Annotated in this window: 45 protein-coding genes and 1 riboswitch (1 of these 46 running past the window's edge); of the genes, 25 read left to right on the top strand and 20 right to left on the bottom strand. The window is 63.1% G+C overall.

Translation table 11 applies throughout. The annotated features are described in order from the left end of the window. Positions 1-20 precede the first annotated feature (20 nt). On the bottom strand, positions 21-782 hold the full coding sequence (locus BLJAPNOD_RS30130; RefSeq protein ID WP_077501353.1) for a FadR/GntR family transcriptional regulator: 762 nt from the start codon (positions 780-782) through the stop codon (positions 21-23). A 197-nt stretch (positions 783-979) separates the two neighbouring features. On the opposite strand from BLJAPNOD_RS30130, the gene BLJAPNOD_RS30125 reads away from it, so the two are divergent. The 4 genes from BLJAPNOD_RS30125 (at position 980) to BLJAPNOD_RS30110 (ending at position 5,404) form a co-directional block, all read left to right on the top strand. Then, entirely contained in the window at positions 980-1,963 is a 984-nt protein-coding gene (locus BLJAPNOD_RS30125) for an arabinose ABC transporter substrate-binding protein (protein WP_077501352.1), read from the top strand. 69 nt (positions 1,964-2,032) lie between these two features. Then, positions 2,033-3,559 carry an L-arabinose ABC transporter ATP-binding protein AraG gene (gene araG / locus BLJAPNOD_RS30120; protein ID WP_077501351.1) on the top strand — a complete coding sequence of 509 codons (1,527 nt, stop codon included), beginning with the start codon at positions 2,033-2,035 and terminating at the stop codon, positions 3,557-3,559. Between the two features lie 2 nt (positions 3,560-3,561). Beyond that, on the top strand, positions 3,562-4,512 hold the full coding sequence (araH, locus tag BLJAPNOD_RS30115; protein ID WP_077501411.1) for an L-arabinose ABC transporter permease AraH: 951 nt from the start codon (positions 3,562-3,564) through the stop codon (positions 4,510-4,512). A gap of 7 nt (positions 4,513-4,519) precedes the next feature. Continuing rightward, entirely contained in the window at positions 4,520-5,404 is an 885-nt protein-coding gene (locus tag BLJAPNOD_RS30110) for an aldose 1-epimerase (protein WP_115422473.1), read from the top strand. Positions 5,405-5,517: 113 nt separating this feature from the next. On the opposite strand, the gene BLJAPNOD_RS30105 is transcribed toward BLJAPNOD_RS30110, so the two are convergent. Next, the gene (locus tag BLJAPNOD_RS30105; RefSeq protein WP_115422472.1) at positions 5,518-6,129 is read right to left on the bottom strand and encodes a glutathione S-transferase family protein; all 612 of its coding nucleotides are present in this window, start codon (positions 6,127-6,129) and stop codon (positions 5,518-5,520) included. A gap of 76 nt (positions 6,130-6,205) precedes the next feature. On the opposite strand from BLJAPNOD_RS30105, the gene BLJAPNOD_RS30100 reads away from it, so the two are divergent. Further along, positions 6,206-6,925 carry a YafY family protein gene (locus BLJAPNOD_RS30100; RefSeq protein ID WP_115422742.1) on the top strand — a complete coding sequence of 240 codons (720 nt, stop codon included), beginning with the start codon at positions 6,206-6,208 and terminating at the stop codon, positions 6,923-6,925. 139 nt (positions 6,926-7,064) lie between these two features. Here the strand turns inward: BLJAPNOD_RS30100 and BLJAPNOD_RS30095 are convergent, their stop codons facing one another. Continuing rightward, a complete protein-coding gene (locus BLJAPNOD_RS30095) occupies positions 7,065-8,390 on the bottom strand; it encodes a dicarboxylate/amino acid:cation symporter (RefSeq protein ID WP_115422741.1) in 1,326 nt (441 codons plus the stop codon). A gap of 230 nt (positions 8,391-8,620) precedes the next feature. Here BLJAPNOD_RS30095 and BLJAPNOD_RS30090 point away from each other — a divergent pair, with 230 nt between their 5' ends. The 3 genes from BLJAPNOD_RS30090 (at position 8,621) to thiC (ending at position 14,055) form a co-directional block, all read left to right on the top strand. Beyond that, entirely contained in the window at positions 8,621-10,489 is a 1,869-nt protein-coding gene (locus tag BLJAPNOD_RS30090) for a sensor histidine kinase (protein WP_115422471.1), read from the top strand. Positions 10,490-10,492: 3 nt separating this feature from the next. Beyond that, the gene (locus tag BLJAPNOD_RS30085; protein ID WP_077501344.1) at positions 10,493-11,857 is read left to right on the top strand and encodes a sigma-54 dependent transcriptional regulator; all 1,365 of its coding nucleotides are present in this window, start codon (positions 10,493-10,495) and stop codon (positions 11,855-11,857) included. 151 nt (positions 11,858-12,008) lie between these two features. Continuing rightward, positions 12,009-12,140: riboswitch (TPP riboswitch) on the top strand. A 94-nt stretch (positions 12,141-12,234) separates the two neighbouring features. Next, on the top strand, positions 12,235-14,055 hold the full coding sequence (gene thiC / locus BLJAPNOD_RS30080; protein WP_115422470.1) for a phosphomethylpyrimidine synthase ThiC: 1,821 nt from the start codon (positions 12,235-12,237) through the stop codon (positions 14,053-14,055). A gap of 130 nt (positions 14,056-14,185) precedes the next feature. On the opposite strand, the gene BLJAPNOD_RS30075 is transcribed toward thiC, so the two are convergent. From BLJAPNOD_RS30075 to BLJAPNOD_RS30065, 3 genes are read right to left on the bottom strand one after another with little or no spacing between them, the layout of a single operon-like run. Further along, positions 14,186-15,424 (bottom strand): Zn-dependent hydrolase, encoded by a 1,239-nt coding sequence (locus BLJAPNOD_RS30075; protein ID WP_115422740.1) that lies wholly within the window; start codon positions 15,422-15,424, stop codon positions 14,186-14,188. 44 nt (positions 15,425-15,468) lie between these two features. Beyond that, the gene (locus BLJAPNOD_RS30070; RefSeq protein WP_115422739.1) at positions 15,469-16,641 is read right to left on the bottom strand and encodes a M20 aminoacylase family protein; all 1,173 of its coding nucleotides are present in this window, start codon (positions 16,639-16,641) and stop codon (positions 15,469-15,471) included. Between the two features lie 5 nt (positions 16,642-16,646). Then, complete coding sequence (locus BLJAPNOD_RS30065) at positions 16,647-17,855, bottom strand: diaminopropionate ammonia-lyase (protein ID WP_115422469.1); 1,209 nt, start codon at positions 17,853-17,855, stop codon at positions 16,647-16,649. Between the two features lie 105 nt (positions 17,856-17,960). Between BLJAPNOD_RS30065 and BLJAPNOD_RS30060 the strand changes: the two genes are divergently transcribed. Beyond that, on the top strand, positions 17,961-18,455 hold the full coding sequence (locus BLJAPNOD_RS30060; RefSeq protein ID WP_077501339.1) for an Lrp/AsnC family transcriptional regulator: 495 nt from the start codon (positions 17,961-17,963) through the stop codon (positions 18,453-18,455). Positions 18,456-18,458: 3 nt separating this feature from the next. On the opposite strand, the gene BLJAPNOD_RS30055 is transcribed toward BLJAPNOD_RS30060, so the two are convergent. Together BLJAPNOD_RS30055 and BLJAPNOD_RS30050 are read right to left on the bottom strand one after the other, a co-directional pair. Beyond that, positions 18,459-19,265 (bottom strand): anti-sigma factor, encoded by an 807-nt coding sequence (locus BLJAPNOD_RS30055; RefSeq protein ID WP_115422468.1) that lies wholly within the window; start codon positions 19,263-19,265, stop codon positions 18,459-18,461. Then, positions 19,262-19,804 carry an RNA polymerase sigma factor gene (locus tag BLJAPNOD_RS30050; protein ID WP_115422467.1) on the bottom strand — a complete coding sequence of 181 codons (543 nt, stop codon included), beginning with the start codon at positions 19,802-19,804 and terminating at the stop codon, positions 19,262-19,264. The genes BLJAPNOD_RS30055 and BLJAPNOD_RS30050 overlap by 4 nt, the downstream gene beginning before the upstream one ends. A gap of 157 nt (positions 19,805-19,961) precedes the next feature. Between BLJAPNOD_RS30050 and BLJAPNOD_RS30045 the strand changes: the two genes are divergently transcribed. Continuing rightward, positions 19,962-21,371, top strand: coding sequence for a S8 family serine peptidase (locus BLJAPNOD_RS30045; RefSeq protein WP_115422466.1), 1,410 nt, complete (start codon positions 19,962-19,964; stop codon positions 21,369-21,371). Positions 21,372-21,507: 136 nt separating this feature from the next. Here BLJAPNOD_RS30045 and BLJAPNOD_RS30040 read toward each other — a convergent pair whose 3' ends face one another. Together BLJAPNOD_RS30040 and BLJAPNOD_RS30035 are read right to left on the bottom strand one after the other, a co-directional pair. After that, entirely contained in the window at positions 21,508-22,680 is a 1,173-nt protein-coding gene (locus tag BLJAPNOD_RS30040) for a glycerate kinase (RefSeq protein WP_115422465.1), read from the bottom strand. Positions 22,681-22,851: 171 nt separating this feature from the next. Next, the gene (locus tag BLJAPNOD_RS30035) at positions 22,852-24,327 is read right to left on the bottom strand and encodes an SLC13 family permease (RefSeq protein ID WP_244611152.1); all 1,476 of its coding nucleotides are present in this window, start codon (positions 24,325-24,327) and stop codon (positions 22,852-22,854) included. Positions 24,328-24,625: 298 nt separating this feature from the next. On the opposite strand from BLJAPNOD_RS30035, the gene BLJAPNOD_RS30030 reads away from it, so the two are divergent. After that, a complete protein-coding gene (locus BLJAPNOD_RS30030; protein ID WP_077501331.1) occupies positions 24,626-25,096 on the top strand; it encodes a pyridoxamine 5'-phosphate oxidase family protein in 471 nt (156 codons plus the stop codon). 78 nt (positions 25,097-25,174) lie between these two features. On the opposite strand, the gene BLJAPNOD_RS30025 is transcribed toward BLJAPNOD_RS30030, so the two are convergent. From BLJAPNOD_RS30025 to BLJAPNOD_RS30000, 6 genes are all read right to left on the bottom strand, one after another. Next, the gene (locus BLJAPNOD_RS30025) at positions 25,175-26,419 is read right to left on the bottom strand and encodes a Gfo/Idh/MocA family oxidoreductase (protein ID WP_115422464.1); all 1,245 of its coding nucleotides are present in this window, start codon (positions 26,417-26,419) and stop codon (positions 25,175-25,177) included. A 22-nt stretch (positions 26,420-26,441) separates the two neighbouring features. Then, complete coding sequence (locus BLJAPNOD_RS30020; RefSeq protein ID WP_115422463.1) at positions 26,442-27,464, bottom strand: LacI family DNA-binding transcriptional regulator; 1,023 nt, start codon at positions 27,462-27,464, stop codon at positions 26,442-26,444. Further along, on the bottom strand, positions 27,461-28,417 hold the full coding sequence (locus BLJAPNOD_RS30015) for an ABC transporter permease (RefSeq protein ID WP_115422462.1): 957 nt from the start codon (positions 28,415-28,417) through the stop codon (positions 27,461-27,463). Before BLJAPNOD_RS30015 ends, BLJAPNOD_RS30020 begins: the two co-directional genes overlap by 4 nt. Next, the gene (locus tag BLJAPNOD_RS30010) at positions 28,414-29,406 is read right to left on the bottom strand and encodes an ABC transporter permease (RefSeq protein WP_115422461.1); all 993 of its coding nucleotides are present in this window, start codon (positions 29,404-29,406) and stop codon (positions 28,414-28,416) included. The genes BLJAPNOD_RS30015 and BLJAPNOD_RS30010 overlap by 4 nt, the downstream gene beginning before the upstream one ends. Continuing rightward, the gene (locus BLJAPNOD_RS30005) at positions 29,406-30,911 is read right to left on the bottom strand and encodes a sugar ABC transporter ATP-binding protein (RefSeq protein ID WP_115422460.1); all 1,506 of its coding nucleotides are present in this window, start codon (positions 30,909-30,911) and stop codon (positions 29,406-29,408) included. Before BLJAPNOD_RS30005 ends, BLJAPNOD_RS30010 begins: the two co-directional genes overlap by 1 nt. Positions 30,912-30,979: 68 nt before the next feature. Then, positions 30,980-32,005, bottom strand: coding sequence for an ABC transporter substrate-binding protein (locus tag BLJAPNOD_RS30000; RefSeq protein ID WP_077501321.1), 1,026 nt, complete (start codon positions 32,003-32,005; stop codon positions 30,980-30,982). A 464-nt stretch (positions 32,006-32,469) separates the two neighbouring features. On the opposite strand from BLJAPNOD_RS30000, the gene BLJAPNOD_RS29995 reads away from it, so the two are divergent. From BLJAPNOD_RS29995 to BLJAPNOD_RS29980, 4 genes are all read left to right on the top strand, one after another. After that, positions 32,470-33,285 (top strand): DUF3100 domain-containing protein, encoded by an 816-nt coding sequence (locus BLJAPNOD_RS29995; RefSeq protein ID WP_077501319.1) that lies wholly within the window; start codon positions 32,470-32,472, stop codon positions 33,283-33,285. 17 nt (positions 33,286-33,302) lie between these two features. Further along, on the top strand, positions 33,303-33,818 hold the full coding sequence (locus BLJAPNOD_RS29990) for a hypothetical protein (protein WP_077501317.1): 516 nt from the start codon (positions 33,303-33,305) through the stop codon (positions 33,816-33,818). 64 nt (positions 33,819-33,882) lie between these two features. Continuing rightward, a complete protein-coding gene (locus BLJAPNOD_RS29985; protein WP_115422737.1) occupies positions 33,883-35,040 on the top strand; it encodes a M20 aminoacylase family protein in 1,158 nt (385 codons plus the stop codon). Between the two features lie 24 nt (positions 35,041-35,064). Further along, positions 35,065-35,982 (top strand): LysR family transcriptional regulator, encoded by a 918-nt coding sequence (locus tag BLJAPNOD_RS29980; RefSeq protein WP_244611151.1) that lies wholly within the window; start codon positions 35,065-35,067, stop codon positions 35,980-35,982. A gap of 63 nt (positions 35,983-36,045) precedes the next feature. Here BLJAPNOD_RS29980 and BLJAPNOD_RS29975 read toward each other — a convergent pair whose 3' ends face one another. Then, positions 36,046-36,945, bottom strand: coding sequence for a LysR family transcriptional regulator (locus BLJAPNOD_RS29975; RefSeq protein ID WP_115422459.1), 900 nt, complete (start codon positions 36,943-36,945; stop codon positions 36,046-36,048). Between the two features lie 103 nt (positions 36,946-37,048). Between BLJAPNOD_RS29975 and BLJAPNOD_RS29970 the strand changes: the two genes are divergently transcribed. The 3 genes from BLJAPNOD_RS29970 to BLJAPNOD_RS29960 all read left to right on the top strand — a co-directional run bounded on the left by BLJAPNOD_RS29970 (position 37,049) and on the right by BLJAPNOD_RS29960 (position 40,641). Further along, entirely contained in the window at positions 37,049-38,038 is a 990-nt protein-coding gene (locus tag BLJAPNOD_RS29970) for a zinc-dependent alcohol dehydrogenase family protein (protein ID WP_077501309.1), read from the top strand. Positions 38,039-38,193: 155 nt separating this feature from the next. Then, complete coding sequence (locus BLJAPNOD_RS29965; RefSeq protein ID WP_115422458.1) at positions 38,194-39,081, top strand: NAD(P)-dependent oxidoreductase; 888 nt, start codon at positions 38,194-38,196, stop codon at positions 39,079-39,081. 24 nt (positions 39,082-39,105) lie between these two features. Next, positions 39,106-40,641: an aldehyde dehydrogenase family protein gene (locus BLJAPNOD_RS29960; protein WP_115422736.1), complete on the top strand. Its 1,536-nt coding sequence runs from the start codon at positions 39,106-39,108 to the stop codon at positions 40,639-40,641. Positions 40,642-40,715: 74 nt separating this feature from the next. Here BLJAPNOD_RS29960 and BLJAPNOD_RS29955 read toward each other — a convergent pair whose 3' ends face one another. From BLJAPNOD_RS29955 to BLJAPNOD_RS29945, 3 genes are all read right to left on the bottom strand, one after another. Next, positions 40,716-42,917: a TonB-dependent siderophore receptor gene (locus BLJAPNOD_RS29955; RefSeq protein ID WP_115422735.1), complete on the bottom strand. Its 2,202-nt coding sequence runs from the start codon at positions 42,915-42,917 to the stop codon at positions 40,716-40,718. Positions 42,918-43,729: 812 nt separating this feature from the next. After that, positions 43,730-45,631, bottom strand: a complete 1,902-nt coding sequence (locus BLJAPNOD_RS29950; RefSeq protein WP_115422457.1) for a methyl-accepting chemotaxis protein — start codon at positions 45,629-45,631, stop codon at positions 43,730-43,732. A gap of 281 nt (positions 45,632-45,912) precedes the next feature. Continuing rightward, positions 45,913-49,533, bottom strand: coding sequence for a hydantoinase B/oxoprolinase family protein (locus BLJAPNOD_RS29945; protein ID WP_115422456.1), 3,621 nt, complete (start codon positions 49,531-49,533; stop codon positions 45,913-45,915). 121 nt (positions 49,534-49,654) lie between these two features. On the opposite strand from BLJAPNOD_RS29945, the gene BLJAPNOD_RS29940 reads away from it, so the two are divergent. From BLJAPNOD_RS29940 to BLJAPNOD_RS29910, 7 genes are all read left to right on the top strand, one after another. Continuing rightward, complete coding sequence (locus BLJAPNOD_RS29940; RefSeq protein ID WP_077501300.1) at positions 49,655-50,239, top strand: winged helix DNA-binding protein; 585 nt, start codon at positions 49,655-49,657, stop codon at positions 50,237-50,239. Between the two features lie 13 nt (positions 50,240-50,252). After that, complete coding sequence (locus BLJAPNOD_RS29935) at positions 50,253-52,085, top strand: dipeptide ABC transporter ATP-binding protein (protein WP_244611150.1); 1,833 nt, start codon at positions 50,253-50,255, stop codon at positions 52,083-52,085. 50 nt (positions 52,086-52,135) lie between these two features. After that, complete coding sequence (locus tag BLJAPNOD_RS29930) at positions 52,136-53,668, top strand: ABC transporter substrate-binding protein (protein WP_115422454.1); 1,533 nt, start codon at positions 52,136-52,138, stop codon at positions 53,666-53,668. Between the two features lie 61 nt (positions 53,669-53,729). Then, positions 53,730-54,653 carry an ABC transporter permease gene (locus BLJAPNOD_RS29925; RefSeq protein ID WP_077501295.1) on the top strand — a complete coding sequence of 308 codons (924 nt, stop codon included), beginning with the start codon at positions 53,730-53,732 and terminating at the stop codon, positions 54,651-54,653. Between the two features lie 4 nt (positions 54,654-54,657). Continuing rightward, positions 54,658-55,512: an ABC transporter permease gene (locus BLJAPNOD_RS29920; RefSeq protein WP_077501293.1), complete on the top strand. Its 855-nt coding sequence runs from the start codon at positions 54,658-54,660 to the stop codon at positions 55,510-55,512. Continuing rightward, the gene (locus tag BLJAPNOD_RS29915) at positions 55,509-57,248 is read left to right on the top strand and encodes a M14 family metallopeptidase (RefSeq protein ID WP_115422453.1); all 1,740 of its coding nucleotides are present in this window, start codon (positions 55,509-55,511) and stop codon (positions 57,246-57,248) included. Before BLJAPNOD_RS29920 ends, BLJAPNOD_RS29915 begins: the two co-directional genes overlap by 4 nt. A 304-nt stretch (positions 57,249-57,552) precedes the next feature. After that, a protein-coding gene (locus BLJAPNOD_RS29910) for a hypothetical protein (protein ID WP_115422452.1) crosses the window boundary here: on the top strand, positions 57,553-57,671 show its 5' end (the start). Its footprint extends 148 nt past the window's final position; 119 of the gene's 267 nt are visible here — the first part of the coding sequence; its start codon is at positions 57,553-57,555; the stop codon falls past the right edge of the window.

Genomic DNA, 57,671 nt, shown 5'->3' with positions numbered 1-57,671 from the left:
GGCGCACAGCTGCGGGATTTTCAGAGAACGGGTTTGGCGGGGCTGTGCTGCTTGACCGCCGTCGCCAGGTCGCGCGCGGCAAGATCGAGCATGCGGATCGAGCAATCGCGCGCAGCCGCCTTGTCGCGCATGCGCAGCGCCTCGACCAGCTCGCGATGGACGTCGATCGCTTCGTCGCGCCGCTCGGCAGCTTCGTTCGAGGCATGCAACGAAAACTTGAGCGCCGCCTGGATGATGCCGACCAACTGCAGGAAAACCTGGTTGTGACTGGCCTTGAGCAGGCAGGTGTGGAAAGCGACGTCGGCGTCGGTGAAGCCGGCGACATCGCCCTCGCCGTCGCGCATCGCCTGCCAGGCCCGTTCGAGATCGGCGATTTCCTGCACGGTCGCACGCTCGGCGGCAAATTCTGCAGCAACCGGCTCGATCGCCCTGCGCGCTTCCAGAATGCAGTTCAACAGGTCGAATTCGAAAATGCGCTCGCCGATCCATTCGAGCACCTGGGCATCGAGGATGTTCCATTCATCCTTGCCGCAAACGACGGTGCCGACCCGCGAGCGGCCACGCACCATGCCCTTCGATTCCAGGATTTTCAGCGATTCGCGGATGACGGTCCGGCTGACGCCATAGCGTTCGCAGAGATCATTTTCGCGCGGCAGATAGGAGCCGACGGGAAAGATATCGGCACAGATGTCGGAGGCGATGGTCCTTGTCACATTCTTCTGGACGCGCGGCCGGCGCTGTACCTGCTCTCCTGCCACGCCCTGCGGCTCCTGACCTTCCATCTGCATCTCCACCCATCCTTCAGTTCCGCCGATGCTTTTACCCCAGATCATCGTCCCTCGCGACAGGGATCAGGGACGCGCTTCGGTAATAGTTATACATCACTATCTCAATCATCATACAAAGGCAATTGACGGATATGATGATTCATCATACACAAATGGCAACTGCAGGAGGCAGTTCACCAGGGAGAGAAATCATGCGCTTCTTCAAAGCCGCCATTCTGGCTGGCACCGTCGCCGTATTCGCCGCAACGTCGGCTTTCGCCGCCGACGTCAAGATCGGCTTCATCGTCAAGCAGCCCGAGGAACCTTGGTTCCAGGACGAATGGAAATTCGCCGACGTCGCTGCCAAGGAAAAAGGCTTCACGCTGGTCAAGATCGGCGCGGAAGATGGCGAAAAGGTTCAGTCGGCGATCGACAACCTCGGCGCCCAGGGCGCTCAGGGCTTCATCATCTGCACGCCCGACGTCAAGCTCGGCCCGGGCATCATCGCCAAGGCTGCCGCCAACGATCTCAAAATGATGACGGTCGACGACCGCCTGGTCAACGCTGATGGCAGCCCGATCGAAGACGTGCCGCACATGGGCATCTCGGCCACCAAGATCGGCGAAGCCGTCGGCCAGTCGATCGTCGACGAGATCAAGAAGCGCGGGTGGGACATGAAGGACGTCGGCGCGATCCGCGTCTCCTACGACCAGCTGCCGACCGCCGTCGACCGCGTCGAAGGCGCGCTCTCCGTACTGAAGGCAAACGGCTTCCCCGAAGCCAACATCTTCGACGCGCCGCAGGCCAAGACCGATACCGAAGCTGCCCTCAACGCCTCGACCGTCGTTCTCAACAAGAATGCCGGCATCAAGAAGTGGGTCGCCGTCGGCCTTAATGACGAAGCGGTCCTCGGTGCGGTACGCGCCACCGAAACCGTCGGCATCGCCCCCGACAGCATGATCGGCGTTGGCATCGGCGGCGCGGACTCGGCCATCAACGAGTTCAAAAAGCCCACGGCTACAGGCTTCTACGGCACCGTGATCATCTCGCCGAAGCGCCATGGCTATGAGACCGCGCTCAACATGTATGAGTGGGTCGCCAACGGCAAGGAGCCGGAAAAGCTGACGCTGACCGCCGGCCAGATCGCGCTTCGCGACACCTATGAAGCGGTTCGCAAGGACCTCGGCATCGAATAATCGTCGTCTTCGATGACCTTGAGCCCGGCGGTTTATCATCGCCGGGCGTCCCTTTACGGAGCGTCGCAGATGCAAGACTTCCTCGAATTCCGATCCATCTCCAAGGGCTATCCCGGCGTTCAGGCGCTGTCGAACGTCTCCTTTTCAGTGAAAAAGGGTGCGGTTCACGGGCTGATGGGCGAAAACGGCGCCGGCAAGTCGACGCTCATCCGCGTGCTCTCGGGTGACCAGTCGGCCGATACCGGCGAAATCCTGATCGACGGCGAACAGCAACACTACCGCTCGGTGCGCGACGCCTTTCATGCCGGCGTCATCGTCATTCACCAGGAACTGCAACTCGTTCCGGAACTGACGGTTGCCGAAAACCTCTGGCTTGGGCGGTTTCCGGGCAAGGCCGGCGTCATCGACCGCCAGCAACTGACCGGAGTCGTTTCACAAAAGCTTGCCGAGATCGGCATCGATGTCGATCCGACCGTCAAGGTCGCCTCGCTTTCGATCGGCGAGCGGCAGATGGTCGAGATCGCCAAGGCCGTCATGCTCGATGCGCGCGTCATCGCGCTCGACGAGCCGACCTCATCGCTATCCTCCAGAGAGAGCGAGATCCTGTTTGCCCTGATCGATCGGCTGCGCGCCAACGGCACGGTCATCCTCTACGTTTCCCACCGCCTCGACGAGATCTTCCGCCTCTGCGACAGCCTGACGGTGCTGCGCGACGGAAAGCTCGCTGCCCATCATCCCGACATTTCGAAGGTGACACGCGACCAGATCATTTCGGAGATGGTCGGCCGCGAGATCGCCAATATCTGGGGCTGGCGCGAGCGCAGCCTCGGTGAAGAGCGGCTGCGCGTCGAGAACATTTCGGGACCGAAACTGCGCCAACCTTTAAGCTTCTCCGTCAGACGCGGCGAGATCCTCGGCTTCTTCGGCCTTATCGGCGCCGGCCGCAGCGAAATGGCCCGCCTCGTCTATGGCGCCGATGCTCGCACCGGCGGCTCGGTATCGGTCGACGGCGTCACCATCACGGCCGACAGCCCGCCGCATTCCATCCGCTCCGGCATCGTGCTCTGCCCGGAAGACCGCAAGTTCGACGGCATCGTCCAGGGACGTTCGATCGAGGAGAACATGACGATCTCCTCGCGCCGCCATTTTTCGCCCTTCGGCCTTATCAATCCGAAGAAAGAGGGTGCGCTTGCCGACAAGTTCATCGCCAAGCTGCGCGTGCGCACGCCGTCACGCCGCCAGGACATCATCAATCTCTCAGGCGGCAATCAGCAGAAGGTCATTCTCGGCCGGTGGCTGTCCGAAGAAGGCGTCAAGGTGCTTGTTATCGACGAGCCGACACGCGGCATCGATGTCGGCGCAAAGTCGGAAATCTACGAAATCCTCTATGAACTGGCCGCGGATGGCATGGCGATCGTGGTGATCTCCAGCGAGCTGCCCGAAGTCATGGGCATCGCCGACCGCATCATGGTCATGTGCGAAGGCCGCGTCGCTGCCGATATTCCGAGAGCCGAGTTCGACGAGCGGCGCATTCTCGCCGCCGCCCTGCCGGACGTTCAAAACCTAAACACTCTTCCTCACGCACAGGTACGGTGACGATGACCTCCTTGAAAAAACTCCTTCTCGGCGAACAGGGCCTCGTCGTCATCTTCGCGCTGGCATTTCTCGTCGTGTCGCTGACGGTGCCCAACTTCCTGACCGAGCGCAACATGCTCGGCCTGCTGCAGTCCGTCGTCACCATCGGCATCGTCGCCTGCACCATGATGTTCTGCCTCGCCTCGCGCGATTTCGACCTTTCCGTCGGCTCGACCGTTGCCTTTTCCGGCATGGTCGCGGTCATGGCATCGAATGCCACCGGATCGATCCTGCTCGGCCTCGTCGCGGCGCTCATCTGCGGCGGCCTCGTCGGCACGGTCAACGGCGTCGTCATCGCCCGCTTCCGCATCAACGCGCTGATCACCACGCTTGCGACGATGCAGATCGTGCGTGGTCTGGCGCTGATTGCATCGGACGGCCGCGCCGTCGGCATCAACGACCCGAGCTTCTACCAGCTGGCGCTGTCGCGCTTCCTCGGCATCCCGACGCCGATCTGGGTCATGGCGCTGTTCTTCGTCGCCTTCGGCTTCCTGTTGAACCGCACCGTCTTCGGCAAGAACACGCTGGCAATCGGCGGCAATCCGGAGGCCTCGCGCCTTGCCGGCGTCGATGTCGCGCGCATGCGCATCTGGATCTTCGCACTGCAGGGTCTCGTCTGCGCCGTCGCCGGTGTGTTGCTGGCCTCGCGCATCACCTCGGGCCAGCCGAACGCGGCAACGGGCCTTGAGCTCTCCGTTATCTCTGCCTGCGTGCTTGGCGGCGTCTCGCTTGCCGGTGGCCGTGCGGCGATGACCGGCGTGATCGTCGGCGTGCTGATCATGGGCATTGCCGAGAACGTCATGAACCTGCTCAACATCCAGGCCTTCTACCAGTATGTCGTGCGCGGCCTGATCCTGCTGCTCGCAGTCTTGCTCGACAACCTGCGTTCATCGGCTGCCGGGCGCAGGGCCTAGCAGCCCTATGTCCGGGGACATTCTGTGGCTCGACAATGGTGCGCTTTCGATCGAATTGAGCCGCTTCGGCAGCTCGATCCTCTCCGGCTCATATCACGGTGTGCCGATCTTGCGCCCTACACGCACCGAAGGTCTCGCGTCTCAGCGCCACGGCACTGAGGCAAGCTTTCCGTTCGTTCCCTTCGGCAACCGGCTCGAGGGCAACGCGTTCACGCTCTCCGACCATCGCTTCGCGCTCGCACCCAATGCCGGCGATCCGTGTTACCTGCATGGCGACGGCTGGCTGGCGGCATGGGAGGTCATCTCGCATAGCGAAACTGCGGCATGCCTGCGCTATCAACATGGCTCGGTCGGGCCGAGCCCCTATGCCTATGACGCCCTTCAGCATTTCAGCATTATCGGCGACCGCGTGACTGTCACGCTTTCCGTGACCAATAGGTCGGCATTCGCGTTGCCGATGGGCCTTGGGCACCATCCTTTCTTCCCGAAAACCGCAGGCACTCGGCTGACGGCGAAGGCCGATCGTAACTGGACCGAGAGAGCCCACCACCTGCCCGATCAACCCGGCCCGATCCCGGGCGAGCTCGATTTCGAGGGAGGCAATCGGATCCCGTTCCAGTGGCTGAACAACGCCTATGAGGGCTGGGACGGCAAGGCTGTCATCGAGTGGCCGGAGCTCGATCTCTGCCTGGAGATCGCAGCGCCAGCGCCTTTCCGTCACTTCATGCTCTACGCGCCTCAAGACGCCGATTTCTTCTGTTTCGAGCCGATGACGCATCTACCGAATGGGCATCATCTTCCCCACCTCGGGGGTCTCTCCGTTCTCGATAACGGTCAAGGCCTTGTCGCTACGATGACGCTGTCACCGCGCCTAATCTCGCAAGAGCGTTGAAGGCTAACGGAACGAAGCAAGGAGACCGACCAACCGGCGCGTACAACAGAGCACCGCGCGCCCAATCGGACGCGCGGTGCTTCAATGGACTGTGGCTTGGAACGATCTGGCGGTTACGCGGCAACCTGCTGCGCCGCATCGTACTCCGCCGCCCATTGTACCGATGGGCGCGCAGCGCAGCGCTCGATCCAGGCCTTGACGGCAGGAACATCCGGCGTCGCTTCCGGGAACCATGCAAATGGCGAATAGAGCAGCAAATCGGCAGCGGAGAATTCATCGCCCATCAGATAGGGGCTTGCCGTCAGCGCCGTCTCCAACTGTTGCGCCATCTCCTTGGGTCCGCGGAACGTGGCCTGCAGATAGGGATGCGAAATCCCGGCCGCTTCGACGATCAGCACCGGTTCGACCACGCCGGCATACCAGGCAAGCCAGCTCAGATAGCGGCCGCGCTTGAGGTCGCCTGCAACCGGCGCCAGCTTCTTTTCCGGGAACAGATCGGTCAGATACTGGATGATGGCGATGCTTTCCCAGATGACCACGCCATCATGCACGAGCAGCGGCACCTTGCCATCCGGGTGCGGGTTCTTGGGATCCCTGGCGCCACTACCGTCGCCGCGGGTGATGTCGACGATGACGATGTTCACCTTGTCGAGCGCATCCAGTTCGCGAAGCAAAGTGATGATGCGCGAAGAGCGAGAGCGCGGGGCGTGATAGAGCGTCAGCATGGAAAGGTCCTCGATTGCGGTTTCTGTCTGGGCTCTTTATAAATCGACCCAACTGTCAATTTCCGTCAGTAGGTTCATGGCGCGCAGCGATCGTTTGTTTCGTCTTCTCCAGGCGCTTCGCAGCCTGCCGCAGCCCGTCACCGCAGCACGACTGGCGGAGGAAACCTGCGTGTCGCTGCGCTCGCTCTACCGCGACATCGACAGCCTGCGCGCCGCGGGTGCCGTCATCGATGGCGAGCGCGGTTTTGGCTACCGCCTGACAGAAGACATCGCCCTTCCACCCCAGACCTTCACCCGGCTCGAAATCGAAGCCCTGGTGCTGGGGCTCGGCGAAGTTCGCCACATGGGAGAGCCCGAGCTTGCGCAAGCCGCAGAAGCCGTGCTTTCGAAGATAACGGCCACCCTACCCGATCGGTTGCAGCAGCAGACGATCCATGCGGTCTCGCAGGTCCATCGTTTCGAGCAGAGGTCCGCGCCCGATATAGACGTTGGCTTGCTGCGCGAGGCCTGCTGGCAGGAGCGCGCCATCGTCATCGACTATGTCGACGCCGATGGCCGGCACTCGGAGAGGCGCGTTCTGCCGCTCGGCATCGTCTACCTCGAGCGTGTGCTCGTGCTTTTGGCCTGGTGCAGCCTGAGGCAGGGATATCGCAAATTCAGGATCGATCGCATCACCAGCCTCGAACTGATCGAGGAGAGCTTCCGTCCACGTCGCGTTCCCATGCTTCGGGAATATATCGCCCAGTTGAACGCAGGAAAAGAGAACGCAACGACGCAAAATGTTTTGCGGCGGTAGAAGCTCGTCTCAACCGTTCAACGAAACAATCGGAGCGAGCCTGAACGAAACCTGCAGCCAGTCGTGAAAGGGCGCGGCCCACCGCTAAGTGGACCACGCCTTGCCGCACCGAGATGCGGTCTTGCCCTGGGAGGCAGCTCTATTCGGCGGGCTGCAGGCCCTGAACCGGGCTCTCTGGCAGAGCGTCCCCGCCAAGGGTTGCAGCAAGCTGGGCTTCGTCCAGTTCGCCTTCCCATTTCGCCACGACGATGGTCGCAACGGCATTGCCGACAAAATTGGTCAGCGCCCGGCATTCGGACATGAAGCGGTCGATGCCGAGGATCAGCGCCATGCCGGCGACCGGCACGGCCGGAACGACCGAAAGCGTGGCGGCGAGCGTGATGAAGCCGGCACCGGTGATGCCGGCCGCACCCTTGGAGCTCAGCATCGCCACGAGCAGCAGTAGTACCTGATCGCCGAGCGACAGCGGAATGTCGGTCGCCTGGGCGATGAAGAGAGCGGCAAGTGTCATGTAGATGTTGGTGCCGTCGAGGTTGAAGGAATAGCCGGTCGGGATCACCAGCCCGACGACCGAGCGCTTGCAACCTGCCTTCTCCATCTTGTTCATCAGGCCAGGAAGCGCTGCTTCCGACGAAGACGTGCCGAGAACGAGCAGCAGTTCTTCCTTGATGTAGCGAATGAGCGCGACGATCGAGAAGCCGTTGTAGCGGGCAACCGCGCCGAGCACGACGAAGACGAAGAGCAACGAGGTGACATAGAAGGTGCCGATCAGCATCGCTAGGTTGGCGATCGATCCGACGCCGTATTTGCCGATGGTGAACGCCATGGCGCCGAACGCGCCGATGGGTGCTGCCTTCATCAGGATCGCGACCAGCTTGAAGATCGGCAGCGTCAGCGCATGCAGGAAGTCGACGACGGGCTCGGCCTTCTTGCCGACCATGGCAAGGGAAAGACCGAACAGGACGGAGATGAACAGCACCTGCAGGATATCGCCGTCGGCGAATGCGCCAACGAGCGTCGTCGGGATGATGTTCATCAGGAAACCGGTGATCGACTGCTCGTGCGCCTTTTCAGTAAAGGAGCTGACCGCCTTGACGTCGAGCGATGCCGGATCGATGTGCATGCCGGCGCCCGGCTGCACCACATTGGCGACGATCAGGCCGATGATTAGCGCCAGCGTCGAGAACGTCAGGAAGTAGATCATCGCCTTGCCGGCGACCCGCCCGACCTTGGCAAGGTCGGTCATGCCGGCAATGCCGGTGGCGACAGTCAGGAAGATCACCGGCGCGATGATCATCTTGACGAGCCGGATGAAGGCATCGCCAAGCGGTTTCAGCTGCGTTCCGATCTCAGGATAGAAATGGCCGAGCAGAATGCCCGCGGCGATGGCCGCCAGGACCTGGACATAGAGATGGCGATAGAAAGGTGTCTTGCCGCGCGGTTCCGCGGATTGGTCGATAATCATGATATCCTCCACTGAGACCCAGTCCGGCGTCATGCCGGGCCTCCCGGGCCCTATTTCCGAAGCGCGACAGCTCGGGCTGTCATGAGGATGTCATTTGCAATGGGCGTGCCAGATCGCGTCGCGGCCAATCAAGCCATTGAAATTCCGATAAATTTCAGGAGATTGCCCACCGGGCACACAAAGATTTGAGCGAATATCCGCACAGACACTCTGGAACTTTGGGCGGAATAATGCACAATTCCGCCATGCCCATACCCGCCTCGCCCACCATAAAACCAGCCGATCCAGACCGGCACATGCGCCGTGCCTGGCTGATTTTTGCAGCGGTCGCTTTGGCTCTGCTGGCAGCGGGCCTTTTTGTCGCCGGCGAATATGGGCGAAAGAAGGCGCTTGAAACCGTCGACATCCAGAGCCGCATCGATGCCAATCTGAAGGCTTCGCTGCTGCGCGCCGTGCTCGAACGCCAGCGCGCATTGCCCCTGGTGTTGGCCGATGACGTCGAGGTGAAGGCCGCCCTCGAAAAGCGTGGCGAGCAGCCCTTGCAACGGCTCGACCAAAAGCTCGAGGCGCTGGCCGCCAATACGGATGCGGCGGTGATCTACGCGATCGGCCTCGACGGCGTGGCGGTCGCGGCAAGCAACTGGCGCGAGCCGACCAGCTTCGTCGGCAACGACTACGCTTTTCGCGAATACTTCCGGATGGCGATGCGCGACGGCAAGGCCGAGCATTTCGCCATGGGCAACGTCAGCAAGCGGCCGGGCCTTTATATTTCGAGACGTGTCGACGGGCCTGGCGGCCCGATCGGCGTCATCGTCGCCAAGCTCGAATTCGACGGGGTCGAGGCCGATTGGCTCGCCTCCGGCAAGCCGGTCTATGTCACCGACCGGCGGGGCATCGTGCTGATCACAAGCTTCCCGTCGTGGCGTTTCATGACCACCCGCAACATCCCCCCGGATCGGGTTGCAACCCTCCGCGACAGCCTGCAGTTCGGCGATGCCTCGCTGCTGCCCCTGCCGTTTCGACGGATCGAGCCGACAAGCGATGGATCGAGCATCCTGAGCGCACTTCTGCCCGGCAGCAGCGAGAATCAATATCTCAGGGTCGAGACGATGGTTCCCTCGACCAGTTGGCGGCTGGAGCAACTGGCGCCGCTGGATGCTGCTTTGAGCGCGGCGAGCCGCGAGGCGCGACTGCTGGCGCTCGCCCTGTTGCTGCCGCTGATTGCGCTTGCCGCCTTCCTGCTTCGTCGGCGCCAATCGTTGACGCAGGTTGCAGCCAGCGAACGGGCCGCACGCGACGAACTGGAACGCCGGGTGACCGAACGGACGCGGGACCTCAGCCTCGCCCGCGATCACCTGGAAAACGAGATCGCCGACCATCGGCGCACCGGCGAAAAGCTGCAAGCGGTACAGCAGGAACTCGTCCAGGCCAACCGGCTGGCGATCCTCGGCCAGGTGGCCGCAGGCGTCGCCCACGAGATCAACCAGCCGGTCGCAACCATCCGCGCCTATGCCGACAACGCCCGCACCTTCCTCGACCGCGGACAGAAGGAAACTGCGATCGAAAATCTCGAAAGCATCGCCACGCTGACAGAGCGGGTCGGCACGATCACAGACGAGCTGCGCAGCTTCGCGCGAAAGGGCCGCTTCGTCGCGGAGCCGACGGCGATGCGCGAAGTGATCGAAGGCGCACGCATGCTGCTGCGCAGCCGTTTTGCCGGCCGCATGGACGCGATCGTCATCGACCTGCCTGACAATGGGCTCAACGTGCTTGGCAATCGCATCCGTCTTGAACAGGTCTTGATCAACCTCCTGCAGAATGCCCTTGAAGCCCTCGGCGACCGGACGGACGCGGAGATCCGCGTGAGCTGCGCGTTGGGTCCGTCAGACACGGTTCTTCTTGTTGTCGCCGACAACGGCCCGGGCATAAGACCGGATATCCTTGAAGACCTGTTCACCCCGTTCAACACCTCCAAGGATGAGGGTCTCGGTCTCGGCCTCGCCATCTCCAAGGAGATCGTCGTCGACTATGGCGGCGATATCGACGTCAAGACCGGCCCCGATGGCACCGTCTTCACCGTACGCCTGAAGAGGGCCTGAGCAATGCAGCAATCCGTATGCCTCGTCGACGACGACAGCGACCTCAGGAAGGCGATGACGCAGACGCTGGAGCTTGCCGGTTTGACCGTCATGGCCTTTCCCGGCGCTGCGGAAGCGCTCGCCGTGCTCGGCCCAGACTTTGCCGGTATCGTCATTAGCGATATCCGCATGCCGGGGATCGACGGCCTGACGCTGTTTCGCCGCATCGCCGGCTTCGATCCCGACCTTCCCGTCATTTTGGTCACCGGCCACGGCGACATCCCCATGGCCGTCCAGGCCCTGCAGGACGGCGTCTACGATTTCATCCCCAAACCCTTTGCCGCCGAACGCCTGGTGCAGAGCGCGCGTCGCGCCTTGGAAAAACGCCGACTGGTGATGGAGAACCGTGCACTGAAACGCGCTGCCGAAACAGCAGGCGAAAGCCTGCCGCTGATTGGCCAGACCCCTGTCATGGAACGCTTGCGCCAGACGTTGCGACATATCGCCGACACCGACGTCGACGTGCTTGTTGCCGGCGAGACCGGCAGCGGCAAGGAAGTGGTCGCGACACTGCTGCACAAATGGAGCCGGCGCCGCGACGGGAATTTCGTGGCGCTCAACTGCGGCGCGCTGCCGGAAACGGTGATCGAAAGCGAACTCTTCGGCCACGAACAAGGTGCTTTTACCGGCGCGCTTAAGAAACGCATCGGCCGTATCGAGCATGCGAGCGGCGGCACGCTTTTCCTCGACGAAATCGAAGCCATGCCACCGGCGACGCAGGTGAAGATGCTGCGCGTGCTCGAAGCCCGCGAAATCACCCCGCTCGGCACCAATCTCGTCCGCCCCGTTGATATCCGCGTGATCGCCGCGGCCAAGATCGATCTCGGCGATCCAGCCCAACGGGGCGATTTCCGCGAGGATCTCTATTTCCGGCTGAATGTCGTCACGCTTTCGATCCCGCCATTGCGCGAGCGCCGGGACGATATCCCGCTTCTCTTTTCGCATTTCCTGACGCGGGCGGCGGAACGCTTCAAGCGCGACGTGGCGGATATCTCGCCAGCCGTGCGCCACCACCTGATGTCCCATTCCTGGCCGGGCAATGTGCGCGAGCTCTCGCATTTCGCCGAACGCGTCGCCCTTGGCGTCGAAGGTGCGCTCGGACAAGCGACCGCCAGCGCGTCCTTACCCGGCAGCGCCCTGCCCGAACGACTCGAGCGCTATGAGGCGGAAATCCTGAAAGAGGTGCTGCGGGCGCAGCGCGGCGACGTCAAGGCGACGATCGAGGCGCTCGGCATTCCGCGCAAGACCTTCTACGACAAGCTGCAGCGGCACGGCATCAACCGGGCGGACTATGCCGAGCGCCCGGCATCCGAAAAGCCTGTTCGCTAAAACATTTCCTAAGAGCGCGAAGCGGCATTTTGCCAGAAAACGCGCCAAGAGAGCATCCAAACCGGACACAGCCTGCCGCACGATCAACAGGCGAAGGCCACAACCTTCGGATTAGCGCTTGACGGCGCATCCGGATCGATGGCTATCTCACGACATTCACCAGGGGGGTCCCGTCAAGGGGCTGAGATTCTGCTGGTCGGACCGGCTTTGCCGACCGAGGCGCAGTGACCCGTTGAACCTGATCCAGTTCATACTGGCGTAGGGACGGTGCAGACATCGACGCCACGATTCCGCCATTCCCGCGGAATTTCGGGCGGACGTGTCTTTTCCTTCCGGCTTCAGAACTGGGTCTCCAACCGCAAACTTGGAGCCTCATCATGAATATTGCCACCAACCCCGCAGACCTCTCCGTCACCAAAGGCCCTCTTCCCGCCTCGAAAAAGGTCTATAAGTCAGGGACGATCCATCCCGAGATCCGCGTGCCGATGCGCGAGATTGCCCTGCACCCGACGTCGGGCGAGCCGCCGGTCACGGTCTATGATGCCTCCGGCCCCTACACCGTCGAAGACGCAAACATCCGCATCGAGGACGGCCTGCCACGACCGCGCCGCAACTGGATCATTGCGCGCGGCGATGTCGAAGCCTACGACGGACGCAGCGTTCGACCGGAGGATAACGGCTTTGCGACCGGCGAGCGGCTGACGCCGACCTTTCCCTTCCGTCACCCGCCGCTGCGCGCAACCGGCCGGCGCGCGGTGACACAGCTTGCCTATGCACGTGCCGGCATCATCACGCCGGAGATGGAGTTCGTCGCCATCCGCGAAAATATCGGTCGCGACGCCGCACGCCCCACATCGCGCGACGGCGAAAGCTTCGGCGCCCATATCCCCGATCACGTCACGGCCGAGTTCGTCCGTCAGGAGATTGCCAGCGGCCGCGCCGTGCTGCCGGCCAACATCAACCACCCGGAATCGGAACCGATGATCATCGGCCGGAACTTCCTGGTGAAGATCAACGCCAATATCGGCAATTCGGCCGTCACATCCTCAATGGCCGAGGAAGTGGAGAAGATGGTCTGGGCAACGCGCTGGGGCGCCGATACGGTCATGGACCTTTCGACCGGGCGCAACATCCACAACATCCGCGAATGGATCATCCGCAACTCGCCCGTGCCGATCGGCACCGTGCCGCTCTACCAGGCATTGGAAAAGGTCAACGGCATCGCCGAGGATCTCACATGGGAGGTCTATCGCGACACGCTGATCGAGCAGGCGGAACAGGGCGTCGACTACTTCACCATCCATGCCGGTGTCAGGCTTCATTATATTCCGCTCACCGTCGACCGCGTCACCGGCATTGTCTCGCGCGGCGGTTCGATCATGGCCAAATGGTGCCTGCACCACCACAAGGAGAGCTTTCTCTACGAGCACTTCGAAGAGATCTGCGACATCTGCCGCGCCTATGACGTCTCATTCTCGCTCGGTGACGGCCTGCGCCCCGGCTCGATTGCGGACGCCAACGACGCGGCACAATTTGCCGAGCTGGAAACGCTGGGCGAGCTGACGAAGATCGCCTGGGCCAAAGACTGCCAGGTGATGATCGAGGGACCCGGCCACGTGCCGATGCACAAGATCAAGGAAAACATGGACAAGCAGCTCGCGGTCTGCGGCGAGGCGCCGTTCTACACGCTCGGACCGCTGACGACCGACATCGCGCCCGGCTACGACCACATCACCTCAGGGATCGGTGCGGCGATGATCGGCTGGTTCGGCACCGCCATGCTCTGCTACGTGACGCCGAAGGAACATCTGGGTCTGCCCGACCGCAATGACGTGAAGACCGGGGTGATCACCTACAAGATCGCCGCTCACGCCGCAGACCTCGCCAAAGGGCACCCGGCCGCCCGCACCCGTGACGACGCCCTCTCGCGCGCCCGTTTCGAGTTCCGCTGGGAGGACCAGTTCAATCTGTCGCTCGACCCTGAAACGGCACGCTCCTTCCACGACGAGACCCTACCGAAGGAGGCGCACAAGGTCGCGCATTTCTGCTCCATGTGTGGGCCGAAATTCTGCTCCATGCGGATCTCGCACGACATCCGCGCCGAGGCGCAGAAGGAAGGTTTTCAGGCGATGGCGGCAAAGTTTCGCGAGGGGGGCGACCTCTATATGCCGGTAAAGGAAGCTGCGGCCAAAGGATAGCGACGACGGCAGAAGGGTCGGCAACGGCCCTTCTCACTTTTGTCGGGCTTCGCTGCTGTTTGCCACTCATGCGCCACCCCTCCCACCTGATCACCAATCCACAGGACACCCACGAATGCGGTTGCCCTATCTATCGGCCGCCAGCGATCCTCCTGACCACATCGAGCAGAACATTGGCGCCGGCGACGAGCTCGGTCGCATCCGTGTGCTCGCGCGGATTGTGGCTGATGCCGTCGCGGCTCGGAACGAAGATCATCGCCGCCGGTGCGATGCGCGCAATCATCTGGGCGTCGTGGCCGGCGCCGGAGGTCATCCGCCGGTTCTTCAGCCCACGGGTGATCGCCGACGCCTCAATCATTTCGACGATGCCAGGATCGAATGTGACCGGCTCGAAGCGCGCTAGCCGCTCGACCGTAACCGTCACGCCTTCCTCTGCCGTGATCACCCGCAATTCTGAGGCAAGCGCATTTTCTAGCGCCTGCAGACGATCCTCGTCCGGGTCGCGCAGGTCGACGGTAAAGATTGCCCGCGAGGGAATGACGTTGATCGCGTCCGGCTCGAAGCGCATGGTTCCGATCGTTGCTACGCTCGGCGCGTTCGATCGCGCGATATGATCGCGCAGGAACAGGCCGACACGCGCGGCGGCAAGGCCCGCATCGCAACGCATCGCCATCGGCGTCGTGCCAGCATGGTTTGCGACACCGTCAATGGTGATGCGCTGCCAGGAAATCCCTTGCAGGTTTTCGACCGCACCGATCGTCATCGCTTCGCGCTCCAGCACCGGCCCCTGCTCGATATGCAGCTCGACATAGGCATGGGGTTTCAGAGAGCCTGGCTCGACAGTGCCGGCATAGCCGATACGCGCCAGTTCCGACCCGAGCACCGTGCCATCGGTTCCGACTGTCGCTAGCGCTTCTTCGACGCCAAGACCTCCGACATGGACCAGCGACCCCAGCATATCGGGCGCGTAGCGCACGCCCTCTTCGTTGGTGAAGGCGGCAACGACGATTGGACGGGCAGGCTCAAAACCCTGCTCTTTCAGCGTCTCGATTACTTCGAGCCCGGCCAGCACGCCGTAGCAGCCGTCATAGATGCCGGCATTGATGACCGTGTCGATATGCGAGCCCAGCATCAACGGCAGTTGCCCGGCATTTTCCTGGCTCTGCCAGATGCCGAAGATATTGCCGATCCGGTCGAAGGCGACGTCGAGACCTGCGGCTTCCAGCCAGCCGACAAGACGATCCCGCCCCTGCTTCTCAGTGTCAGACGCTGCCAGCCGGGTGAGCTGGCCCCGATCGTCGCGCCCGATTGCGCCGAGGTCCTGGATGCGTGCCAGCAGACGCTCGGCATTGATGGAAGGATGAAGCATATGGGTATCGCTTTCGACAGTACTGATATTGGGCATGAAGATCGTCATTGCCCGGTATCCGGCGCGGCCAGTCGCTGCCGGGTAATTTCGGCATGGAACCGGGCGCCGTAGATCAAGGCATCATCATTGAAGTCGTAATGCGGATTGTGCAGCGGCGCGGATTGCCGGCCGTTGCCGATGAAGACGAAGCAGCCCGGCACATGTTCGAGAAACCGCGCAAAATCCTCCGATCCGGTCATGGGCTCGGCGGCAACCGCGACATTCTCCGCCCCGAACACTACACCGGCTGCAGCGAACGCATGATCGACAAGCGAGGGATCGTTGAGCAGCGGCACGAACTCGCGCGTATAGGTCACCTCGACCTCGCAGCCATAGGCATCCGCAGTTCCCTTGGCGATCGTGCGCATCTGCTGCTCGATCTTGGCACTGACCTCGGGCCGAAAGCTGCGCGCATCGCCGAGAATCCGAGAGAGACCTGGCAAGGCGTTGCGCGTGCCGTCCGTGACCAGTTCCGTGACCGAGACGACGGCGATATCGGCAGGAGAAAGCCGTCGCGAAACGATGGTCTGCAGATTGACGACCGTGGAGCAGGCCGCGACCAGCGTCTCGTTGCCGAAGTGCGGCCGGGCCGCGTGTCCGCCGACGCCCTTGAGCGTGATCTCGAAATTGTCCTCGGCCGACATGATGGCGCCCGGACGGGTCTCGAACTTGCCGACGGGAAGACCCGGCATGTTGTGCAGGCCATAGATTTCGTCAAAGGGAAAGCGCTCCATCAAGCCGTCGGCGAGCATGGCAAGCGCACCCTTCCCCCATTCTTCTGCCGGCTGGAAGATGAAGCGTACGGCGCCATCGAATCCACCCTCTTCGGCCAGCAGCTTTGCCGCCCCAAGCAGCATCGCCGTGTGGCCGTCATGGCCGCAAGCGTGCATTGTACCCGGCCGGGTGGAGCAATAGGCAGCCGTCCCCTGCTCTGTTATGCGCAACGCGTCCATGTCGGCGCGCAGGGCTATCGCGCGGTTCCCTGTTCCACGCCGCAGCGTGCCGACGACGCCGGTGCCACCGACACCTTCGACAACCTCGTCCAGACCGAACTCCCGCAGCTTGGCAGCAACGAAGGCTGCCGTCCGTTTCTCCTCGAAACCGAATTCCGGGTGAGCATGCAGATCGTGACGCCATACCGTCATATCCGCCACAAGCCTGTCGTTCGTGCTTGTCATCCGCATCACACCCTTTCCATGCTCAAAGCCCCGGCGACCTCAGCGGGTGCGAGACCGACCAGTTCTTCATACCGCTCCGGATCCGTGGCGCCTTCCGTATTGATCACCAGGATCCGCGAACTGGCATCGAGGCCGAGGGCGGCACGCATGTTCGGATCTCCGGCAACCGTGACAAGGCCGGCCAGACCGACACCGCCGCTTTCGCCGGCAACGATTGCCGGATCACCACCTTTCGGGCGAGCCAGACGGTTCATGATCGATACGGCATCCTCCTCGTCGACCGTCATGAAGGCGCAGGCGACGCGCGAAAGAATACGCCAGGCGACAAGAGAAGGCTCGTAGCATTCAAGCATGGCCATGACGGTCGGCTCGCCATGCGCCACTTTGACCGGATACCCGGCCTTTGCCGTTTCCAGCAGGCAGGCGGCTCGAGCCGGCTCGACGACGACGAAGCGGGGCCGGTCGGGACCGTAGCGGAGCGCCAGATGTCCCGCCGTTGCCGCGGCGATGCCGCCGACGCCGGCCTGGACGAAGACATGGGTTGGCGGCGTCCCGATCTCCCGCAAGGCCTCGCACAGGAGTGCCATGTAGCCCTGCATCACCAGTCCGGGAATGTATTCGTAGCCCGGCCAGGACGTGTCTGAGACAACCGTCCATCCGCGCTCGTCACAGACCTTTGCGGCAAACTCGACCGAGTCGTCGTAGGTTCCTTCGACGCGGACGATCTCGGCGCCATAATGCGCAATGGCGTCTATGCGTTGCTGACTGACGCCGGCATGGACGAAGATCACCGACTTCGCTCCCACAAGCTCAGCACCCATCGCCACCGATCGACCGTGATTGCCGTCCGTGGCGCAACCGAACGTCATCTCTCGGGCAACCGCGCGAACGTCGTCACGCGCCAGATCGTCGATGTCGACCTCCCGGCCGGTCCGCTTTCGAGCTTCGTCAAGCACCAGACGGATCACCGCATAGGACCCGCCGAGTGCCTTGAAGCTGCCAAGCCCGAGCCGATGGCCCTCGTCCTTGACCAAGATCGCGCCGACGCCGAGCTCGCTCGCAAGCGCAGGCAAGGAATGAAGCGGTGTCGGCCGGTGGTTATCACGGCGGGAGAGCTGGCGCTCGACCTCAGCGGCAGCGGCAATCGAAAGCATTTCGGCATCTTGCGGAAGCAGCGACGATCCGAAATCGGCATGGTGGTTGCGAATAAGCATGCGGGGCAATCTCCCTGTTTGGTGAAATTCTATTTCAGCTCGAGAGAGAAATGCGCTCTAAATGGCGACTTCGAATGCAAGTTTGTAAACAACAGCGAGGAAACGATGGCCGTTTCAAAGACCGCACCGGCGGAGCTCGACCGCTTCGATCTGGCGATCCTGGCAATCCTGCAGCAAGACAACACGACACCACAGCGGCAGATCGGCGAGGCCGTCAACCTGTCTGCCCCTGCAGTGCAGCGGCGGATCAAGCGCATGGAGGAAACAGGCGTCATTCGCAGCAATGTCGCGGTGATCGACCCGGCCCGGGTCAACCAGGCACTGACGATCCTGGTCGAGGTGGAGGTGGAAAGCGAGCAGATCGATCTGCTCGATGCGGCCAAGGCGGCATTTTCGGCGGCACCCGAAGTGCAGCAATGCTATTACGTCACGGGCGACGTGGATTTCATGCTGGTCGTGATCGTGCCGACGATGGCCGATTACGAGGCCTTCACCCGCCGCATGTTCTTCGGTAACCCGAACATCCGGCGCTTCCGAACCTTTGTGACCATGGATCGCGTCAAGGTCGGCCTCTCCGTACCGGTGGAAAAGCCGCGCTGAACACTATTTGCGGCCAGCGAGCGCCTTCTTCTCGGCTTCTGCCTCAAGCGGTGCACCGGCCCCGATCGAGGTCAGATAGGCATCGACGGTTTCAAGCGACGACGCCGGCGCGAAGCCTTCGCCGCTTTCCGGCGTGACGATCGCCAGCTGCGTTTGCCAGCCGCCGGCGCTGCGGCAGGCGACCGAGACGAAATCCGGCTGGTCCGGCCGCTTCATTTCATATTCGCGGCAAATCTGCTCGCCACTCGCCTCAAACGTCGAAATCAACCGAACCCGCCCTTCACCGATCGCGATTTCCTCGCCGGAGGCGCGCTGGTCGAGAATGCCCGACACGACCGGATCGACGAGGCCTGCAACCTGCAGGCTCCCGACATCCGTCGTGCCTGCCCCGCCGGCAAAATACCCTCCGACGCCACCGACGACGATGAGAAGCGATGCGGCCAACGCCATCATCAGCTGCGACGGACGGCGCGGGGTCTGAGCCGTTGGCTCCGGCCGGCGGAAGGCAATGATGTTGTCCGCACTCGCACTGTCGTTAGCCGCGTCAGCGGCCCGGCTGCCGTCGTTGCGCGCTGTCGCCTTGGCGGCCATCGCGCGGACGTTCTCAACCAGTTGATCTGGAACCGGCTCGTCGAGCATCGGCTTTAGCGCCTGGCTCGCGGCCGCCCGCGTTTCCATGAACATCGCAACACGCGCCATCAAATCGTCGTCCGTCTCCAGCACTGCCTCGACGCGGCGCGTCGTCTCGTCGTCGAGTTCGCCATCGGCAAAGGCCATCAGGATTTCATCGGTGAATACCATGTCACTCATCTCGCCCCACCTCTCATATCCGGTGAACGCGCTGCCTCCGGTTCTATTCCCGCGGCTTCAGCAAGTTTCTTGCGGGCGCGGGCAAGCCTGCTCATCACCGTACCGATGGGAATGCCGAGCACCTCGGCCGCCTCCCTGTAGGAAAGATCCTCCACGCAGGTCAGCAACAACACCTCGCGCTGTTCCAGCACGAGATCATCGATGGCAGCCGCCACGCTTTTTAGCGTCATGCGCGCCTCTGACCCCGCTTCGCCGGATGGAACGGCCAGCTCCGGCTGCGCGTCGATCTCCTCGCTCGAACCGGCCGTCTTCTGGCGGCGAAGCTGGTCTATCCACAGGTTGCGCAGGATGCGGAACATCCAGGCATCGAAACGCGTACCCTCCTCGAACCGCTCCGAACCCAAAAGCGCCTTTTCGCAAGCCGCCTGCACCAAGTCGTCGGCGATATCGCGGGAGCGGCAGAGCGAGATGGCAAAGCGGCGCAGGTTGGGCAGGAAAGCGACAAGGCGCTCGCCGAAGGCGATGTCCTGATCGGTCATCTCATGTTCCTTCCGGCGCTTCGACGGGCACGCGGGGAATAATTTGTCCATTCATCCGTTGAGCGATATGGGAAGCACACGCAAAAGTCACCACCGTCGGGCCTGCCTTTCACGGTAAGCTGATCCGCTCCGGCACAGTTGGGACAAGGAGAAAGCCTTGAAAAGACACCTGCTTCGATTGACCGCCGCATCGATCTGCGGGCTGGCTGTCGCCAATGGTGACCTCGCGCCAACAGGGATTACCGGCTCCAAGACCGTCAAGTCCTTCGCGTTCATCGCCTCGGCTCACGCGGACGATGATGACGGCGGCGGGGATGATGATGACGGTGGCGGTGGCGGCGGTTCATCGTCGAGTCGATCCTCCGATCGCGGTTCCGGCAGCGTCTGGCGCGGTGGCGGCAATCTGCTCGACCTCTTCCGGGGCGCACCGGAAAAACGGACTGCCCGACGTCCTCCGCCCGCGCGCAAACCGACCCATGTACCCGGCGAGATCATCGCCCTTGGGCTCGATGACACCGCGATCCAGCGCCTCGGAGAACGCGGTTTCACGGCCCGGGCGCGCCAATCTCTCGGGCTTTCCGGTTCGGAGATCGTCAAGCTTTCGATACCGTCGGGCATGACGCTCGATGCCGCGCGCCTGGAAGTCGCGGTTTCCTCTCCCAGTGCCGTCGCCGATCTCAACCATTACTTCGAGCCGAATGAAGGCGCCACGCAGCCGACGCCATGCGGCGAAGGGCGATGTGCACTTGTGCGAACCGCCATCGGCTGGCCTGGGCCCGATGCCGGGAAGGCCTGCACCGCCGCCGGTCCTATCGGCCTGATCGACACCGCAATCAATCCCGACCATCCGGCGCTTCAGGGCGTCGATCTCGACATCATCCGTCTGGCAGCCGACGAGGCGCCAGAGTCTGGACGCCAGCACGGCACTGCCGTTGCAGCCCTCATTGCCGGCCGGCAGGACAGCCGGGCGCCCGGCTTGTTGCGCGACGCACGATTGATCGCGGTCGACGCCTTCCAGAAGACGAAAGGTGATGCTGATGTCGCCGAGACCTACGATCTGGTCAGGGCGATCGATCTTCTGGCGTCCCGAGGCGTGACGGTGATCAACATGAGCCTTTCGGGACCACATAACCAGTTGCTTGAGAAAACCGTCGGGCTGGTCGCGAAGCGCAACATCCTGCAGGTGGCGGCCGCTGGCAATGACGGCCCCAGGGCAAAGCCCGTCTATCCCGCCGCCTACCCCGAACTGATTGCGGTCACTGCCGTCGACCGCAATTTCCGCCCCTATCGCCGCGCGGCACAGGGCGAGCACATCGACGTTGCGGCGCTCGGCACCGGCGTGTGGACTGCCGCATCCGTCGATGGCGGCCGGCCGCGCACCGGCACGTCCTTCGCAGCGCCATTCGTCACGGCAGCGGTTGCCATTCTAAGGGCTTCGAACCCTTCGCTATCTGCCGAAGAGATCGGCAAGCTCGTGGCACAAACGGCTGAGGATGTCGGCGCACCCGGCAAGGATCCGGTGTTCGGCTGGGGTGTTCTGAACGCGCGCGAACTCTGCCGCTCATAACCGCTGATTTCTTTTGCCGCGGAGTGCGTTGACCGCCTGACGGTTTCCGGTTCTGCCCAATGAAAATAGCTCCGGCGGAAAGAAGGTGTCGCATTGCACACCTCCTTTCCGCCGGAGCCGTCATGCCCTGAAGTGATCAGGCGGCAAGACCTCGCTCGGTGAGCAGCATGCCGACGCGCACCATGCGCACGGCATCTTCCGCGGCGCGCACCAGCAGTTTCGGCGCCGCATTGATCGCGTCGTCCAGAGTGCAGGGCGCCTTCAGGATCGAGGCGAAGGCATCGATGCCGTGCTCGAAGTTCAGGGTGACGCCCTTGCCGATCGTGCCGGCCAGCGCGATGACCGGACGTCCGGCCTCCTTGGCGCGATGGCCGACTTCTGCCGGCACCTTGCCGAAAGGCGTCTGGCCATCGAGGCTGCCTTCCGCCGTAATGACCAGATCGGCCCTCGCGATCATGCTGTCGAGATCGAGATATTGCATGACGATGTCGTAGCGCGGATGCAGCTTGCCGCCAAGCAGCCCAAGGACCGCGGCACCGAGACCGCCGGAGGCACCGGCGCCCGGCGCGCTGCCGACGTCGATGCCGGTCGAGCGATGGATCGCCGCGGCATAGGTCTCCATCGCATGCGCCAGCAGTTCGACCTGCTCAGGTGTAGCCCCCTTCTGCGGGCCGAAGACCCGGGCGACGCCGCGCTCTCCGAGCAGCATGTTGTGCCAGTTCACGGCCGCGTCGATCCGAACCTCATTCAGACGCGGGTCTCTTGATGAGAGATCGATGCGGGCCAGTTGACCAAGGGCGCCGCCGCCTGGTGGCAGCGGCCGGCCATCTTTGTCGAAGAGCTCGATCCCAAGCGCCTGCGCCATGCCGGCACCGCCGTCATTGATGCCGCTGTCGCCGCAGCCAAGCAGGATGCGGCGCGCGCCGGCATCGAGTGCCGCCCGGATCAGTTCGCCGACGCCGTAGCTCGAAGTGATGCAGGGATTGCGGCGGTCGCGCGGCACCAGCCTCAGACCCGCGGCGGCGGCCATTTCGATGATGGCAACCGGTTCGTCATGGCCGCCGAGAAATCCGAAATGCGATAGCACCGGTGTGCCGAGCGGTCCGGTAACGACGCATTCGTGTAGCGTGCCGCCGGTAACGGAGACCAGAGCCTTGGTAAAGCCTTCGCCGCCATCGACCATCGGCACTTTCAGAACCTTTGCCTGCGGGCAGGCACGCAGCACGCCCTTCTCGATGCAATCGGCCGCTTCCTCCGCCGACAGGCTTTCCTTGAAACCAGACGGTGCAACCAGAATGGTAAGTGTCATGTGACAGTCTCCTTGCGTTTTTGTGACAATGCGGATGCAAGGGAGAAACGGGCGCTCGGAGACTTTATTCCGCCGGTTGCCAAACTATTTCGCCGTCGATGCGGAAAAGAGCAAAGGCCGGAGCTGACGCGCTCCGGCCTTTGATAATGCATTTGTTTTCAGCTTCTTACGTCAGGACCCAAGCCCCATAAGCGGCCAGATGAAGACGGCAACAAGCGTCAGGAGCCCAATGAAGGGAATGAGCAGCATCGCGGCAAGGCGCATCAAGTCAGTCGGCGTGAAAGCGGGCGGTTCCATGCCACCAAAGAGCGCCACGGGCTTGGCCGAAACCATTAGCGTCTGGCAGAAACCACTACCCAGCGTTGCCGCCATGATCAGAACGGCCGGATTAACGCCGAGCCCCGCGAGCGGCAAGGCGAGTGCCGGGATCAACACCGTTGCCCGCGCCGTGCGGGAGGCAACGACGATATGCGCGAACGTGGCAAGGATCACGGTGAACAGGATCACCAGCCAGGCCGGCGGCTTGCCGACGAGGCTGAGCATTCCGATCGCGCGATCGGCAAGCAGGGCCGCGGTGCCTGTGCTCATCAGCGCTTCGCCGATGACCAGCGTGCCGGCGAGAAACAGCAGCAGGTTCCACTCGACGGTCTTCAACGCCTTGCGAAACGGCATTCCCGAGACCCTTTCCGAAGCCATGACCAGGGCGCCGATCAAGGCAACGAAGGGCAAGGCGACGCCATGAAGACCTGACGTCGCAAGCGCCAGAACGATGAGCGCCGTGACCGCCAGCAACGTCCGCTCCTGCGCAAGAAGCGGCTGCCTTTCAGTCCTTTCATTCACCTCGAAAACGGCATTGCGATCCTCTGCGCCGAGGAAAAACCGCAGGATGAGGCCGCAGGCGGTCAAGCTCGTGATCAATCCGAACGGTGCTGCCAGCAGAGCCCAATCGAGGAAATCGGGCGCGTTGCCGCCACTGCGGCGGATGAAATCGACTGCCACCAGATGGGCACCGGCACCGGTCAGCGAGGCAGCGGCCGACAAGAGGATCACTGACGGGAAAAGCAGGGCGAGCGCCCGGGTGACATCAGGCCGACCGATGGCGGCCGTCAGCCCCAGAAAGACCGGCATGAAGATGGCCGCCCGCGCCGATGTGGAGGGAATGATGAACGCGGTCGCAAAGATTGTCAGAGTCACCGCCCAGAAGAGGCTGCTGACGCGCTGGAAAGGTGCGAGCAACCGGAAGGTGAGACGCTCCACTAGCCCAGACGCCTGCAGCACCGAGGCAATCACGAAGGCCGCGATCATCAGCCAGACGATATCATTGCCAAGTGCTGCAAACACCGCTTCTTCGCTGACGGTGCCGGTGGCACCAAGTGCGAGAGCCCCGGCAAGCGCTACCGGCGTTTCTGGAAGGTCGAAGATCGTCCAGCAGACAAGCGTTGTCGCAAACACCATCAGCGCCAGGCGCATCGGCACGGTCAGCCCATCTGCCGCGGCAAAGATAAGGATCGCGGCGAACACGAGCAGCATCGACCCGGTCAACAGCCGCACCTGGCGCAGCGGCATCTGCCCGCCAAAGTCGCCTGCCTCGTTGGCGGGGGAGATGATGATGTCCTTCGCCGGTGCAAATGCTTGAATGCCGGTCATGATGGCCCAATCCTTTTCTGCTAGCGGCCGGTTCGCGGCGAAAGCCCACGCACGACGCCCGACCTTCAATAGGTGTCTGTGAGGGCCTAACGGTGCTGCACGCGGATTATTCCGCCCGGAGCGCAACGGGGTTCAATTTATCGGTAGAAGATGCACAGGGACGCCGGATGAGGCCGAGCCGTTTCGGGGCTTTGGCAATCGCGCCTGTCAATGTTCACCGATTGCGCCATATCAATGCGGTGGACAGCGAAATGCGTGCAGTATTTTGGTAGCGTCTTACCGCTGGAGGAAGCGAGATATGTTCGTCAGGGAATTGTCGCGTGAGGAATGCATCGCACTTGTCTCCTCGCACCATATCGGTCGGCTGGCCTGCGCCAGGGATGACCAGCCCTACATCGTCCCCATCCAGTACGCCTTTACTGCAAACCGGCTATACGGCTTCTCGATGCCCGGACAGAAAGTCGATTGGATGCGTGCCAACCCGCTTGTCTGTGTCCAGATCGACGAGTTTTCCAACGGGGGAAGGTGGAAGAGCGCCGTCATCTACGGCAAGTATCGCGAGCTGCCCGACACACAGCAAGGGCATCAAGAGCGCCTGCAGGCATGGTCGCTGTTGGAGAAACGCACCAACTGGTGGGAACCTGGTGGGCTGAAGCCGGCAGAACAGGGCGTCGTCGGAACGTCCCCGCATCTGTTCTTTGTCATCGAGATCGACGAGATAACCGGGCGCGCGGCGGGCGAAGACCCGGTGGACATCTCCTCGCATTGACGAGAACCCGCCCGAGCCCGGAGGCCTGGCCTATCCAGTTGACGGGGGCGGCGCCCCCGCCAGCCTCGACAATCTCTGTCAGGCGCCCTTGCGCGCGACGACTGGAACGTAGTGCTCAAGCTCCGGCGCGGGGAACTGCAAGGTGGCATTGATCTCGGCGGAGCGATAAAGCCCCATCAGCATCTCGACCACGGCAAGTCCGTCCTCGAAGGTTTCAAGCGGCTTCTCACCCTTGCGGAAGCATTCGACCATGTGGCGGTTCTCGTCGGTGTAGCCGTAGACGCCGGCCTCGTCCTCGAGCACCGGCATCAACCCCTGCTCGGCATTCTGCTTCTCGACGAGGTCCTCGCCTTCCGACCCGGTGACTTCGCGGGACATGAAGATCTTCAGACCGGTGCTCAGCGAGTTGTACTCGAGCGCATATTCCGGTCCGAGCAATTCGAGCTGGATGCGCAGGCCGGCGCCGACATAGGCCCAGGACGTGGTCGCCTCGATCATCAGTTCGTTGCCGTCCTGATCCTCGAGCGTCACGGTCGCGCGGGCAAAATCCTCCGAAGGGCGGTGGCGGTAGTCGACGTCGTTACCGAAGCGCTTGCGCAACTGTTCGGCATAATGGGGGCGCGTCCATTTCAGGTTGGCGACGGTGCCGTTGACCGACTTGATCTTCAGCGAATTGCGCGGCGCGCCGGGTGCGGTCAGCAGGTAGCGCGCCACTTCGACGCTGTGGCACATCATATCGGAGAGAACGCCGCCGCCCTGCTTGTCGCCCTGCCAGAACCAGGGCTCGTGCGGGCCGGAATGCTCCTCCGCCGCGCGCGCCAGATAGGGTCTGCCGGTGGTGGACGCAGCCCGTCGCCAGATGATTTCCTTGCCACGCAGGACCGGCGTGCAGAACACCTGGTTTTCGAGATAGCCGTGGTTGAGGCCGGCATCCTCGGCGAGCGTCAGCATTTCGCGGGCTTCCGCCACCGTGCGTGCCAATGGCTTTTCGCAAGCAACCGCGAACACCTTGCTGCGGCCCGACTTGATTGCCCCGTGCAACGAACGCATCACGTCGAGGCGGGTATAGTTCGGCGACAGTATCCAGATCGCATCGACGTCATCGGCCGACAGCAGAGCTTCCAGGCTCTCATGCGTGCGGCAGGTGCCGAGCCCGAGCGTTTCGACTTCGCTTGCAAACTTCTCGCGGTTTTCCGCCTTACGGCTGAACACGCCCGTCACTTCGACATTGCGCACGCCGATCATCGACTTCAGGTGGAAATGGGCGATGAAGCCGGTTCCGACGAAACCCACGCGCAGCGTCTGCTTGGGTAGCTGTGTCATTCTCTTCTCCCAGATTGTCAGGTTATTGGCGTGGCGAGGCGGTGCTGGCCCGTATACTCAGGGCCGTCGGCAGCACAATCGGCGGGGAAAGACCCACCTCCTCGCCGGAAAGCATGCGCAGCAACAGCGACATCGCCGTCCGGCCGATATCGGCGCGCGGCTGGTTGACGGTCGTCAGCGGCGGATAGAAAGCCTTGCTCAGGTAGAGATCATCGAAGCCGACGACGGAAACATCACCCGGCACGTCGCGGCCGAGGCGGCGCAACTCGTGAATGGCGCCATAGGCCATTTCGTCGTTGGCGGCAAAAAGTGCTGTCGGCGGTTCGGCCAAGGCAAACAATTGGCCGCAGCAGAGCTGGCCGGTTTCGAGCAGATAGTCGCCCCGAACCTCGTATCCCTGGGGGATCGCAAGGCCGGCGTCCTGCATGGCGGCGCGGTAGCCCTCGCGCCGGTGCACGGCCATCACCTCGGGCAACGGCCCGGCGATATGGGCGATCTTGCGGTGGCCGAGCGAAATCAGATGCTCGACCGCGGCCTTCGCCGCTGCGACGTTATCGACCTGAACATGCGGCAGTCCGGAGGACTCGATCATTTCCAACGCGACGACAACAGGCAGCCGCGAAATGTCGACGCCCGCGTCGTGCCCCGCCGGCGGCAGTTTGCCGGTCATCAGGACCATGCCGTCGGCATGGCCGTCGCGCAGCATGTTGAAATATTCCGTCTCGCGATCCGGATCGTTCTCGGTGTTGCCCATCAGAACCGAGTAGCCGGCCTCGCGCGCCGTCGCCTCGACGCCCTTCAAGATATCGAGATAGAACGGGTTGCCGACGTCGCGCACGACGAGCAGCACCGACATCGACTTGCGGGTGCGCAGGTTACGGGCGCTGACATTCGGCCGGTAGTTGAGTTCCCTTGCAAGCGCATGGATCCGCTGGCTCGTTTCGGCCGTCACCAGGCCGGAATCGCTCAGCGCCCGCGACACGGTGGCGACGGAAACGCCGGCGCGCTCGGCGATATCCTTGATCTTCGGCCGGTGATCGCTCATGCCCGCATCGCCCTTCCGCGCCCATAGAACAGCATCAGCAACAAGAGCGTCGCGCCAAAGACCATCTGGCGGCCGGACTCATGGATGTTGACGGTGGTCAGGATGCCCTGGAGGATGACCAGCAACAGCGCGCCGGCCATGGTGCCGGTGTAACCGCCCTTGCCGCCGGCAAGCGATGTGCCACCGAAGACGACGGCGATGATCGAGGAAAGCATGTACTGCTCGCCGACATTGGCAAACGACGAGCCGGAATAGCCAAGCAGGCAGAGGCCGGCGATCGCCGCAAACATGCCGGAGATCATGAACAGACCGATGCGCATGCGGCGGACCGGCACGCCGGCCATGTAGGCCGCATGCTCGTTGGAGCCGATCGCATAAATGCGGTGGCCGAAGACCGTGCGGTTGAGCACGAAGGCCATGAAGAGGCCGATGGCGATCCAGAGCCAGATGATGCCGGGAATGCCGAACACCAGCGGCTGGGTGACGAAGGCGGAAAGGCCGGGTGCCGCGCGGCCGGAGGGAATGCCGTTGCGGATGACGACGAGCAGCCCCTGCAGCACGCCGAGCATGCCGAGCGTCATCACCAGCGGCGGGATGCGCAGCAACGTCACGCCAAGTCCGTTCAGGAGGCCGAAGAACGCGCCGGCCGCGAGGCAGGCAAGAATGGCCGGCAGGATGCCGCCATCGGCCCCGTTCATGACGTTACCGGCAATGATCGCCGAGAGCGACACGACACCGCCGACCGAAAGATCGATGCCTTCGCGACCGCCGAGGATGACGACATTCTGGCCGGCGGCGACAATGCCGAGCAGCGAGGCGACGATCAAAAGTCGCAGGATCTGGTCGGCAGAGGCAAAGCCCGGCGACAGGCTTTCGCCGAGATAGAGCAGCCCGACAATCAACAAAAGTGCGATGACCAGCGGCTTCTTGAGGAAGGGAATGACGGCGTTCATGCGCGTGCCCTCCGGCCGGCCAGCACGCCGGCCATCAAGACGAGAAGGATGGCGAGACCTTGGACGAAGTTCTGCCACTCCGACGGCGTGCCCATGAAGAAGACCAGCGAGTTGACGAGACCGATCGTCAGCGCGCCGAGCAGCGAGCCGACGACTGTCGTCCAGCCGCCCGCAAGCGCGCTGCCGCCGAGCACCACAGCCGCGACGCTATAGAGTGTCATCTTGCCGCCGACGAGCGGGTCGCCGCTGGCGGTGTCGCCGGTCAGACAAAACGCCGCGAGCGCCGAAAACAGGCCGCAAAGCGCATAACCCTTGATGCGCACCAGAACCACGGGAAGGCCCGTCTGGTAGGCGGCCTGCTGGTCGTCGCCGACGGCCAGAAGCTGGGTGACGAGGCGGGTGCGCGACAAAAGGAAGAGCAGAACGGCGAGTGCCGCCAGAACGTAGAAGATAAAGGGAAGGCCGAGCAGCCTCCCGCCATAGGTGCGCCAGAACAGGGCCGGCGCCGGGGTGCCGGCGACCGGCATGACATAGAGCGCGACGCCGGTGAAAAAGATGCTGGTGGCGAAGGTGGCAACGATCGCCTGCAATCTGAGCGCTGCAACGACGATGCCGTTGATCACGCCGCAGGCAAGCCCGAGCAGAATGCCGCACAACATCGCGGCGACCAAGGCGCCGGCGCCACCTCCCCATTTCTCCATCAGGACGACGAGGGCGACATTGACGAGCGACAGCGTCGCGCCAGCCGAAAGGTCGATGTCGCCGGCGGAAACCACATAGGTCTGGGCGATCGCCAGCATGATCAGCGCCATGTAGGTGCTGAGCAATCCCGTCAGTGAACGGTAACTGAGGCTGTTGGGCGAGAACGCGCCGTTCAACGCCAGAAGGGCGACGACGATGATCAATGCCGGCAGGAACGGATAGCGTTCGAGCCAGAGCTTGAGGCCGCCGGGGCGGGCAGACGGAGTTTCTATCGTGGTCGGTGTCATCACGCGGCCTCGTATGCAGCCTGATAGAGATTGTAGCGGGTGCGATCCTCGCCGGTGAGTTCGCGCGTCACCGATCCGCCGTTGAAGACGAGGATGCGGTTGGCATTGCCCAGCAGTTCGGCGTCCTCCGAGGAGTAGAGCAGGATGCCGAGCCCGTCTGCCGCCAGTTGGCGAATGAGGGCGAAAAGATCCGCCTTGGCCGACAGGTCGATGCCCTTGGTCGGATCGTCGAGCAGCAGCACGTCCGGCCGGTCGATCAGCCAGCGGGCGATGATCACCTTCTGCTGGTTGCCGCCGGAAAGCGAATTGATCGGATGCATGAGGCTCGCAAACTTGGTGTGCATGGCTTCAAGCGCCGGCATCGCCTTTTGCCTGAGGCTTGACGGACGTGCAATCATCAGCCGGTCGCGCAGATAATGGATGGGCGTGACGTTCTCGATGATCGGCCTGCCGGCGATGACGCCGTCGCGGCCACGGTCGCCCGAGACATAGGCGCAACCGCGCCGGATGGCGTCACGTGGGCTTTTCGCATCGAAACGGTCGCTGCCGATGCGGATCTCGCCCGATGTGATGGAGCCAGCGCCGAAGATTGCGCGCAACACCGCCGACTGCCCCTGGCCGTGCAGACCGCCGAGCCCGAGGATCTCGCCCTTGGCGACCTCGAAGCTGACATTGCGGAAGCCGACGCCGGAAAGCCGGTCGACAGTCATGGCGGCGCCGGTCGAAAAGCTCGCAACGGCAGGCGCGGAGGATTGCGAGGCGGGCATGTCACCGGCGCCGCCGACCATAAGCCGGATAACGGCTGCGGGGTCAGTCTCGGAAAGGTTGAGTGTCTTGATCGTCTCGCCGTCGCGGATGATCGTTACGCGATCGCCAATCGCAATAATCTCGTCCATGCGGTGCGAAATGAAGATGATCCCGCGGCCGTCGCGCTTCAGCCCGCGAAGAATATCGAAGAAGCGTTCGACCTGTGCCCGATCGAGCGCCGAGGTCGGTTCGTCGAAGATCAGGATCGGCGCTTCGCTGGCGAGCGCCTTCATGATCTCGACCAGCTGGCGCTGATCGGCGCGCAAGTTTCCGACGAGCGTTTCAGCGGTAAATCCGTCGCCGGAAACCTCGGAGAAAAGATCGATGTAACGCGCAGCCCGCGCCTTCAGGGCGGAACGATCGATGAAGAGCCCGGCCTTCACCGGCAGCATCGCCAGGCAGATGTTCTCCTCGACCGAGCGGTTCCCCGCAAGGCTGAGCTCCTGATAGAAGATACCGATGCCTTGCTCACGCGCCGACTGCGGCCCTGAAATCGTGACTGGCCGGCCGTCGATCAGGATCTCGCCGCCGTCGGGACGTACGCTGCCGGCAATGATCTTGCACAACGTGCTCTTGCCCGAGCCGTTCGAGCCCATGAGCACATGGACTTCGCCGGCGGCGATCTCAAGGTCGCCGCGGCGCAAAGCCAGGGTGGCGCCGTAAGCCTTGCTTACGCCGTTCAACTTCAATTTCGACATGGGGTTTGATCCGTAAAGTCGGGTCCGGGGTGCCGGGCGGATCAGCAGATCCGCCCGGCTTCAGGCGCTTACTTGAAGAGCGCTTCGGCGTCTTCGATCGAAAGAGCGCTGGTGTAGGAATAGTAGCCTGGCTTGCCGTCAACCTGCTTGGCGGCGTCCGCCAGGTTCTTGCTGTCGATGAACGGGATCGGCAGGTACATGGCGTTCTTGTACTGACCGGCCGTTGCCGGCTCCTTCAGTTCCTTGCCCTGCAGCATGAGAACGGCAACGTTGAGCGCGCTTGCCATGACGCCGGGCGGATTGACGGTCGCGCCGGAGTTCAGCTTGTCCTTGCTCCAGAGGTCGATGAAGTCCTTGCGGATCTCGCCGGTGGCAGCGATCTGGCTTGCCTTGCCGGCATCCATGATCGACTTCCAGGCGCCTGCCGCCATGCCGTCCTGCACGACGACGCCGTTGACGTCAGGATAGGTCGCCAGGATGTTCTGCATGGCCTGCTGGCCCTGCGCCTGGTCCCAGTTGGCGTTGACCTCGTTGACCACCTGGATATCCGGATAGTCCTTGAAGACGCTCTTGTAGCCGGCGACGCGCATCTCGTTTGCCGGATGGCCGGCGACGCCGTTGATGGCAACGACCTTGCCCTTGCCGCCAAGCGTCTCGGCCAGCCACTTGGCGCCGGATGCACCCCAAGCCGTCTGGTCGATGCCGACATAGGTCGCATCCGGCGACGACACCTCGGCATCGGTGGCGATCACCAGGATGCCCGCTTCCTTCGCCTGGGCGAAGATCGGGTCGAAGGCCGTCGGGCTGTTCGGATTGATGATGATGGCGTTGACGCCTTCGGCGATGAAGTTGCGCACATGGGCGATCTGCCCGGGCACGTCGACATTGGCGCTCTGGACGGTGACTTCGACGTCGACGCCCTTTTCCTTCCATTTTTCCGCAGCCGCCTTGGCCTCGTCGATCATCTGCGTGCGCCACTCGCTGCCGACCCAACCATTGGACAAACCAATCTTTAAGGTTTCGGCATTGGCGAGTGAAGCGGAGATGGCGATGGATGCGACGGTGCCGAGTGCTACGGCGATAAGCTTCTTCATAAGATCCTCCCAAAATCTTGCGAGGACCATCAAGCCAGAAAATGTAATCGATTTCAATGGGGGTTTTCAGCGATTTTTGGTGGGTTTTTCCGAATTCTGGCCCTGAATCCGCAAACGAGCGGATTTGGTTGCGCCGATCGGCCCGATTGATGGGGAAAGCGGTTGGTTTCAGGGTTCTGGTCCGGACTTGGCCGAATACGCCCTTGGCCACGGCCGCGGCACATGCAAAAGCGAGAGCAAGCGAAACCCCGATTCGCATCCGCACAGCGCCAAAGCAGGACTGCAACCATGAAATGACAGACGGGACGAGCGGCTTTGTTGAAGGCCGCCTTCAGCTCAGCGGCTGTTGCTGGAACTGCAACACCTCGTTGCTCGCCGACCGGCTAGCCGGAATTTGTCCGCAGCCCATAGTGTGAAATCTGGGCAAAGAACAACAACTGGTCCCCCAACCAGAGGAGAACATCATGACCGGAAAACCCGGAGCCGCCACGGGCGGGCTCTATCTGCACATCCTTGTGCTTGCGATCGTCATCGTCTGCGAGTTGATCGGCATTCAACGCCTGTCTATCGGCCTTGGCACCGTGATCTTCCTGCCGATCCTTTACGCCTTCGCTCTCGGCATCCTGCTCAATCCCGCCATTTTCAAGGCGAGCGCCAAGTTCCTTTCCAAGGATGCGGTCAGACTGTCCGGCGCCATGATCACCGTTGCGATCATGCCCTTCATCGCCAAGTTCGGCACAACGGTCGGCCCGCAGATCTCAAAGATCATCGAGGCCGGACCGGCACTCGTGCTGCAGGAACTGGGCAACCTCGGTACCATCCTCGTCGCCTTCCCGGTCGCCGTGTTCCTGCTCAAGATGGGCCGCGAAGCCGTTGGTGCCACCTACTCGATCGACCGTGAACCGAACCTGGCGCTGATCGCCGATAAATACGGTCTCAATTCGCCGGAAGGCGCTGGCGCCATGGGCGTCTATGCCACCGGCACGCTGATCGGCACCTTCGTCTTTGCCATCATGCCGCCGCTCGTCCACGGCCTCGGCATCTTTGATGTGCGCGCGCTCGCCATGTCCTGCGGCGTCGGCTCCGGCTCGATGCTTGCGGCCTGCACCGGCGGCCTCGTCGCCGTCGTTCCGGACCAGAAGGACATCATCCTGGCGCTGGCAGCAGCCAGCAACATCCTGACCTACGCGACCGGTCTTTATGTCGGCATGTTCGTCGCCCTGCCGCTGACGGAATGGCTTTACAACAAGGCCCGCCCGTCCGAACGCAAAACAGCCTGATCGGGGAGACAGGAACAATGGCCAATCAAACGAATACCACCGCCAATCTTGCCGACGACCTGCCGCTCAACGCTGAAGACGAGCGCAAGATCGATGTCGTCAAGCACTCCGGACTGCTGCTGATCGCCTGCGCCATCGGCCTCATCGCCAACTGGGTCGGCACCGGCACATCGCCGCTTGTCGCCCTGCCCGGCATGTTAGTTCTCTATGTCGCCTGCATCATCGGCCTCGGCTTTGCGCGCTTCGTGCCCTTCTACCTGCCAAGCGTCGCCTGGGTCTCGCTGATCGCTATCCTGATCACCATTCCCGGCGTCCCTGGTGCTGCCTGGGTCAGCGAACAGGTCGAACACCTGAACTTCCTGGCGCTCGCCACCCCGGCACTTGCCTATGGCGGCCTTGCGCTGACCGCCAGCGAGTTTGCGATCGCCCGACGCTCCGGCTGGAAGATCGTCATCGTCGCGATCTGCGTGATGGTCGGAACCTATATGGGTTCCGTCGTCGTCGCCGATCTGTTCCTCAGGCTCGGCCAGTAGGATAGAACAACAGGCCGGCTGCTCCTGCGGCCGGCCTTCAATTTGCAGAGACAGGATGAACGAGATGAGCCGCCACGACATCAGCCCCGACCGTATCGCGGAAACGATCGCCTGGCGCCATCACCTGCATGCCCACCCGGAACTCGCCTTCGAGGAACGGGAAACCTCCGCCTTCATCGCCGCCAAGCTTGCCGAATGGGGCGTCGCCGTCAAAGCCGGCTATGGTGGCACCGGCCTCGTCGGCACGCTGTCGCGCGGCACGTCATCTCGCACCATCGCTATCCGCGCCGACATGGACGCGCTGCCGATCGTCGAGGCAAGCGGCGTTGCCTATGCGTCGAAAACATCCGGAAAGATGCATGCCTGCGGCCATGACGGCCACGTCTCGATGCTGCTCGCAGCGGCACGCCAGACCTCGGAAATGGAATTCGACGGCACTGTTCATTTCATCTTCCAGCCGGCGGAAGAAGCAGAAGGTGGAGCCCGCGCCATGGTCGCGGACGGCCTCTTCCGCGACTTTCCGGCCGACGCCGTCTATGCGGCGCACAATTGGCCGGCACTCGATGTCGGCACCTGCGTTGCCCGCGACGACGCGATGATGGCCGCCTTCGGCGTCTTCGAAATCCGTGTCACCGGCAGGGGCGCCCACGGCGCGATGCCACATGAGGGCGCCGACCCGTTGGTGGCCGCAGCCCAGATCGTGACAGCGCTGCAGACGATCGCCAGCCGCAACGTCTCGCCGCTCGATGCCGCCGTTGTCTCGGTGACCCAGATCCATGGCGGCGACGCCTGGAACGTCATCCCGCAGGAGGCCGTCATTCGCGGCACCACGCGCTGGTTCGCGAAGGACGTCGGCGAAATCCTCGAAAATCGCATGCGAACGCTGGTCGTCGCCGTCGCCGAAGGCCTCGGCTGCTCGGCCGATCTCGACTATCAACGGCGATATCCCGCCACGATCAACGATGCGGCGTCGGCCGCTTTCGTGCGCTCGGTTGCAGCGCAGGACGGCGCCCTCTCGGTGGTCGATGCCGCCCCCAGCATGGCCGCCGAAGACTTCGCCTTCATGCTCGAGGAGCGCCCCGGCTGCTACCTCTGGCTGGGCGCACGCCGCGACGGTTCCAACCCCGGCCTGCATTCGCCGCACTTCGATTTCAACGATGCGATTATCCCAGCGGGCGTTAACCTCTGGACACGATTGATCGCGACGTCTCTTGGTCGTTGACCTCCAACGGTTTCCGTCGCATCCATGACCGCCATGGACGTACTCGACGCGAAAGCGCTGAAAATCTTTATGGCGGTCGCCCGCATCGGCTCGATCCGGGGTGCTGCCGAACATATGGGGCTGGCGCCGTCTGTGGTCAGCCGCCAGATTGCCGACACCGAGCGCGAAATCGGCCTTGCCCTATTCGAGCGCACCGCGCGCGGCACCGTTTTGACCGATGCCGGCGACCTCGTTCTCGAACATGGCAAGCGGGTTCTTGAGGACAACGGGCTGCTTGCCGAGCAACTCGACCAGATCCGCGGCGTGCAGCAGACCCGCATCCGCATTCGCTGCGGCGAAGGTTTCATGGCCGATCTGGTCGAACACGGGCTGTCGTCGTTCTCGAAGGCACACTCCTATGTCCGCTATATCGTTGAACTCGGCAGCACCGAGGATGTGGTCGATGCCATCGCCAACAGCGACGCGGATATCGGTATCGCCTATACACCGCTGACCGATCCGCGCATCCGGGCGCTGGCAATCGCGCGCCAGCCGCTCTGCGTCATCGTGCCCAATGGGCATGCCCTCTCCAGCCGCACGCAGCTGAAGCTGGCAGACTGTCTGACGTCGCCCTGTGCCCTGCTCGGCAAGGGCAATGGCGTCACCCAGATCGTCGCCCGCGTAGCCGCCGATGCCGGCATGGCGCTGGCGCCCTTGCTCGAAACACACTCGATCGAGGTGCTGCGCCGCTTCGTCGCCTCCGGTCTCGGCGTCACCTTCCTGCCACGCGCCGCCGTCTCCGGCGAAATCGACCGTGGCGCCATGCAGGCGGTCGACCTCGAAGATCCGCTGCTGCGGGAGGCGAGCGCCCATCTGATGGTGCGCGCCCATCGGCGCCTGCCGCTCTCTGTGGAAAAGCTCGGCCAGCACCTGGCGCTGGAAATGCAGTCCTTCCGGGTTTGAAGCCTAGAAAGCCCGCCTTCCGGTGAAGTCTGTCACAACAGTGACCTACCGAAGCAGCCCCGTTCAGATCATCGCCTTCGGCAAGGCTACTGCCAACGCATCGACGGCAAGGCGGACCTTCAAAGGCAAATGCGGGGTACGCAGCCACAGGGCGTAGTTGTCGAACACGTACCCGGGTTCGTCCTGCAGGACTTCGACAAGCGCGCCGCCGGTGATGCGATGGCGAACAAGCCGTGACGGCAGCCAGGCCAGCCCCATCCCGGCGGTCGCCGCATCTGCAATCGCTTCGAGATCGTCGAACCGCAGCCGGTTGGCCGGCGTCACCTCCAATGCCGGCTGCCCATCACGCGGAAACAACCAGGGATGCACCCATCCCGGCCGATGGTATGTCACCGCATGATGGCCACCCAGATCGTCGATCTGTCTTGGGACGCCATGGTGCTCGATGTAGGACGGCGATGCGCAAACGACCATGCTGTGACTGGCGAGACGGCGGGCGACAAGGCCCGACCTGTCCTCCAGGGCGCCGGTACGGATGGCAAGGTCATAGCCGTCTTCTGCGAGATCGATGATGCGATCACCGAAAGAGAGTTCAAGTTCGAGCCTTGGATGTTTTCGGGCGAACGCCATGAGGATCGGTGCAACACACCGGCGCCCGAGCAGCGCCGGCATGGTAACGCGCAACCGCCCGCGTGGCTCGGAGAGCTGATCGGCCGCAAGCGCGTCGGCGGCTTCCGCTTCTGAAAGGATAACGCGGCAGCGGTCATAGTAGGCCCGGCCAAATTCGGTCAGGCTCTGCCGCCGCGTGGTGCGGTTGATCAGCCGCACCCCGAGCCGTTCCTCCAGAAACCGGACATGCTTGCCGACCATCGGCCCGGAGAGGTGGAGCGCCTCCGAAGCGGCAGCAAACGAGCCTCGATCCACCGCTTTGACGAACACCGCCATGCTGGTGAGCCGATCCATATTCGAAACTCCTGGTTTCTACTGCATTGCTCGCCCCACCATTTATCGAATTCAACCGGTCGCGCATAGCTTATTCAGTTCAATCATTACGGAGTTACGGCTGATGGCACGCATTGTTCGTTTTCATGAGCATGGTGGTCCCGAAGTCCTGCGCATCGAGGATCACGAGGTTGCCGCGCCCGGTGCCGGAGAGGTCCGAATCCGCGTCAAGGCGCTTGGCCTCAATCGCGCCGAAGCGTTGCTGCGCGCGGGCCGCTACATCGAGACGCCCGCACTGCCCTCTGGTCTCGGCCTCGAGGCTGCTGGACTGGTGGAGTCGGTCGGCGAAGGCGTCGACGGTTTCGTTTCCGGTGACGCCGTCAGCATCATTCCGCCGATTTCGATGATCCGCTGGCCCGCCTATGGCGAGCTCATCACCGTCCCTGCCGCGCAGGTCGTAAAACATCCAGCGTCGCTCAATTGGGACGAGGCCGCGGCCCTCTGGATGCAGTATCTGACGGCCTATGGTGCGCTGATCGACATCGCCAAGCTCGGCAGGCAAGATATGGTCGTGATCACCGCCGCCTCGAGCAGTGTCGGACTGGCCGCCATCCAGATCGCCAACTTGGTTGGCGCAACCGCGATCGCCGTCACGCGGACCTCAGCCAAGAGACAGGCGCTGCTCGACTTCGGCGCAGTTCATGTAATCGCGTCGGCGGAAGAAGACCTGGAAGCCCGACTGAAGGAGATTGTGGGACCGAAAGGTGTCCGCGTGGTACTCGACCCGATCGGCGGGCCGATCTTTGAGCCGCTGACGGCGGCTATGTCGCATGGCGGCATTCTGATCGAATACGGCGGCCTCAGCCCCGAGCCGACGCCCTTTCCACTCTTCACCGTGCTCGGCAAGGCGCTGACGCTGCGCGGTTATCTCGTGCACGAAATCCTCGGCGATCCCGAGCGACTGGAAGCCGCCAAGACCTTCATCATCGGCGGCCTGGAATCGGGTGCGCTAAAGCCAGCCATCGCCCGGGTCTTTCCCTTCGAGCAGATCGTCGAGGCGCATCGTTATCTCGAGGCGAACGAGCAGTTCGGCAAGATCGTCGTGACCGTGTGACGCTCGAGGGCGAGCCTCGAACGATGGGCGACCTACCTTCACAAACCGACGTTGCGGCGCCAGCAACGCAGTGTACCGGCGCCGCCGTCTACCCGCCCCAACGACCCCGTGCGACCCTCTCGGCACCATAACAAATACCGAGGGTGACACCGGATATGACGACGAAAGAGACAAGGGTAGGCGTGGTCGGCCTTGGAGCCATGGGGCTCGGCATGGCGACCACGCTCGCAAGCAACGGTTTTGCCGTCAAAGGTTTCGACCTTTCCGATGACAGGCGGAAACTCGCGGCCGAAGGCGGTGTGTCGCCTTGCGAAACGCTCGCCGATGTCTTCGCTAGGATCGACTTCATCGTTTTCTCGCTGCCGACGGCGAAGGACGTCGCAGCCGTCGTCGAAGCCAATCTCGACGCACTCAAGGCGGCCGGGGATCGTGTCGTCATCATCGACACGTCAACGTCGGAACCCGACGTCTCGCGTGACCTTGCTGCAGGCCTCAATGCGCTTGGCCACGGCTTCCTCGATGCGCCGGTGTCCGGCGGTCCGGCTGGCGCGGCGAGCGGTTCGCTGACGATGATAATCGGCGGCAGCGACGCCGATGTTACCCGCGCCAAGATGGTGATCGACGCGATGGCGGCCAAGGCCCTGCACGTAGGCCCTAGCGGTGCCGGCAACGTCGCCAAACTCGTCAACAACCTGCTGGCAGCCGCTCATATGGTGACGACGGGCGAAGGCCTGAAGCTCGCGCTTTCGGCCGGGCTCGAGCCCGAACAGGCGCTGAAGGTGCTGAACGCTGCCTCGGGCAAATCGATGATCAGCGACGTGCATTTTCCGACATGGGTGATGAACGACCGCTTCGACAGCGGCTTCACCATGGGCCTGATGCGCAAGGATGTCAGGCTTGCAAGCGAGCTGGCAGCCCGCACCGGTGCCGCACTGCCGCTTTCGGCAACAGTCGCCCGGCTCTGGGCCGAAAGCCCGCTCGACAATGCCGATGACTTCACCCGCATGGGCGCATTTCGCGCCGCGGCCAACGACAACCGATAAGACAAGGGGAAGACGATGAACGACATGACCATGCCCGCCGGAAAGGCCGAGCGCATCCGCGAACTCTTCCATGGTTTCCTGCCCGGCAGCGAGATCGGCAGCTATGTCGACGGCGCGCTGATGGCAGGCTCGGGCGCTGAGCAAGACCTGACCGACCCGGCGACTGGCGAAGTTTTCGCCACATTCAAGGATGCCGGCAACGACGTCATCGATGCGGCAATGGAGGCAGCCGCCCGCGCCCAACGCGAATGGATCGCCATGACGGCATCGGCGCGCGGCCGGGTGATGAACGAAATCGCCCGCAAGATCCGTGAGCGCGCACCCGAATTGGCCGAACTGGAGAGCCGCTCCGCCGGCCGGCCGATCCGCGATATCCGCGGCGAAGCGCTGCGGGTCGCCGAGATGTTCGAATATTACGCCGGCTGGTGCGACAAGCTGCACGGCGAAGTCATTCCGGTGCCGACGTCGCACCTGAATTATGTCAGGCACGAGCCGGTCGGCGTCGTCGCCCAGATCACGCCCTGGAATGCGCCGCTCTTTACCGGCGGCTGGCAGATCGCCCCGGCCATCTGCGCCGGCAACGGCGTCGTCATCAAGCCGTCGGAGCTGACGCCGCTCAGCACCCTGGTGCTCGGCGCCCTTTGCGAAGCGGGCGGCGCACCGCGCGGTCTCGTCAATGTCATCGCCGGCGCCGGCCTGACCGCGGGGGCCGCCATGGTCGCCCACAAGAAGACGGCGCTCGTCGTCTTCGTCGGCTCAGCTCAGGCCGGCTCTGCTATTGCGGCAGCCGCTGCGAAAAACGTCGTGCCTTGCATTCTCGAACTCGGTGGCAAGTCGGGCAACATCGTCTTTGCCGATGCGGATCTCGACCGCGCCATCGTCGGCGCGCAATCGGCGATCTTCTCCGGCGCCGGCCAGAGCTGCGTTGCCGGTTCTCGTCTCTTGATCCACCGCTCGGTGCACCAGCAATTCGTCGAGCGTTACGCTCGCGCCGCCGAGCGCATTCCGGTCGGCGATCCCTATCTCGACGCCACCCAGATCGGCCCGATCAACAATGCCCGTCAATGGGCGAAGATCGACGAAATGGTGCGCCAGGGCGTGGCCGAAGGCGCGACGCTTGCAACCGGCGGTGCCAAGCCGGAAGCGCTTTCCGCTTCCGGCGGCTTCTTCTTCGCCCCGACCATCCTCGACAACGTCAAGCCCGACATGACGATTGCGCGCGAGGAAGTCTTCGGCCCGGTCGTCGGCGTCACCGTGTTTGACGACGAGGACGAGGCGGTGGCGCTTGCCAACGATAACCCCTACGGCCTTGCCGGCGCCGTCTGGACCAGGGACGTCGGCCGCGCCCACCGCATGGCCGCGCGCGTGCGCGCCGGTACGTTCTGGATCAATGGCTACAAAACGATCAGCGTCATGTCACCCTTCGGCGGCTTCGGCCGCTCCGGTTATGGCCGCTCCAGCGGCCGCGACGCGCTGCTTGCCTATACCCAGACCAAGAGCGTCTGGGTGGAGACCGCGGAAAACCCGGCCGTGGTCTTCGGCTATTCGCCGGAAGCCTGATACAGCCCCGGCTGAAACGAGAAGCGGCCGGCGAAATGCCGGCCGTTTCTTTTTGCGAGTGAAATTCCGAGCGCTCAGAATTCGAATGCGGTCGACACCATGAACGTACGCGGTGCGCCGGCGGCGAGGAAGCCGCGGGCGGACGAGGCCCAGTAGTTCTCGTCGAACACGTTCTGGACGGTCGCCCTGACTTCCACCGGCTTGCCGCCTTCGCGCTCGAAGGAGTAGCGCGCGCCAAGGTCGACCCGCGTCCAGTCCGAAACCTTCTGCGTATTCCTCTGATCATAATAGGTGCTGCCGGTATAGACGAGGCGCCCCGTCACCGTCAGATCCTCGACCCAGGGCGTGTCGTATTCACCGTAGAGGCTGATCGCCGTCGTCGGCACGCCGGGCACGCGGTTGCCATCGAACCGTTCCCCTGTCCGCGAGTTTTCTGCTTTATCGAGCTTGGCGTCCATGAAGGTGATGCCACCAAGCAAACGAACACCGTCAACCGGTTCGCCGTACGCAGACAGTTCGATGCCCCGGTTCACCTGGAGCCCATCCACGGCGAAGACGCCACCGGTCGTCAAGCCGTTGGGCTGCCTGATCTCGAACAGCGCTGCGCCCAGCATCATCTCGCCGAGATCGTACTTGAAGCCGATTTCCTTCTGCTTGCTGACGACCGGGGGGAATATCTCATTGCTGTTCAAAGCGGTGGACGGCGCTGCCGGCCCTTCGGTCAGAGCTTCGGCATAGTTGGCATAGACTGAGAGGCTGTCGGAAACGTTGAAGAGAGCGGCGACTGCGGGGCTGAACCGGGATTCCTCGTAATCGTAGGTCTGCTGACCAAGTGGCACGGGACCTGGACGCGTATTGAAGCCCCGCACACGCATCTCCTGATAGCGCCCGCCCACCGTCAGCTGGAATCGGTCTTCGGCAAACAAAAGCGTATCGGAGATTGCAACGCTGGTAGCGAGCAGGTCCGAAAATGCATGTAGGTCGTTCGAGCGCGGAAGTCCGCCCGTGTTTACCCAATCACTCGGCACGTAGACCGGATTGTAGATGTTGGTCATGTAGCTTCTGAAGCCGAGCCGACCGGGATGGAAGTAGCCGCGGTTGTTCTCGTTGAGCGCCCGGCTCACCGAGACGTTCAGCTGGTGGCCGACCGGGCCAGTATCGAACTCCGACCGAAGGCCGACCTCACCGGAAATCCCCTGGATTTCCTGCGGATTGTAGCCGAACTCGGCCAGTGCATCGCCGTTGGAATTCTGGATTGTGTAGGAGGTGCTCAGGAAGTCCTCGCGGTAGCGGCTGATACCACCGGCAGCGTAGATCGTGGTGTTGTCCAGCACGTCGAATTCGATGCGGCCAGCGACCATGTTGTGCTCGCTGTCGTGGTATTCGAACGGGTTTGACGTGTTGATGCGGCCGTCGGGTGCTTCCGGGATCTTGATGCCTGGCGCCGCCGCATTGAACAGCGAGGCCGGTGCATTGATGTTCTGCTTGGAGTGGTTGAGGTCGAGCGAGGCGCGCACCCGGTCGCCGCGATAGTCTAGTCCGAGCGACAGCACGCCGATCTCGTTCTCGTTGTGGTCAAGCGCCGTATCGCCGCCGCGATAGGAGCCGTTGAAGCGGACGCCCCATTCGCCGTCCGCTCCGAAGCGGCGGCCGACGTCGAGATGCGTCCAGAGTTGCGAGTCCGAGAGATAGGTGGTCGTCAGCCGCGTCAGCGGCTCATCGGTGGCGCGTTTGGGCACAAGGTTGATAGTGCCGCCGACGCGGCCGACGCCGCCGTTGACAAGCGTGCTCGGGCCCTTCAGGACCTCGACCCGCTCGATCCCCTCAAGGGGGCTGCGGCGCGGATTGGCGATATAGAAGAGGCCGTCATAGGCCGTATCCAGATTGGTGACCGAGAAGCCGCGAATGAAGAAGGAATCGCGCTCGCTGAACGACGGCGCATCAGAGCGCACCGACGGATCGTTGAGCGTGATGTCCGAAATCGTTCGAGCCTGCTGATCGCGGATCAGCTTGTCCGTATAGCCGGTGAGGCTGAACGGTGTCTCCTTGACGGAACGGTTGCCGAACGCGCCGAGCCGCGCACCGGTCGCCATTTGACCGCCGGCATAGGGAGCGGATGGCTGGCCGACGGTGCCGGTTTCGGGCGGCTGCCCGGCCGCCTTTCCGACAACGACGATGGGATCGAGCTTCGTCGCGCCGGCCGGAACGGCCTGAACCTGGCTTTCCACCCGTTTGGTTTTCTGGGCTTCCTGAGCCTCGGCGGATCCGGCAGCCATCGCCAGCAGCGACGCCCCCGCCAGAATTGCGCTGCCCCGCCTGCGCGAAACCAAATTGAACCTATCCCTCGCCATTCTCTAACCCCTGTATTTCCGGTAAGCGTGAAATTGTCTGCCCGTCATGGGTGCCACTCGAATTGAACCGTCCCGGCGACAACGACGTACGCGACTTTCCGCTCTGCGCGGCTGCGCAAGGCGGTTGGCGGACATCGCGGTCACCAAAGGTTATTTCGACCGACAGACAGGCCTCGTGCGCAGCAACTCGCTTCGGCAAAGCGGTGGCTCGATGGACCCTGAGCGGGCCGTAAATCCGGTTGTAAAGCGGCCCTTCGACCGTGTGCCAATATGCCGGAAACGAAAGTGAGCACTCGCGGAAAGAGTCATGGCGCAGAGGGTTGGCACAGCGATCATCGGCCCCGGAACGTCAATTATAACAACAGCATAAAACTTGATTTTCTTGCTCAAGTCTTTGCACGTATAGCTGGATTCGGCCGAGCATCCACCCGCAGCACGCGGCATTTAACGGTAAAACGCACATTGTCCCCAAGGGCCGGCACGACAGGCGTCCGTGCGCTGGTGAAAGCGTGAGATCAGGCGGCGGGCATAAGGAGATTTATCTAAGGTTCGTCCGGGCGACGTGCCCAGTTGGGGCCGTCGCAATCGGCGTTTCGGCGGCGGGATCGATTGCCCGATGGCACATCCGATATCATGGCGACGCCGTCATCCTCGCCCGTTTCCTTGTCGACGAGGCGATGGGAGACCAGGGCCGCAGGCTGCATTCCCGCAGCGCACGGCCCTGGTCGTGATCTCAATCAGGCAGCGCGGCTCCAGCTCTCGCGGCCCGCCTGGGCTTCCAACTTGAACTTCGCCAGCATCGTGCGGAGCTGACGGCTTTCTTCGGCGAGCGTTCCGCTGGCCGCTGTCGTTTCCTCGACCATGGCCGCGTTCTGCTGGGTCATCTGGTCCATGTGGTTGACCGAGGTGTTGATCTCCTGCAGCGCCGTTGCCTGTTCGCGTGCGGCGGTGGCGATCGTGTTGACGTGGCCGCTGACATTATTGACCAGGGTCTCGATCTCCAGCAGCGCCTCGCCGGTGGAGCGCACCAGCGACACGCCGTTTTCGACCTCGCTTGCCGAGCTGTGGATCAGCGTCTTGATCTCCTTGGCGGCATTTGCCGAACGTTGGGCCAGTTCGCGCACTTCCTGGGCGACCACGGCAAAGCCGCGTCCCGCCTCGCCGGCACGTGCGGCCTCGACACCGGCGTTGAGCGCCAGCAGATTGGTCTGGAAGGCGATCTCGTCGATCACCGAGATGATCTGGTTGATCCGGTTCGACGAATCCTCGATGCGGCCCATCGCGTCGATGGCGCTGCGGACGATCGCGCCCGAACGTCCGGCACTGTCCTTGGTGGCGCGCACCATTTCATGCGCCTCGTTGGCCCGTGCGGAAGAGGTCCGGACCGTCGAGGTGATTTCGTCAAGGGCTGCCGCTGTTTCTTCGAGTGCCGCCGCCTGTTGCTCGGTACGCTTCGACAGGTCGTTTGCCGCAGAGCTCAATTCGACGGAATTGTCGTTGATCGTGCCGGCCGAGGTGCGGACGTTCTGCATCGTCGAGCGCAGGGTCACCATGGTGGCGTTGACATTGGTCTGAAGCTCGGCAAACGCGCCATGGAATTCGCCACGCATGTTCTGCGTCAGGTCGGCGTCGGCGAGTGCTGCCACAACGCGGCGGACCTCGTTGACCGTCAGGTCCACGCTCGACACCAGTTCGTTGACGCTGGCGGCAAAGCGGTTGAGGTCCTCGTTGTCGTAGTCCTTGGTGATGCGGCCGGTGAAATCGCCGGCAACCGCCGAGGCAACGACGATGCTGATATTGGACTGGAGATCGCTGCTGCGGGCATGCAGCACCGCTTCCTGAGCCTTCATGGCGCGCATGCTGATGGCGTTCTTGCGGAAGACCTCGACGGCGCGGGCCATCTCGCCGATCTCATCGCGACGCGAAGCGTCGGCACCGTCGCCATCCAGCTTGCCGTCGGCAAGTTCGCTCATGATCGCGGTCAGCGACTGTACCGGAACAACAATGCCGCGGCGGGCAACGAGCAGGCTGACACCTACGCCGAAGACGATGCAGGCACCGGCCGCTGCCAAAAGGATCGTCATCGCGACGGAGGAAGATTCGAGCGCTTCGGCACGGGCCGTCGCAAGAGCGTCGCCGGAATAGGTGCTGTAGGCCTTGACGGTGGAGGTCACCGTCTTCTGGGCATCGAGCGCCTTGTCGAGTGCAGCCTTGACGGCAGCGGCGTCAGCGCCATTCGAGCCGGCAACGGCAATCATCGCCCGAATCTCGTCGAAATAGCTGTTCAGCGTCGTGCGGATGTCGTTGAGCAATTTGTCTTCGGCATCGTCGGCGACTGCCTCGATCTTGGTCAGACGACCGAGCATTTCCGAGGCGCGGGCTTCCGTTTCCGTACCGAACTCGGAAGCCTTCTCGGGCGTGGCCGCCAGCTGGTAGGTCATGCGGCTGATGGCGATGATGTCGACCCGGAGATCCATCGCCTCGCGCGCCGCTTCCTCGCGGGCGCCAACGTCGACGATCGTCGTGCCGAGCGAGGAAAGCCCGCGCGCGCCGGCGAGCGCGATAAGGGTGGAGGAAATGCCCATGACCACGACCACGAGGCCGACCTTGGTCAATATCGATAAATTCTTGAACGTCACTGCCGTGACTCCTGTGATGTCGCGATCGCGCTGGTTGGCTGGACATGGTCGGCCAAACCGGTGGGAGGAGACCCGGAATGTTGCGCGTGCTCCGTGGGAGGAGGCGGAGTTTCTGGCGCACCGACCGAGAGACACTTAGTAATTGCGAATTTAAATTAACGTTAAAACAGCAATACAGGATCATCTCAACCAACGCGGCCCCGATGACGGGAACCCCGAAAAAGCAAAGCGGGCGGGCGATTTCTCGCCCGCCCGCAGACCACCGCAGCAGTCTTGGGAGATCATTTCTTGCCGTAGCCACCGCCCGTCGGTGTGACCACGGTAAAGGCCTCGCCGGCCTCCAGAACAGTGTGGGCGCAGCCCGACAGCTCCTCGGTGCGGCCGTCGTTGCGGCGCACGAGGTTCTGGCCGAGATTGCCGGCTTCACCGCCCTTGATGCCGAAGGGGGCGACACGGCGGTGGCCGGAGAGGATGGCGAAGTCCAGTTTTTCCCGGGCACGGATGGTGCGCTTGGTGCCGTCGCCGGCCGACCACTTGCCCTTGCCGCCGGAACCGCGGCGGATGTGGAAATCTTCAAGCACCACGGGGAAGCGGGTCTCAAGGATCTCAGGATCGGTCAGGCGCGAATTGGTCATGTGTGTGTGGACCGCATCGGCACCGTTATAGCCTGGCCCCGCCGGCGCGCCCGAGCAGATCGTCTCGTAATACTGGTAGTGCGCGTTGCCGAAGGTCAGGTTGTTCATCGTGCCCTGCGCACCCGCCTGGCTTTCGACGGCTCCGAACAGGCAGTTGGTCACGGCCTGGCTGACTTCGACGTTGCCGGCAACGACGGCCGCCGGATAGCGCGGGGTCAGCATCGTGCCTTCCGGGATGACGATATGGATCGGCCTCAGGCAACCGGCGTTCATCGGGATGTCGGCTTCCACAAGCACGCGGAAGACATAGAGCACGGCGGCGCGCGTGACCGGCGCAGGCGCGTTGAAGTTGTCGCCGCGCTGTTCGGACGTGCCGGTGAAATCGACGGTCGCTTCGCGCTTGTCGCGATCGACGGTGATCTTCACCACGATCTTGCAGCCCTGGTCCATCTCATAGGAGAACTCGCCGTCGGGCAGCTGGTCGAGAACGCGGCGCACGCTTTCGGCGGCATTGTCCTGAACGTGGCCCATATAGGCCTCGACGACATCTTCGCCGAACTGCGCGATCATCTTCTTCAGTTCCGCCACGCCCTTTTCGTTGGCAGCAACCTGCGCCTTCAGGTCGTTGACGTTCTGGACGATGTTGCGCACGGGATAACGCGCGCCGTTCAACAGGGCTTCAAGCTCGGCCTCGCAGAAGCGGCCGGCATCGATGAGCTTGAAGTTGTCGATATAGACGCCTTCCTCCTCGATGTTGGTCGCAAGCGGCGACATCGAGCCGGGAGAAATGCCGCCGATATCGGCATGATGGCCGCGGCTTGCCACCCAGAAGCGGATCTCTTGGCCCTGATCGTCGAAGACGGGCGTGCAGACCGTCAGGTCGGGCAGATGCGTGCCGCCATTGTACGGCGCATTGATCAGGAAGACGTCGCCGGGATGAATGACCGGGTTCTCGCGGATCGCGGTGGCAACAGACGCGTCCATCGAGCCCAGATGCACCGGCATGTGCGGCGCGTTGGCGACGAGATTGCCCCTGTTGTCGAAGACCGCGCAGGAGAAGTCGAGGCGTTCCTTGATATTCACCGAATAGGCGGTGTTCTGCAGCGTCACGCCCATCTGCTCGGCGATCGACATGAAGAGATTGTTGAAGATCTCGAGCATCACCGGATCGGCCTTGGTGCCGATCGCGCTGCGCTCCGGCAGTGCCTTGACGCGGCGAAGCACGATGTGGTCCTTGGCCGTCAGCTCCGCCTGCCAGCCGTCTTCGACGATCACCGTCTGGTTCGGCTCGATAATGATCGCCGGGCCGTCGAGGCGCTGGCCAGGCTTGATGTCGGAACGAAGCGCCACCGGCGCATCGTGGAACTGGCCCTGGGAGTAGAAGCGGGTGCTGCGGGTAAGCGCCGGTGCGCCTTCCGTCGTTGCCAGGCCTTCGCCTTCCATTTGCGCAGCACCGCCGCCGACGGTCTCGACTTCGACCGCGTCGATCACCAGCGCCTTGTTGTCGGCAACGAAGCCGAAGCGGCGCTTGTGCAGCTCCTCGAATTCGGCGCGCAGGCGGGCAATATCGTCATGTTCCGGGAAGGTCGCGTCGACCGCCAGAACCGTATCGGTGCCGGCGTAGCGGATATGGGCGCGAAGATGGGTGCGGATCTCGTCGCGGGCAATACCCTGCGCTTCGAGTTCGCCGAGGCATTCGACCTGCAGTTCGGCGCCAAGCTCTGCAAGCGCTGCCGGCGCCTTGGCGTCGAGGGCGACGCCAAGCGCTTTCTGGCGAGTGGCGCGGATATCGGCGAGGCCCATGCCATAGGCCGACAGCAGGCCTGACATGGGATGGACCAGAATGCTCTTCATCCCCAGAGAATCGGCAACGAGGCAGGCGTGCTGGCCGCCCGCACCACCGAAGCAGCTCAGCGCATAGCGCGTCACGTCGTAGCCGCGCTGGACGGAGATCTTCTTGATCGCCTCGACCATGTTGGCGACCGCGATGCGGATGAAGCCGTCGGCCACATCCTCAGGCGCCCGGCCATCGCCGATCTCGGCGGCCATCGCCGCAAACCGCTGACGCACCGCTTCGACGTCGAGACGCTCGTTCTGCTCCGGCCCGAACAGCGCCGGGAAGAATTCCGGCAGCAGCTTGCCGAGCATCACATTGGCATCGGTGACCGCGAGCGGCCCGCCGTTGCGATAGCAGGCGGGGCCGGGATTGGCGCCGGCGGAATCCGGGCCGACGCGGAAGCGTTCGCCGTCGAAATGCAGGATAGAGCCGCCACCCGCCGCAACCGTGTGGATCAGCATCATCGGCGCGCGCACGCGCACACCGGCGACTTCGGTTTCGAAGGCACGCTCGTATTCGCCATCGAAATGGGCAACATCCGTGGAGGTCCCGCCCATGTCGAAGCCGATGACGCGGTCGAAACCGGCGGCCTCACCGGTTTTCGCCAGGCCAACGACGCCTCCGGCCGGGCCGGAGAGGATCGCATCCTTGCCCTGGAACATGTCGGCAGCGGTCAGGCCGCCCGACGACATCATGAACATGACGCGAGCGCCGGAGCGTGCGACATCGAGCTCGCTCGATACCTGCGCCACGTAGCGGCGCAGCACCGGCGAGAGATAGGCGTCGATGACGGTGGTATCGCCGCGGCCGACATATTTGATCAATGGCGAGACTTCGTGGCTGACCGACACCTGCTCGAAGCCCATTTCGCGGGCGAGCCGGGCGACCAGCGCCTCGTGCTCGGGATATTTGTAGGCGTGCATGAAGACGATCGCGACGGTGTTGTATCCCTGGTCGCGAAGCGCCGTCAGCGCCTGTCGCGCTTCCGCCTCGTCGAGCGCCTGCTCGACCGTGCCGTCGGCCAGCACTCGTTCGCCGAGTTCGACGATGTCCTTATAGAGCGCTTCCGGCTTGATGATTTCGGTCGCAAAGATGTTCTTGCGCTCCTGGTAGCCGATCCGGAGCGCGTCGCGGAAGCCGCGCGTCGTCACCAGTGCCAGCGGTTCGCCCTTGCGCTCGAGCAGCGCATTGGTCGCGACCGTCGTGCCCATGCGCACTTCGCTGATGAGGCCGGCCGGGATAGGCGCACCGGTCGGCAGGCCCAGATGCAGGCGGATGCCCTGCACGGCCGCATCGCGGTAGGCTTCCGGATTCTCCGACAGCACCTTGCGCGCATGCAGAACGCCTTGCGGATCCCTGCCGATCACGTCGGTGAAGGTGCCGCCACGGTCGATCCAGAAGTCCCAGCTGCCGGTTTCGCGTGCGCTCATCGTCCATCCCTCTCACTCGTATGCCGACAGCTCGGGTCGGCTCCGAAAATCATCAAAGCAGTTCGTTGACAAAATGTCGATAAAATGATGACATAAAATCGTCAAGATGAGGAAGTGCTGAATGACGAAGAAGTCTGAGGAGAGCTTTGACGGCAGGGAGTGGGCGCAAGACGCTCTGCCCGGCCATATGAAGCCCGTGGCCGCCATCGGGCCGATCGTCTCCTCCGCCCATCTGGCCGAAGGCGGATCTCCGGGTCTCTCCGAAGTCGAGTACGGCCTGATTCTCGCCTCGCACGCGTTTCACCGCTGGATGGTGCGCTGTATGGCCGCCGCCGGCGTGCCTGGCCTCTCATCCACAGAAATCCTGATCCTGCATACGATCCGCCACCGCGATCGCGGCAAGAAGCTCGCTGACATCTGCCTGGTGCTCGACATCGAAGACACGCATGTCGCGACCTACGCCATCCGCAAGCTTGAGGCGGCAGGCCTTGTCACCACCGGCAAGGAAGGCAAGGAAAAGACCATCCAGATCACCGACAAGGGTGCTGACGCCTGTACCCGTTATGCACAGATCCGCGAGCGCCTGCTCGTAACGTCGACGGCCAATGCCCGCCCTTCCGAGGAAACGCTATCGGAAATCGCCGCCGTGCTGCGCTTCATGTCGGGTGCCTACGAACAGTCCGCGCGCGCCGCGACCACATTGTGACAAGGAAGATCGCGTGACTGCTGATACGACACCCCCGCTGCTGGCGGTACAGAACCTATCCGTCGCCTTCAATGGCAATGCCGTCGTCGAAGACCTGAGTTTTTCGGTCACTGCCGGACGCACGCTCGCAATCGTCGGCGAATCCGGCTCCGGCAAATCGGTGACGTCGCTGTCGATCATGCGGCTTGCCGACATGATGGGCGGACAGTTCCCGACCGGAAAGATCCTGTTCCAGGGCAAGAACGGCGCGGTGAACCTCACGGTCGAACCGCAAAAAGCGATGCGCAGCATTCGCGGCAAGGAGATCGCCATGATCTTCCAGGAGCCGATGACCTCGCTTAACCCGGTGTTCACCATCGGCGACCAGATCGCCGAAGTGCTGATGCTGCACGAGAAGATGACGAAGGCGCAAGCGCTAGCAGAGACATGCCGGCTGCTCGACATGGTGCGGCTGCCCGATTCCGCCGAACTCGTCGGCCGTTATCCGCATCAGCTTTCCGGCGGCATGCGCCAGCGCGTGATGATCGCCATGGCGCTTGCCTGTCGCCCCAAGCTTCTGATCGCCGACGAGCCGACGACGGCGCTCGACGTCACCATCCAGGCCCAGATCCTCACCATCATCCGCGACCTCCAGAAGGAGCTCGGCATGGCGGTGATTTTCATCACCCATGACATGGGTGTGGTGGCAGAAATGGCCGACGATGTCGTGGTCATGTGGAAGGGTCGCAAGGTCGAGGAAGGCCCGGTCGCCGAGATCTTCGCCAATCCGAAGCACCCCTATACCCAGACGCTGCTTTCCGCCGTGCCGAAGCTCGGCAGCATGACCGGCGAAGACTTCCCCAAACGCATGCCGCTGACGATGATGATCGACGGCGCGCCGACGTTGGTCGGCGAGGAGCATATCCAGCGCACCGCCCGCTACGACGCAGCGCCGATCCTCTCCGTGCGCGACCTCGTCACCCGCTTCGACGTCAAGAAGAACCTGTTCGGCAAGACCACGCATCGGGTTCACGCCATCGAAAATGTCAGCTTCGACATCTTCCCGGGCGAAACGTTGGCCCTCGTCGGCGAGAGCGGTTCCGGAAAATCCACGATCGGCCGCACGATCCAGCAGCTTCAGAACGCCACGTCGGGTGAAATCCTCTTCGGCGGGCGCCCGGTTTCCGCCATGAGCTTTGCCGAGCGCCAGCGGCTGAAGCAGGAAATCCAGTACATCTTTCAGGACCCCTTCGCCTCGCTTGATCCGCGCAAGACCGTCGGCTTCTCGATTGCCGAACCGATCCGCACCCATGGGCTGATCCTCGGCGAAAAGGCGATTGCAAAGCGTGTCGACGAGTTGCTGGAGCGCGTCGGGCTGACGTGCGCCCATGCCCAGCGTTACCCCCATGAGTTTTCCGGCGGCCAGCGCCAGCGTGTCTGCATCGCCCGCGCCCTGGCGTCGCGGCCAAAGCTCATCATCGCCGACGAAGCGCTGTCGGCGCTCGACGTCTCCATCCAGGCGCAGATCATCAACCTCTTCATGGAGCTGCAGGAGCAGGAAGGGCTCGCCTACCTCTTCATCAGCCATGACATGGCCGTGGTCGAGCGCATGAGCCACCGCGTCGCCGTGCTTTATCTCGGCCAGGTGATGGAGTTCGGCAGCCGCCGCCAGGTGTTCGAAACCCCTGGTCATCCCTATACCCGCCGGCTGCTTTCGGCCGTGCCGGTCGCCGATCCCGGCAAGGGGCGCGACCGCGGGATGATCGAGGGCGAGATCCCGAGCCCGATCCGGCGTGTCGGACAAGAACCCGCGGTATTGCCGCGCAAGGAGATCGCGCCAGGCCATTTCGTGGCCCTGGACGCGTAAAGCCGCTTTCTCCGCGAGGGGAAGGCAGTCGAAACAGGAGTGAGTAAAAAATGATCAACAAAAAGGGGATCCACGCCGCCTTCATCGCGCTTGCGCTGACTGGCAGCCTTCTGACGACCGGGCCGGCCTTTGCCGCTGGCACATTGACGGTTTCGTCGCCGCAGGATCCGGGCAGCTGGGATCCGGTCGACACGTTCCTCGTCAACTGGGCGTCTGTCTCCACCAACATTTTCGACGGCCTGACCTATCGCGGCCCTGACCGCAAGCTGGTTCCCGGCCTCGCGACATCATGGGAAGAGCTCGACGGCGGCAAGCGCCTGCGCTTCACGCTGCGCGAAGGCGTCAAGTTCCACAATGGCGAGCCCTTCAACGCTGAAGCCGTGAAGTACACCTTCGACCGCCTGCTCGGCGAAGAAGGTTCGAAGGGGCCGCAGAAGTCCAACTACGCGGTGATCGAGCGTGTCGAGATCGTCGACGAGAAGACCGTCGATCTGCACCTGAAGGCGCCGGATCCGGTTCTCTTGACCAAGCTTGCCGGCTATGGCGCGATGATCGTTCCGCCGAAGTACATCCAGGAAAAGGGTGAGGACTACTTCAACACCCATCCCGTCGGTACCGGCCCGTTCAAGTTCGTCTCCTATGAACCGAAGGTCGCTATCAAGCTCGAAGCCTTCGCTGATCATTGGGGCGGCGCGCCGAAGCTTTCCAACCTCGACTTCCGCTTCATCGCCGAGCCGGCGACCGCCGTTGCCGAACTGCAGGCGGGCCGCGTCGACCTCGTCATCCCGCCGACCATTCCGATCGGCATGATCCCGACGATCCAGGGCGACGACAAGCTCGAGATCGTCTCGACCCCCGGCCCGACGGTCTATGCGCTGCGCTTCAACACCCGCGACGGCATCACCAAGGATCCGAAGGTCCGCAAGGCGCTGATCCTCGGCGTCGACCGCGACACCATCATCCAGTCGATCCTCGGCGGCCAGGCCGCTTCGATCGCCAGCTTCCAGGGCGAACTGTCGTTCGGCTTCGATCCGGCCATGAAGCCGCTGCCCTACGATCCCGAGCAGGCAAAGGCTCTTCTGAAGGAAGCGGGCATCGCTCCGGGCGCGTCCGTCCAGATCGACGTGCGCGGCAACGACGCGACCTTCAACGAAGTGGTGCAGGCTGTTGCCAGCTACCTGCAGCTCGTCGGCATCAACGCCACCATCAAGCCGTATGAGACCAACGTCCTCCTCAACGACATCATCCCAGCCGGCAAGACCGGCGCGATGTTCCAGCAATCCTGGGGCGGCTGGACGCTCGACTACGACAACACGGCTTACTCGATGTACCACTCGGGCGAAAAGTGGAACCCGTACGACAGCGATGCGGAACTCGACAAGCTGCTCGAATCCCAGCGCTCGATCACCGATCAGCCCAAGCGTGAGGAAATCCTCAAGCAGATCGCCAACTACGCCGCCGACCGGTCGTTGGAAATGCCGCTCTACAACCTCAACGCCATCTATGGCGTGAGCAAGCGCGTCAAGAACTTCACGCCCGTTCCCGACAGCCGCCTGCGGCTGACGGACGTCACGGTAGAGTAACAATCGGATCCGCCGCCCTTCATTGCGGGGCGGCGGATCGTCTTCATGAAGGGCGGGTAACTTGGCCGGATTTTTGATCAAACGTGTTCTGCAGGCGGTGTTCGTCGTTTTCGTCGTAACGCTCACCGTCTCATTTGCTATCCGCCTGACCGGCGACCCGGCACTGATGCTCGCTCAAGGCGCTGGCAGCATCACCGAAGAAGACCTTGCGCGAATCCGCGAGGCGCTCGGGCTCAACCAGCCGTTCATGGCGCAGTACTTCGCATTCATCAAAGGCCTGTTCGTCTTCGATTTCGGCCGCTCGTTCATGGGCGGAACCCCGGTCTCGCAGTTGATTGCAGCCGCCCTGCCCGCCACAATGATGCTGGCCTTCGCCTCGCTCATCGTCTCGATCATCATTTCGATCCCGCTCGGCATCAAGGCTGCGGTGGCCCGCGGCAAGTGGGCCGACCAGGCGATCCGTATCCTGTCGCTCGTCGGCCTGTCGTTCCCGAACTTCTGGCTGGCGATCATGCTGGTGCTGTTGTTTTCGATCACGCTGAAATGGTTGCCGCCGAGCGGCATGGACGGGTTTGCAAGCTTCATCATGCCTGCCGTCACCATGGGCATCATCCTGACGGCGACCAATGTCCGCCTGGTGCGCACGGCGATGCTCGAAACGCTGCAGTCGCAATACATCATGGTCGCCCGCGCCAAGGGCTTGAGCGAAAGCAAAGTGCTTTACAAGCATGCCCTTCGTAACTGCGCGATCCCGCTGATCACCTATTTCGGCCTCCAGTTCGGCGGTCTTCTCGGTGGCATCGTCGTCGTCGAGCGCGTGTTCAACTGGCCGGGCATGGGCACGCTTGCCTTCGACGCCGTCGGCGCGCGCGACTATCCCGTGCTGCAGGCCGTCATCACCGTGCTCTCGCTGATGATCGTCGGCGTCAACCTCATCGTCGACATCGCCTATGGCCTCGTCGACCCGCGCATCCGGACGGAGTGAGCCGATGACCACCAAGGCCGCAAACAGCCGCTTCGCCCGTTTCCGCAACCTCGAATTCATCCTCGGCGCGCTGCTTGCCGGCGGCATGTGCCTCGCCGTCCTCTTGTCTGGCGTGCTTTTCCCCGGTGGCGCCGACAAGATCGATCTGATGGCGCGCCTGACTGCCCCATTCGTCAACTGGGCGCACCCGTTCGGCACCGACCCGCTCGGACGTGACGTGCTCGCGCGCGTTGTCGCCGGCGGCAAGATTTCGCTGCTGGTCGGCTTCACCTCGGTTGCCGGCGCCGTCGTCGTCGGCGTGGTGATGGGCTTGGTCTCCGGCTATTACCGTGGCTTCTGGGACATGGTGGTCATGCGTTTTGCCGACGTGCAGCTGGCGCTGCCGTTCATCCTGCTTGCCATCACCTTCATCGCCATTGTCGGCGGCGGGCTGACCAACACGATCGTGCTGCTGATCATCTCGCAATGGGTGCAGTATGCCCGCCTCGTGCGCGGCTCGGTGCTGTCGCTGCGCGAGCGCGAGTTCATCCAGTCTGCGCGTGCTATCGGCGTGCGCGACTACAAGATCCTGTTCCAGCATCTGCTGCCGAACCTGATCGGACCGGTCATCGTGCTGATGACGCTGAACGTCGCCAACAACATCCTGCTCGAGAGCAGCCTGACCTTCCTCGGCCTCGGCGTCGACCCGTTGATCCCCAGCTGGGGCGGCATGCTCGCCGATGGCCGCACCTACCTGCAGAATGCCTGGTGGGTCAGCGTCTTCCCGGGCCTTGCCATCCTTCTCACCGTCCTTGGCCTCAACCTTCTCGGCGACTGGCTCCGCGACAGTCTCGATCCAACAGGCAGAACTTCACGATGACCACGATATTCGAAGGGACCTTCGAGCGCACGCTCGACACCATGCTCGCAACCTACGGCAAGGAGGCCGCCCGCGGCACCCGGCTGGAGGCATGGCTCTTCGATGACCGTGAAAGCCGCAAGGCGGCCGAGCAGAAGCTCGCCGCCTTCGGCGTCGAGGCAAAGTTCAGGAGCGCATACAAGCCTCTCCTGCATTTCTTCCTCGAGGAGATTGATCTCAAGACGTTGAAGCGCGTCGACATCCGCTATCCGCAGCCGGAAGGCTGCCCGGCAAACCGCTTCCTGCTCGAGGCCTATCCGTTGGCAGCACTGGTCGGCGATGCCGAGATCGCGTTTGCCGGCGGCAGCCAACAGGCACTGACCTATGACGTTGCCCTGACCTTTGCCGACGGACGCAGGGAAGACCACGCGGTGTTCGCGCCCAACCGCCAGCATAGCGATTTCATCGGCGAAACGCTGCTGTCGCCGACCGGCTGGGTCCGTCTGGACGACACGAGCAGCAAGCGGCGCGAATGCCATCTCGAAACCGACTATGAGCGGCTGTTTACAGGCGCCATGCGGGCGATCGCCGAACATGGCTGGGGCGACAGCGAACCCTATTTCGACGAACTCAACATCCGCGCAACGCTGCCGATCAACGACCTACGACTGCCGGTCGGCGAAGAGGTCGTCAGCCTGCGCGAGGCGCTGCACGAGGACTTCTACTTTTCACTGCTCGAAGTCTTTCAGAAGAAGTCGGGCCGGCCTCTTGGCGACCGCGGCCTGAAGCCGGGCCAGATCGTGCCGGAAATCGTCTTTGACGAGGGCAAGCCCACAATCCGCGTCGAAACACGGCCGCTCGCCACGGCAGACGCCGATGGCGAGATCCAGCCTGTCGACACCGCGCAGGCACCGCTCGCAGTTGCCCAGATCCATGCCGAACTGGGAAAAGTCGACGGCCAGCCTTTCGAGGCGGTCTCGCGCGCCGGTCGTCCCGTCAAGGCACGCTACCACAAGGGCAGCGATGCTGCCGTGATGATCAGCGGCGGCCAACACCCCAACGAGACCACCGGCATCGTCGGCGCGCTTCGAGCAGCCCAGACGCTTGCTGCACGCTCCGGCGCACACTTCACCATCTCGCCGCTCGAGAACCCCGACGGCTACGCCGTTCACCAGCGCCTGCGCGCCGACAACCCGCTGCACATGCATCACGCAGCCCGCTACACGGCACTTGGCGACGATCTCGAATACCGCGTCGGCGCCGCCCTTAACGAGCGGGCGATCCGCAACGAGGCGGATGCGCTGTCGGGTGCCGAGCTTCACGTCAACCTGCACGGCTACCCCTCGCACGAGTGGACGCGGCCGCTGTCGGGCTATGTGCCACGCGGCTTTGCCATGTGGACCTTGCCGAAGGGCTTCTTCCTGATCATGCGCCACCACGCCGACTGGGAGGCTCGCGCCGAACAGCTGATCGAAGCGGTGACGGCGCGTCTCGCTGCTGTCCCCGGCCTGCTTGCGTACAACAACAGGCAGATCGCGCTTTACGAGACCCATGCCGGCGAAACCGGCTTCCGCATCATCAACGGCTTCCCCTGCATGATTTCCGTCGACGATCGCCACAAGGCGCCGTTGACGCTGATCACGGAATATCCCGACGAAACCATCTATGGCGACGCCTTCGTGGCCGGCCATGACGCTCAACGGGAGACGGTTCTGGCGGCCTACGACGCGTTTCAATCGATGATGGCAGTCGCATAGGCTTTCTTTCGGCGCGACCTACGCCGAGGACACGACGGCCCTTCAAGGCCGTCGCACCTGCCTGGATCAGCGGCACTTTCAACGGCGTCCATCGTGGCCGACGATGGACGTTCGGCACCGCAACGTTCCACTTGCGGGCAGCAAGGCACGTCCTGCGTCTCGGGCCAACGCAGGCGACCAGATCAGCCACAGGCTGATGTATCCCGCGGATCTGTATGCGTCGGTTGGAAGCGGGGGAACCTTTCGCACGTTACGAAGTTGAGCCCGCAAGAGCTTGTGATCTCGCAGCGATACGGAGATGCAAATGAAAATGGAGAAGATCGGCAGGGCGAGGTTGAAGCTGCGCTTGCCTCTCTATCGGCATGTTCTGTCGGACTTGAAGAGCCCTTCATTGAACGAGATTTTCGTCGCCTATGCGGAAGC

Origin of the sequence: Ensifer sp. M14, assembly GCF_003355565.1 — a bacterium.
Classification (GTDB): Bacteria; Pseudomonadota; Alphaproteobacteria; order Rhizobiales; family Rhizobiaceae; genus Ensifer.
Note: the sequence above shows the minus strand (reverse complement) of the source record. Positions and strands in the feature narration are given on the sequence as shown.

What these genes read in the sequence shown, in the direction of transcription:
- BLJAPNOD_RS30130 (WP_077501353.1), bottom strand. Translation starts at nt 782, where the DNA reads ATGGAAGGTCAGGAGCCGCAGGGCGTGGCAGGAGAGCAGGTACAGCGC.
- BLJAPNOD_RS30125 (WP_077501352.1), top strand. Translation starts at nt 980, where the DNA reads ATGCGCTTCTTCAAAGCCGCCATTCTGGCTGGCACCGTCGCCGTATTC.
- araG (WP_077501351.1), top strand. Translation starts at nt 2,033, where the DNA reads ATGCAAGACTTCCTCGAATTCCGATCCATCTCCAAGGGCTATCCCGGC.
- araH (WP_077501411.1), top strand. Translation starts at nt 3,562, where the DNA reads ATGACCTCCTTGAAAAAACTCCTTCTCGGCGAACAGGGCCTCGTCGTC.
- BLJAPNOD_RS30110 (WP_115422473.1), top strand. Translation starts at nt 4,520, where the DNA reads ATGTCCGGGGACATTCTGTGGCTCGACAATGGTGCGCTTTCGATCGAA.
- BLJAPNOD_RS30105 (WP_115422472.1), bottom strand. Translation starts at nt 6,129, where the DNA reads ATGCTGACGCTCTATCACGCCCCGCGCTCTCGCTCTTCGCGCATCATC.
- BLJAPNOD_RS30100 (WP_115422742.1), top strand. Translation starts at nt 6,206, where the DNA reads ATGGCGCGCAGCGATCGTTTGTTTCGTCTTCTCCAGGCGCTTCGCAGC.
- BLJAPNOD_RS30095 (WP_115422741.1), bottom strand. Translation starts at nt 8,390, where the DNA reads ATGATTATCGACCAATCCGCGGAACCGCGCGGCAAGACACCTTTCTAT.
- BLJAPNOD_RS30090 (WP_115422471.1), top strand. Translation starts at nt 8,621, where the DNA reads ATGCACAATTCCGCCATGCCCATACCCGCCTCGCCCACCATAAAACCA.
- BLJAPNOD_RS30085 (WP_077501344.1), top strand. Translation starts at nt 10,493, where the DNA reads ATGCAGCAATCCGTATGCCTCGTCGACGACGACAGCGACCTCAGGAAG.
- thiC (WP_115422470.1), top strand. Translation starts at nt 12,235, where the DNA reads ATGAATATTGCCACCAACCCCGCAGACCTCTCCGTCACCAAAGGCCCT.
- BLJAPNOD_RS30075 (WP_115422740.1), bottom strand. Translation starts at nt 15,424, where the DNA reads ATGCTTCATCCTTCCATCAATGCCGAGCGTCTGCTGGCACGCATCCAG.
- BLJAPNOD_RS30070 (WP_115422739.1), bottom strand. Translation starts at nt 16,641, where the DNA reads ATGACAAGCACGAACGACAGGCTTGTGGCGGATATGACGGTATGGCGT.
- BLJAPNOD_RS30065 (WP_115422469.1), bottom strand. Translation starts at nt 17,855, where the DNA reads ATGCTTATTCGCAACCACCATGCCGATTTCGGATCGTCGCTGCTTCCG.
- BLJAPNOD_RS30060 (WP_077501339.1), top strand. Translation starts at nt 17,961, where the DNA reads ATGGCCGTTTCAAAGACCGCACCGGCGGAGCTCGACCGCTTCGATCTG.
- BLJAPNOD_RS30055 (WP_115422468.1), bottom strand. Translation starts at nt 19,265, where the DNA reads ATGAGTGACATGGTATTCACCGATGAAATCCTGATGGCCTTTGCCGAT.
- BLJAPNOD_RS30050 (WP_115422467.1), bottom strand. Translation starts at nt 19,804, where the DNA reads ATGACCGATCAGGACATCGCCTTCGGCGAGCGCCTTGTCGCTTTCCTG.
- BLJAPNOD_RS30040 (WP_115422465.1), bottom strand. Translation starts at nt 22,680, where the DNA reads ATGACACTTACCATTCTGGTTGCACCGTCTGGTTTCAAGGAAAGCCTG.
- BLJAPNOD_RS30035 (WP_244611152.1), bottom strand. Translation starts at nt 24,327, where the DNA reads ATGACCGGCATTCAAGCATTTGCACCGGCGAAGGACATCATCATCTCC.
- BLJAPNOD_RS30030 (WP_077501331.1), top strand. Translation starts at nt 24,626, where the DNA reads ATGTTCGTCAGGGAATTGTCGCGTGAGGAATGCATCGCACTTGTCTCC.
- BLJAPNOD_RS30025 (WP_115422464.1), bottom strand. Translation starts at nt 26,419, where the DNA reads ATGACACAGCTACCCAAGCAGACGCTGCGCGTGGGTTTCGTCGGAACC.
- BLJAPNOD_RS30020 (WP_115422463.1), bottom strand. Translation starts at nt 27,464, where the DNA reads ATGAGCGATCACCGGCCGAAGATCAAGGATATCGCCGAGCGCGCCGGC.
- BLJAPNOD_RS30015 (WP_115422462.1), bottom strand. Translation starts at nt 28,417, where the DNA reads ATGAACGCCGTCATTCCCTTCCTCAAGAAGCCGCTGGTCATCGCACTT.
- BLJAPNOD_RS30010 (WP_115422461.1), bottom strand. Translation starts at nt 29,406, where the DNA reads ATGACACCGACCACGATAGAAACTCCGTCTGCCCGCCCCGGCGGCCTC.
- BLJAPNOD_RS30005 (WP_115422460.1), bottom strand. Translation starts at nt 30,911, where the DNA reads ATGTCGAAATTGAAGTTGAACGGCGTAAGCAAGGCTTACGGCGCCACC.
- BLJAPNOD_RS30000 (WP_077501321.1), bottom strand. Translation starts at nt 32,005, where the DNA reads ATGAAGAAGCTTATCGCCGTAGCACTCGGCACCGTCGCATCCATCGCC.
- BLJAPNOD_RS29995 (WP_077501319.1), top strand. Translation starts at nt 32,470, where the DNA reads ATGACCGGAAAACCCGGAGCCGCCACGGGCGGGCTCTATCTGCACATC.
- BLJAPNOD_RS29990 (WP_077501317.1), top strand. Translation starts at nt 33,303, where the DNA reads ATGGCCAATCAAACGAATACCACCGCCAATCTTGCCGACGACCTGCCG.
- BLJAPNOD_RS29985 (WP_115422737.1), top strand. Translation starts at nt 33,883, where the DNA reads ATGAGCCGCCACGACATCAGCCCCGACCGTATCGCGGAAACGATCGCC.
- BLJAPNOD_RS29980 (WP_244611151.1), top strand. Translation starts at nt 35,065, where the DNA reads ATGACCGCCATGGACGTACTCGACGCGAAAGCGCTGAAAATCTTTATG.
- BLJAPNOD_RS29975 (WP_115422459.1), bottom strand. Translation starts at nt 36,945, where the DNA reads ATGGATCGGCTCACCAGCATGGCGGTGTTCGTCAAAGCGGTGGATCGA.
- BLJAPNOD_RS29970 (WP_077501309.1), top strand. Translation starts at nt 37,049, where the DNA reads ATGGCACGCATTGTTCGTTTTCATGAGCATGGTGGTCCCGAAGTCCTG.
- BLJAPNOD_RS29965 (WP_115422458.1), top strand. Translation starts at nt 38,194, where the DNA reads ATGACGACGAAAGAGACAAGGGTAGGCGTGGTCGGCCTTGGAGCCATG.
- BLJAPNOD_RS29960 (WP_115422736.1), top strand. Translation starts at nt 39,106, where the DNA reads ATGACCATGCCCGCCGGAAAGGCCGAGCGCATCCGCGAACTCTTCCAT.
- BLJAPNOD_RS29955 (WP_115422735.1), bottom strand. Translation starts at nt 42,917, where the DNA reads ATGGCTGCCGGATCCGCCGAGGCTCAGGAAGCCCAGAAAACCAAACGG.
- BLJAPNOD_RS29945 (WP_115422456.1), bottom strand. Translation starts at nt 49,533, where the DNA reads ATGAGCGCACGCGAAACCGGCAGCTGGGACTTCTGGATCGACCGTGGC.
- BLJAPNOD_RS29940 (WP_077501300.1), top strand. Translation starts at nt 49,655, where the DNA reads ATGACGAAGAAGTCTGAGGAGAGCTTTGACGGCAGGGAGTGGGCGCAA.
- BLJAPNOD_RS29930 (WP_115422454.1), top strand. Translation starts at nt 52,136, where the DNA reads ATGATCAACAAAAAGGGGATCCACGCCGCCTTCATCGCGCTTGCGCTG.
- BLJAPNOD_RS29920 (WP_077501293.1), top strand. Translation starts at nt 54,658, where the DNA reads ATGACCACCAAGGCCGCAAACAGCCGCTTCGCCCGTTTCCGCAACCTC.
- BLJAPNOD_RS29915 (WP_115422453.1), top strand. Translation starts at nt 55,509, where the DNA reads ATGACCACGATATTCGAAGGGACCTTCGAGCGCACGCTCGACACCATG.